This window comes from Pseudomonas morbosilactucae (assembly GCF_023241665.1).
Lineage (GTDB): Bacteria > Pseudomonadota > Gammaproteobacteria > Pseudomonadales > Pseudomonadaceae > Aquipseudomonas > Aquipseudomonas morbosilactucae.
Window position 1 is genome coordinate 57672 of sequence record NZ_JALQCX010000047.1, and the last position, 56603, is coordinate 114274.

Below are 56603 nucleotides of genomic sequence, written 5' to 3' on the forward strand. Positions count from 1 at the left end.
CCCAACGGTTTCCAAGGCATGTGGATCGCGGTGATCGTCTCGATCTTCAGCTACCTGAGCGTGGAAATGATTGCCGTGGCCGCCGGTGAAGCCGAGGACCCGCAGCAGGCGGTGAAAAAAGCCTTCCGCGCAACCATCGTGCGCTTGGTGGTGTTTTACCTGCTGACCCTGGCCCTGATGCTGGCCATCGTGCCTTGGGTCCAGGCCGGCAAGGCCCAGAGCCCCTTCGTCACGGTGATGCAGACCATCGGCATTCCCGGGGCCACCGGGGTGATGAACTTCGTGATCCTGATCGCCGCCCTGTCAGCGATGAACAGCCAGCTGTACATCACCACGCGCATGATGTTCAGCCTGTCCCGCGCCGGCTACGCGCCCAGGTCCATGGGCGCCCTGAGCAAGACTGGCATCCCCCTTAACGCGTTGTTGCTGTCCAGTTCCGGCATCGCCCTGGCGACCCTGGTCAACGTGCTGTACCCGGAAAGCTCATTTACCCTGATGATGGCCATCTCGATGTTTGGCGCGATCTTCACCTGGTTCATGATCTTCCTCACCCACTACTGCTTCCGCCGTTATCACCAGCGCCACGGCGAGCAGCCGCTGTCGTTCCGTATGCGCCTGTTTCCCTACAGCACCCTGCTTGGGCTGGTGTTGATGGGGGCGGTGATGATCACCACCTACTTCACCGACGCGTTCAAGATGACCCTGGTGTTTGGCGTGCCGTTCTTGCTGATTCTGTCGGTGGTCTACGCGGTGTTCTTCAGAAAGGCGCGGGCGCCGGTGGCTGCCGAGCTGTCCAACGTCTGATTACGCCAGGTCGGCCGGGTGGCTTTAGAGGCTGCCCAGCCGGCATTGCTGGTGGGCGTGTTGCAGGCTGTCCTCAAAGCGTTCGACCTCGCTGAAGCGTTGTTGCAACTGGTCGATCTGTTGCTGTAATTCACGCTTCTTGCTGGCCAGGGCCTCCTGGGCCAGCGCCCAGGGGAAGGCGTCGCCGCTGTGTCGGGCAAACAGCTCCTGCAACTCCTTGAGCTTGAAACCCAGTTGCTGGGCGCACTTGATAAACATCAGGCGCTCCACGCTTTCCTGGTCGTAGACCCGGTATTGGCCCTGACGCTGGGCCGTGGGCAGCAGGCCGATGGCTTCGTAATGGCGGATGCTCTTGACGGTGGTTCCGGACAATTGCGCGGCTTTGCCGATGTACATGCACACTTCCTTTTCCATGGCGGCCAGAAGGCCGGTGGCGTGCGCGCATTATCCGAACCCTTCAGCGCCTGGCAAGGGCCCGGGCTTGTTCCAGCCAGGTGTGCCGACGGGGTTCGCTGGCGTCCAGCAACGGGCCGAAGGTCAGGGTTTGCAGCGGGCGGATGCCGCAGAACTCTAGGGTGGTCTTGCGCACTTGATGCAGCCCGGGCATGCGGTACACCCAGCGGTAGTACCAGGGCGGGGTGTCCATGGTCACCAGCAAGTGAGCGCTGCGGCCCTTGAGCAGTTTCTCGGGGAAGGCCTTGCCCGGGCGGTACTTGAAGGCGAAGCCGGGCAGGAACACCCGATCGAAAAAACCCTTGAGCAGCGCCGGCGTCCCGCCCCACCAGATCGGATAGACCAGGGTCATGTGCTCGGCCCACAGAACATCGGCCTGGGCCTGTAGCAAGTCGCTCTCCAGGGGCTGGATCTGTTGGTACCCCTCATGCAGCACTGGGTCGAAGGCCAGTTCGCCGAGGCGCAGTTGGCGCACCTCGTGACCGGCCTGCTGCGCGGCTTCGATGTAGCTATCCGCCAGGGCGCCGCAGAAGCTGCGGTGGGAAGGATGGCCGAGAATCACCAGGATGCGTTTGCTCATTGCGGCTGTCCTTGAACACAAAGAGCCCAGGGTAAAGCCTACTGCCAAGGGGAGAGTCAAGGGCCGAGCAGGGCGTCCCACAGCGCCTTGGCGTAGGGTGGCAGGGCTTGCTCGTCACGGGTGCACAGCAGCAGTCGGCGCTGGGCCCAGGCTTCGTGCAAGGGCACTGCTTTGAGTGCCTGGCGGCGAGTGCCGCGTTGCAGGGCGGCTTGGGGCACCACTGCCACCCCGGCGCCCCTGGCCACCATGCGCATCACCCCATCGAAACCTTCGGCGCGGATGCGCATCTGCATGCGCAGGCCGGCGTGCAGTGCTTGTTCTTCCAGGTACACCGCCAGGGCGCTGGCGGCGGGTAGGCCCACGTAGTCATGGTGCAGGCTGTCGCTGAAGCGCGGCTGCGGGGTGGCGGCCAAAGGGTGCGTGGGGGCCATGATCAGCACCAGCGGGTCGTCGCGAAATGGCCGGGTGACCAGGCCTTGGGTGTCTACGGCATCGGAGACGATACCCAGGTCTGCCGCACCCTGGCGCAGGGCATGGGTGATGCGCTGGCTGGGCCACTCTTGCAGGTCGATGTCCAGGTGCGGGTGATGGCAAAGAAAGTCCGCCAGCAACTCCGGCAGGTACTCGCTGCTGGCAGTGGTGTTGCACAGCAGGCGCACCTGGCCCTTGATCCCCTTGGCGTACTCGGCGAGGTCCTGTTGCAGGTGGTCGACGTACAGCAACAGCGTCCGGGCGTGTTGGGCCAGGGCCTTGCCGGCGGGTGTCGGGTTGATGCCGCGGCGCCCGCGTTCGAGCAACTCGATGCCCAGCGAGGCTTCCATGGCGCGGATGCGGGCACTGGCGGCGGCCAGGGACAAGTGGCTGCGAGCGGCGCCGGCGGTGATGTTCCCCGCCTCCAGAATGTTCAGGTACAGCCGCAAGTCGATCAGGTCGAAGTGCATGGAGTCTCCCTCGGGGAACCGGGTCGGTGTAGGAGCCGGCTTGCCGGCGAAGGGGCCCGGGAGTTTTGCACAGGCCGTGGAAACGCCTTCGCTGGCAAGCCAGCTCCTACGGAGGTACGGGCAATAAATTTTCGTATGTGCCTATTGCTTGGCAAGAGGCTGGCTCAGTATATGGCAGATTTTCCGCGAGCCGATCCGAGCGCAGGATAGGCCCATGACGACCTCCCTCGCGTTTTATCAGAACCTCGGATTCAGCCTTTCCCTGCTGGTGATCGGCACCTTTGTCCTGGCCGGCATGGTCAAGGGCGTGATCGGCCTTGGCCTGCCCACCATCGCCATGGGGCTGTTGGGCTTGGCTATGGCCCCGGCGCAGGCTGCGGCCTTGCTGATTGTGCCGGCAACCCTGACCAACCTTTGGCAGTTGGCCTTTGGCGGGCACTTGCCGGCCTTGCTCAAGCGCCTATGGCCGATGCTGCTGGCGATCTTCGTGGGCACTGCTGGCGGTTCCCTGTGGCTGGGGATCGACGCCGGGCATTGGGTGGTGCGGGGCCTGGGCGCGGCCTTGTTGCTCTATGCGCTGAGCGGCCTGCTGTTGCCGACCTTGCGCCTGGCCCCCGCCATGAGCGCTGGCTGGCGCCGTTGTGCGGGTTGATCACCGGCGTCATCACCTCTGCCACCGGGGTGTTTGTGATCCCGGCGGTGCCTTACCTGCAGGCCCTGGGCTTGAGCAAGGACGAGTTGGTGCAGGCTCTGGGGCTGTCGTTCACGGTCTCTACACTGGCCCTGGCCGCCGGCCTTTCATGGCACGGCGCCCTGGGCAGCGGCGAATTGAGTGCTTCGTTGCTGGCCCTGGCGCCGGCCATGCTCGGCATGTGGCTGGGCCAAGGCCTGCGGCAGCGCATCAGCGCCGTGCTGTTCAAGCGGGTGTTCTTTATCGGCCTGGGCCTGCTGGGCGGGTATTTGCTGATCAGCGGCTAGCTGAGGCGGGGCTGAGCATGTCGATACGGCGGATCTCGAAATCCCGCTCCAGGTACTCCATGCGCTGCTCGAAGAAACGCTGCATGTGGGGCAGGGCGGAGTGCTGGTCTAGGGCCGCCTGGGAGGCCCAGACCTCATAGAAGATGAACAGGGTCGGGTCCTGCTGGTCGCGCAGCATGTGGTATTCGATGCAACCGGGTTCCTCGCGGCTGGGTGCCGCGTAGGCGCGAAACAGGGTTTCGAAGGCGTCGGCTTTCTCCGGGCGGGTCTTGGCGTGAAGGATGAACGCGTGGTGCTCAGGCATGACGAGGGGCTCGTGATCAGGGATGGGTTCAAAATTTTATGGCAACAATCAACTGGCTATTCGTGCGTTTTAGTCAAATGTATTTTGAGCAAGTTGGGCTTATTCTCAGACCCGACCATCGTTAACCTGCGCCCATCATTTTCAATCTTTGCCACCCGGCGCCGCATGGCAGCGCGACAGGGCGGCGTGCGATGAGGCTCAATCATGAAAAAAGTACTGTTGCTCAATGGCGGCAAAAAGTTTGCCCATTCCGATGGCCGCTACAACCTGACCCTGCACGACACCGCCCTGGCGGTCCTGGATCGCGGCGGCATCGACGTCAAGGTCACCCACATCGACGCGGGCTACGACGTCCAGGAAGAAGTGGCCAAGTTCCTCTGGGCCGACGTGATCATTTACCAGATGCCCGGCTGGTGGATGGGCGCCCCGTGGATCGTCAAGAAGTACATCGACGAAGTCTTCACCGAAGGCCATGGCAGCCTCTACGCCAGCGATGGCCGGACCCGTTCCGACGCCTCGCAGAAGTACGGCAGCGGCGGCCTGATCCAGGGCAAGCAGTACATGCTTTCGCTGACCTGGAACGCACCCCAGCAAGCCTTCGACGACCCCAGCGATTTCTTCGAAGCCAAGGGCGTGGATGCGGTGTACTTCCCGTTCCACAAAGCCAACGAGTTCCTCGGCATGAGCGCCTTGCCGACCTTCCTTTGCGTCGATGTGATGAAGCGTCCGGACATCGAGGGCGACGTGGCTCGCTACGAGCAGCACCTCAAGGCGTTGTTCAACCTGGCGGGCTGAATCCGGCTACTATCGGGAGCTTGTGCCCCCACTCTCGATAGAGGACTGCTGTGAAAGCCCGATCCGACGAACTGCAGATCTTCGTCTGTGTCATTGAATGCGGTTCGATTTCCGCTGCGGCCGAGCAGGTGGGGCAGACGCCGTCGGCGGTCAGCCGCACCCTGTCGCGACTGGAAGCCAAGCTCGACACCACCTTGATCAACCGCACCACTCGACGCATGGACCTGACCGAAGAGGGCAAGTACTTCTTCGAGCAGGCCAAGCTGATTCTCGATCAGATGGAGGAGCTGGAGGAGCGCCTGTCCTCGCGTCAGCAGACCCCGTCCGGGCGCTTGCGGATCAACGCCGCTTCGCCCTTCATGCTGCATGCCATCGTGCCCTACATCGACGAGTTCCGCGGTCTTTACCCGGACATCCAGCTGGAGCTCAACAGCAACGATTTGATCATCGACCTGCTGGAGCAGAGCACCGACATTGCGATTCGCATCGGTGTGCTGGCGGACTCGACCTTGCACGCCCGCTCCCTGGGCTGCAGCCCGTTGCACATCCTCGCCAGCCCGGCCTACCTGGAGCGCCACGGCACGCCGCACAGCGTGGCGGAGTTGTCGGCTCACACCTTGCTGGGCTTCACCCAGACTGAGACGCTCAACCACTGGCCATTGCGCCACGCGCACGGTGACCGCTGGCAGATTCAGCCGGGGATCAGCGCCTCCAGCGGCGAGACCTTGCGCCATCTGGCACTGGAGGGGCAGGGCATTGCCTGCCTGTCGCACTTCATGACCGTCGACGATATCCGCGCCGGGCGTTTGCAGCCGGTGCTGGCCTCGTTCAACAGCGGCTATCGCCAGCCGATCAACGCCGTGTATTACCGCAACTCGCAACTGGCCCTGCGCATCCAGTGCTTCCTCGACTTCCTCCAAGGCAAACTGGCGGACTACGCCCACCCCGAATTCCAACCCATTGATGCCCCACCCCCCTTGTAGGAGCAGGCTTGCCGGCGATAGGCGATTGTTCAAATCGCCATGCAAGGCCTAAGGTTCTAGCTGTTCAAAAACAAGAAAAGGAAGCTCCTTATGCGCATTCTGTTGTTCAAGTCCCTGGCCTTGACCGTGGCCATTGCCGCCAGCGGTTCAGCCTTTGCCGTCACCCTGGAAGGCGGTGCGGTGGCCGCGCCGAACCAGTACGGCGCCGACGTGGCGGCGCAGATCTTGAAGAAGGGCGGTAACGCGGTGGACGCCGCAGTGGCCACGGCCTTTGCCCTGGCGGTGACGTACCCCGAGGCCGGCAATATCGGCGGCGGTGGCTTCATGACGATGTTCATCGACGGCAAACCTTATTTTCTCGACTACCGGGAAACCGCGCCCAAGGCCGCGACCCGGGACATGTACCTGAACGACAAGGGCGAGGTGATCGAGAACCTGAGCCTGGTGGGCGCCCGCGCCGCTGGTGTGCCGGGCACTGTGATGGGGTTGTGGGAAGCCCACAAGAAGTTCGGCAAGCTGCCCTGGAGCGAGTTGATCACCCCGGCCGTGGGCTACGCGAAAAACGGCTTCAAGGTGGCGGACAAGCAGTACCAGTACCGGGAAGATGCGTTGAAGCTGTTCAACGGTACCACCAACTTCAGCGACTATTTCGGCAGCATGAAACCGGGTGAAACCTTCCGTCAGCCAGAGCTGGCCGCGACCCTGGAACGCATCGCCGACCAGGGTGCCAAGGAGTTCTACAGCGGCAAGACCGCCGATTTGCTGGTGGCGCAGATGCAGGCCGACAAGGGCTTGATCACCAAGCAGGACCTGCAGGACTACAAGGTCCAGTGGCGCCAGCCGTTGCAGGTGACCTTCCGTGGCAACACCTTGTACACCGCGCCGCCGCCCAGCTCCGGTGGGGTCGCCCTGGCCCAGCTGATCAGCATCAAGGAAGAACGCGCCGCGGACTTCAAGGGCGTCGAACTGAATTCGGCCAAGTACATCCACCTGCTGGCGGAAATCGAAAAGCGCGTGTTTGCCGACCGTGCGGACTACCTGGGCGACCCGGACTTTTCCGAGGTACCGGTGAAGCCGTTGACCGACCCGGCGTACCTGAAAAAGCGCGCCGCCGAGGTCAACCCCAACGCCATCTCCGCCACGGAAAAAGTGCGCCCCGGGCTTGAGCCGCACCAGACCACCCACTTCTCCATCGTTGACGCCCAGGGCAACGCGGTGAGCAACACCTTCACCCTGAACTGGGACTACGGCAGCGGTGTGGTGGTCAAGGGGGCGGGCTTCCTGCTCAACGATGAAATGGACGACTTCAGCGCCAAGCCCGGCGTGGCCAATGCCTTTGGCGTGGTCGGCGGTGATGCCAACGCCATCGCCCCTGGCAAGCGCATGTTGTCGTCCATGAGCCCGAGCCTGGTGACCCGCGACGGCAAGGTCACCCTGGTGCTGGGCACCCCCGGTGGTTCGCGGATCTTCACCTCGATCTTCCAGGTGCTGAACAACCTCTACGACTACCAGCTGCCGCTGGAAAAGGCCGTGGCGGCGCAGCGCGTGCATCACCAGTTGCTGCCCAAGGACACGATTTACTATGACGCCTATGCGCCGCTCACCGGCAAGGTCGCCGATGAGCTGAAAGCCATGGGTTACACCCTGGAGGATCAGGGCTGGGAGATGGGCGATGTCCAGGCGATCCGGGTCAATGGCACTCAGTTGGAGACCGCCTCCGACCCACGGGGCCGAGGCGTCGGCAAAGTCATCCAATAACTCGCTGTAGGAACCGGCTTGCCGGCGATAGGCTCTTGGAGTTTGCACCGGCCTTGAGGGTGTATCGCTGGCAAGCCAGCTCCTACGTGTAATGAGTGTTCGCTCCGATCCAGCACTTGCCGACGGCCGGCTGGTCGGCGGCGGCTCAATTCCGTAACATTCCCCGCCTGTTTCCCGCCATTCCCCGGATCGCCGAGTCGGTCCAACTATCAGGTCACTCATGAAAGCAAAACGTCTGCGCGCCGATGTCCTGGCCGGACTCACCACGTCCTTCGCCCTGCTGCCCGAATGCATCGCCTTTGCCCTGGTGGCCCATCTCAATCCGCTGGTGGGGCTCTACGGCGCCTTTATCATTTGCACCCTGACCGCGCTGTTCGGCGGCCGGCCGGGCATGATCTCCGGGGCTGCCGGTTCCATGGCGGTGGTGATCGTCGCGCTGGTGGTGCAACACGGGGTGCAGTACCTGCTGGCCACCGTGCTGCTGGGCGGCTTGATCATGGTTGCGTTCGGCCTGTTGCGCCTGGGCAAATTGGTGCGCATGGTGCCGCACCCGGTGATGCTGGGCTTCGTCAACGGGCTGGCGATCATCATCGCCCTGGCCCAGTTGGAGCATTTCAAGGATGGCGAGCACTGGCTCAGCGGCACGCCGCTGTACCTGATGACCGGGCTGGTGCTGTTGACCATGGCCATCGTCTACCTGCTGCCGCGCCTGACCCGCGCCGTGCCGCCAGCGTTGGTGGCGATCCTTGGCGTAGGGTTGGCGGTTTACCTGCTCGGCCTGCCGACCCGCACCCTGGGGGACATGGCCCACATCGCCGGTGGCCTACCCAGCCTGGCTTTGCCGGACCTGCCCTGGACCCTGGAAACCCTCGGCATCATCGCCCCCTACGCGATCCTCATGGCCCTGGTCGGCCTGCTGGAAACCCTGCTGACCCTGAACCTCACCGACGAGATCACCGAGAGCCGCGGCTACCCGGACCGCGAATGCGTGGCCTTGGGCGCGGCGAATATGGTCTCGGGGGCGTTCGGCGGCATGGGCGGCTGCGCAATGATCGGGCAGACCGTGATCAACCTCAGCTCCGGTGGTCGCGGGCGGCTGTCCGGGGTGGTCGCTGGGGTGATGATTTTGCTGTTCGTGCTGTTCCTGTCGCCGATGATCGAGCGTATCCCCCTGGCTGCGCTGGTGGGGGTGATGTTCGTGGTGTCGCAGCAGACGTTCGCCTGGGCATCGCTGCGGGTGCTGAACAAGGTGCCGCTCAACGACGTGCTGGTGATCATCGCCGTGACCACCATCACCGTGTTCACCGACCTGGCCACGGCGGTGCTGTGCGGGATCATCATTGCCGCCCTCAACTTCGCCTGGCAGCAGGCTCGCGAGCTGTACGCCGAGGCCCATCTGGAGGCCGACGGCAGCAAGCTGTATCAGGTGCACGGCACCTTGTTCTTCGCTTCCAGCACGCCCTTTCTCAATCAATTCGACCCAGCCAACGACCCCGAGCGGGTGACCATTGACTGCCGCCACTTGAGCTTCGTCGACTACTCGGCGATCGCCGCCTTGAAGACCCTGCGTGAACGCTACACCAAGGCCGGTAAGCACCTGCGGGTGCTGCACCTGTCGGAGCGCTGCAAGAAGCTGCTCAAGCGCGCCCGTGAACAACACGACTGAGGTCCGTTGGGGGCCGGTAAAAAAAGCCGCGCAGTGCGGCAAATTGCTGGCCCCCTGAGGCGCTTTTCATTGCCAAACTTGCCGCCTTTTTCAGCAGGGTGTTGGCGAAATGAGGACATGGGTACTGCCCTTGACGTTGTGTGTGATGGCCGCTTCGTTCGGTGTCGAGGCTCGGGAGTTGAGCAAGCGCGAGCGATTTGTCTGCAGTTGGGGTTCGGGGATCGCCGCCGGCGCCCAGGCTTCCAAGCTTTCAGGCGTCTCCCTGTATGGCGCGCGCAAGCAATTGCAGGCGCGCAAGTTCGCCCAGCCCTGGATGCGCATGTCGGCCATGGGCATCACTGAACAGACATACAACAGCAGCTCGCGGCTCAAGCCCGCCGGGGTCAAGCAGACCTACTACGAGCAATGCATTCGCCATGATTTCGCGCGCCGTTAGGCGCTGATCCGCCACCTTCCAGGGCCGTCGGGCGAGTGGCAGTGCTCGCCCGTTTTCAGTGCTCGGTGATGAAAATACCCACCACCGAATTTCATCGCTGGTGCTTTTGCATAGCTGTTCGCGACAACGCCTGCCTCTTTACGAAAATTAGTTTCACTTGGTTTGAAGCCAGTCTCTTTAAATGATTAAAGGGTTTCACAACCATTCGAAAGTGACACTGTCGTCAAGGAGGAACCCATGGCTCCGGCATCGGGTTACTGGCTGCTGGGCTATGCCGCAGTCGCCATCATTGCGTTGATCGTGTTGATTGCTCGCTACCGACTCAACCCTTTTATCGTCATCACCCTAGTGTCCGTCGGCCTGGCGCTGATGGCCGGCATGCCGCCGTCCGGCGTGGTGGGTGCCTATGAAGCCGGGGTCGGCAAGACCCTGGGCCACATAGCCCTGGTGGTGGCCCTGGGCACCATGCTCGGCAAGTTGATGGCCGAGTCCGGCGGCGCCGAACAGGTGGCGCGGACCCTGATCGATCGTTTCGGCGAGCGCAATGCTCACTGGGCCATGGTCTGCATTGCCTTCCTGGTGGGGCTGCCGCTGTTTTTCGAAGTGGGTTTTGTGCTGCTCATCCCCATTGCCTTCACCGTGGCACGGCGGGTCGGGGTGTCGCTGCTGATGGTAGGCCTGCCCATGGTCGCCGGGCTGTCGGTGGTCCATGCGCTGGTGCCGCCTCATCCGGGGGCGATGCTGGCGGTGCAGGCCTATCAGGCGTCGGTGGGGCAGACCCTGCTGTACGCGCTGCTGATCGGCGTGCCGACGGCGATCATTGCCGGTCCGGTGTATGCCCGGTTTATCGTGCCGCACATTCATCTGCCGGCCGAGAACCCTCTGGAGCGGCAGTTCATTGCCCGCGAACCCCGGGTGCGCCTGCCCAGCTTTCGCCTGACCATGGCCACCATCCTGCTGCCGGTGGTGCTGATGCTGATCGGCGGCTGGGCCAACCTGCTGGCGGAACCCGGCACCGGGTTCAATCAGTTTCTGTTGTTTATCGGTAACTCGGTGATCGCCCTGCTGGTGGCCACCCTGGTGAGTTTCTGGACCCTGGGGCTGGCCCAGGGCATCAACCGCGAATCGATCCTCACGTTCACCAACGAATGCCTGGCGCCCACGGCCAGCATCACCTTGCTGGTGGGGGCCGGTGGCGGCCTCAACCGGATTCTGATCGACTCCGGGGTGACCCAGCAGATTGTCGGCCTGGCCCATGAATTCCAGCTGTCGCCGCTGTGGATGGGCTGGCTGTTCGCGGTGCTGATGCGGATCGCCACCGGTTCCGCCACCGTGGCCCTGACCACTGCTTCCGGGGTGGTGGCGCCGGTGGCCGTCGGCCTGGGTTATCCCCACCCGGAATTGCTGGTGATCGCCACGGGGGCCGGTTCGGTGATTCTGTCCCACGTCAACGACGGTGGCTTCTGGCTGGTGAAGGAATACTTCAATATGACCGTCGTTCAAACCTTCAAGACCTGGACCGTGCTGGAGACGCTGATTTCAGTGATCGCCTTCGGCCTGACCCTGGGACTCGCGGAGCTGTTGTAGATGGACATTCTTTACCAGATCCGTTTGCGGCTGGATGACTTCAGCGCCGGGGAAGGGCGGATCGCCCGCTTGCTGCTCGACGACGTGGGCTTTGCCGCCTCCGCCAGCCTCGACGAACTGGCCCAGCGCGCCGACGTCAGCGCCGCCACCTTGTCGCGCTTTGCCCGCAGCGTCGGTTGCCGCGACCTGCGTCACCTGCGTTTGCAACTGGCCCAGGCCAGCGGTGTCGGCAGCCGTTTTCTCGACCCCGCCAGGGCGCCCGAACAGTCCGGTTTCTACCGGCAGATCCTGGGCGATATCGAGTCTGCGCTGCATCAGCACCTGGCCGGTTTCGAGGAAGCGCAGTTTACCGATGCGCTGCGCTTGCTGGGGCGGGCACGGATGATCCACGCCTTCGGCATGGGCGGCTGCTCGACCCTGTGCAGCGATGAGCTGCAGGTGCGTCTGGTGCGCCTGGGCTACCCCATCGCCGCCTGCCACGACCCGGTGATGATGCGGGTCACCGCCGCCGCCTTGGGGCCGCAACACGCGGTGATCGCCTGCTCCCTGACCGGCATCACCCCCGAGTTGCTGGACGCGGTGGCCCTGGCCCGCAACTACGGTGCCGGCATCCTCGCCATTACCTTGCCCGAGTCCCCCCTGGCCGAACTGGCGGACGTGCTACTGCCCCTGCACAGCGCCGAAACTTCATTCATCTACAAACCCACCGCGGCCCGCTACGGCATGCTGCTGGCCATCGATGTCCTGGCCACCGAGCTGGCCCTGGCGCTGCCCGATGACAGCCAGGAACGCCTGCGGCGGATCAAGCTGGCCCTGGACCATTACCGTGGCGGCGACGACTGCCTGCCCCTGGGAGACTGACATGCACTACGACACGCTGATCCGCAACGCCCTGATCATCGACGGCAGCGACCGCCCGGGTTACCCCGCCGACCTGGCGATTGGTGACGGTCGCATCCAGCGCATCGGCGATCTGTCCGCCGCCACGGCTGAGGCAGACATTGATGCTGGCGGTCGGGTCCTGGCCCCGGGCTTCATCGATGTGCACACCCACGACGACACCGTGGTGATCCGCCAGCCGCAGATGCTGCCCAAGCTCAGCCAGGGCGTGACCACGGTGATCGTCGGCAACTGCGGGATCAGCGCTGCGCCGGTGAGCCTCCAGGGCGACCCGCCGGACCCGATGAACCTGCTGGGTGAGCGCTCGATGTTTGTCTATCCGCGCTTTCGCGACTACCGCGCGGCGGTGGACGGGGCATGCCCGGCGGTGAATGTCGCGGCCTTGGTGGGGCACACGGCGCTGCGCAGCAACCACCTTGCGGACCTGTATCGCAGCGCCAGCGCCGCCGAGATCGCGGCCATGCGCGAGCAATTGCGTGAAAGCCTGGAGGACGGTGCCCTCGGCCTGTCCAGCGGATTGGCCTATGCCAGCGCCTTCTGTGCCGAGACCGATGAAGTGCTGCAACTGGCCCAGGAACTGACAGCGTTCGGGGCGGTGTACACCACGCACCTGCGCAGTGAGTTCGAGCCGGTGCTGGAGGCCATGGACGAAGCCTTTCTGATCGGCCGCTCGGCCCGGGTGCCGGTGATCGTCTCCCACCTCAAATGTGCCGGCGCCGGCAACTGGGGGCGCAGCCCGCAACTGCTGGCGGCCCTGGAACAGGCGGCCCAGGACCACCCGGTGGGCTGCGACTGCTATCCCTACGCCGCCAGTTCCTCGACTTTGGACCTCAAGCAGGTCACCGATGCTTACCGCATCACCATCACCTGGTCGACGCCACACCAGGAGCAGAGCGGTCGTGACCTGGCGGACATCGCCGCCGAGTGGGGCGTCAGCCTGCGGGTCGCCGCCGAGCGCCTGCAACCGGCGGGGGCGGTGTACTACGGCATGGATGAAAACGATGTGCGACGCATCCTCGCCCACCCGCTGTCGATGATCGGCTCCGATGGCCTGCCGGACGATCCGTTTCCCCACCCGCGCTTGTGGGGCGCCTTTCCTCGGGTGCTGGGCCACTTCAGCCGCGACCTCGGCCTGTTCCCGCTGCACACGGCGGTGCACAAGATGACCGGGCTTTCGGCGGCGCGTTTCGGCCTGCACCAGCGCGGCGAAATCCGCGAGGGGCATTGGGCCGACCTGGTGCTGTTCGACCCGGCGCAGGTGCGTGACGTGGCCGATTTCAAGCACCCGCAGCAAGCGGCGCAAGGGATCGACGGGGTGTGGGTCAATGGCGTGCGCAGCTACGCCGAGGGCCAGGCCAACGGCCACCGCTCGGGGCGGTTCCTGGCGCGGGAGGGGGATTTGCGCCGGGGCTTCACATCCGCAGGCTGATTCTTTGATCTCCATCACAGTGATGGCGCCGTGCCATTAAAGAATCTTTTAACGGCGCCGAAGTGCTGGGAATCGCCGCCTGTATAGTCGGCTTATTTGAGTCAGGGAGTCGTGCAATGAGCTTTGGCAAAACCACCCCCATTCTGCGGATTTTCGACGAGGCCAAAGCGCGGGAGTTCTACCTGGGTTTTCTCGGTTTCCAGCTTGATTGGGAACATCGTTTCGAAGCCAATTACCCCCTGTACATGCAGGTGTCCCGAGGCGGTTGCGTGTTGCACCTGTCCGAGCACCACGGCGATTGCACCCCGGGCGCGGCCCTGCGGATCGAGACCGATGAACTGGAGGCCTTCCAAGAGCAATTGAAGGCCAAGGATTACCCCTTTGCCCACCCGCAAATCCAGGCCATGCCCTGGGGCAGCCAAGACATGACCGTGCATGACCCGTTCGGCAATCGCCTGGTGTTTACCAACGCCATCTGCGTCTGAGTTCAGCGCCTACGCTGCTGGCGGTATTGCGCCGGGGTCAGGCCGGTTCGCTGCTTGAAGGCCCGGTGGAACGAACGCGGCTCGCTGAAGCCGAGGCTGTCGGAGATCTCCTGCAGCGACTGCTCGCTGTGCAGCAGGGCGTGTTCGGCCAGTTCCTGGCGCACATCATCGAGCAGTTGCTGGTACGAGGTGCCGGCCTGCTGCAGTTGGCGTTGCAGGGTGCGCACCGACAGGGCCAATTGCTCCGCGACCTGCTCCTTGCGCGGCACGCCGTGCTTGAGCCATTGGCGCAAGGCGCTTTTGACTTGCAGCGCCAGCGGTGCGTCGGCCAACGCGGCCATCATCCCCTGGGCATGGTCTTCCAGCGTCTTGAGCAGGCGTGGGTCGGACTGGCGCAGGGGCAATTGCAGGTATTCCAGGGGCGCCACCAGGGCCGAGCAGGGTTGCTCGAAGTGCACCGGGCAGCCGAACAACGCTTCGTACTGTGCCAGTTCGGCCTGTTCCGGCCGCGAATGCTCGAACCACACCACGCTGGGTGAGAGTTCCGAGTCGGCGATCCAGCGTGCATACAGCAGCCAGGACGCGAGCACGTTTTCCACCAGGTGCCGGCGAATGTCCGGGCGCTGATGGCGGCAGCTCCAGATCAGTTGCACCTGATCACCCGCCACCTCGGCACGACTGGTGCCCATGTCCCCCACCAGCTTCTCGAACGGCATGATGCGGCCCATGGCTTCGCCCAGGGTGGCGCAGTTCATGGTGATGTAGCCCAGCACATTCCAGGAACTGGGTTTGACGAAACGCGCCGAATTCAGCCCGAACAGCGGGTCGCCGGAATGCTGGCAGAAGTAGTCCAGCAAACGCTCATGGACCTCCATCGGCAGCCGCAGGCTGGTGTCATTCAACTGCGCGGCCTCAAGCCCCGCCGCCGCTAGCGCCGGCGCGCTGGCAATACCCAGTTGCTCCCCATAGAGCAGATATTTGAGCAAGGGCGGGACCGAGGTAAAACCGAGGCTGGGCATCGAGGTATTCCGGGTGACTGATCATTCGGACAGCAGGACGCAGATCCGGAAAGGTAAGGGCAAAGCGGGATGGGTGTAAATGCTTGGCCCCGGGCATTGGCGCCTTTCTGTAGGAACTGGCTTGCCAGCGAAGGGCGCACCGCTTATTCCCCTCACCGCCGCGCGATAAAGTTCGCCTCTAATGACGGATTTTCGCTTTGATTTGTAGGGCATTTCCGAGAGAATCGCTCCGTTACATTTCAGCTGTTCGAGTGGCTTGAACCTTCCAATTGTCCGGGGCTAGTCTGCGTCCGTCGTTGGCCAAAACCAGCGATCGGGTCTGCAAGCCCGCACAAGAAGCGAATGTTCACGTCCACTCAGGATCACTGATTGTTCAGTTCGATTTATGGTGGCTGCGTGCGGGAGATCTTCGGATCTACCGGGTTTGCTTCTTCCTGGTCTTGCAGGCTCGCACGTAGCCGCCACCCATCATCTGCAAGTGATGCTGGCGGCTTTCATAAAAAGGAGCTGCTGATCATGAAAAAGATCGTTCCCGACCCACCCGTTTTGCAACCCAGCCGTGAGTTGATCACCGCGCTGGAAGTGCCCAATAAAGCCTTGCTTCAGGCACTGAATACCGCACCTCTTTCCGCCCCTTTGCATAAGGCTCTCTCCGCCACTGGCAGCACCCGCTTTGGTTGTCGGGATGGCGAGGGCCGTCCGCTATTCGCCGTCTGCGCAGGAGTCAATGCCGAAGAGGCGCTGCTGCACGTTTCATTGCTGCTTAAGTGCGCGGAAGAGACGGCCGACGAAATCACCAGCGCCAGCGGCATTGAGCGCGGGCTGATCTGGTCGATGATTCATTCGGTGGAGATGGCGCGGGCGGTAGTGGATGCGCTGCTGGATGGCGCGGTCAGGCCGGAGGGGTAGGGCGACCGCGTTGCGCCTATCGCCGGCAAGCCAGCTCCTACAGGAGGTGTAGGAGCTGGCTTGCCAGCGATGGGGGCGCAGTGGGTCAGACGCGGAAGTGGCTGACCATCATTTGCAGCTGGTTGCCCAGGCGGGCCAGTTCAACGCTGGACGCAGCGGTTTCGTCGCTGGCGGCAGCGGTCTGTTCCGAGACGTCGCGCACGTTGATGATGCTGCGGCTGATCTCTTCGGCCACGGCGCTCTGCTGCTCGGCAGCGGCGGCGATCTGCTGGTTCATCGACTGGATGTCGGACACCGTGCGGGTGATGTTTTCCAGGGAGGTACCGGCGCGGCGGGTCAGCTCGACGCTGCTTTCGGTCAGGTTGCGGCTGTTGTTCATCACATTGGCCACTTGCTGGGTGCCGTTTTGCAGACCGGCCACCAAGCCTTCGATCTCTTCGGTGGACTTCTGCGTGCGCTGGGCCAGGGCCCGCACTTCATCGGCCACCACGGCAAAACCACGACCGGCTTCACCAGCACGCGCGGCTTCAATGGCGGCGTTGAGGGCCAGCAGGTTGGTCTGTTCGGCCACGGCCTTGATCACGTCCATGACGCTGCCGATCTTGTCGCTTTCTTGCTGCAACACGGTCATGGCGTCGGTGGAGCGCACCACTTCAGTGGCCAGTCGCTCGATCTGGGCGATGGCTTCAGCGACCACTTTGTCACCTTGGCGGGCTTCGCCATCGGCGGCAGCAGCTGCTTGAGAGGCCTCAGCGGCGTTGCGCGCGACTTCCTGCACGGTGGCGGTCATCTCGTGCATGGCGGTGGCCACTTGGTCGGTCTCGACCTTCTGGCTGTTGACGCCGGCGCTGGTTTCTTCGGTCACGGCCGACAGCTCTTCTGCGGCGCTGGCGATCTGGGTCACGCCATCACGGATGCCGCTGATCAGTTCGCGCAGGGTCACGCCCATGCGGGCAATGCCTTGTTGCAGCACGCCCAGCTCGTCACGACGGGTGACGCGCACGTCTTGGGTCAGGTCGCCGGAGGCAATGCGTTCCACCACCGCGAGGGTCTCGCGCAGCGGGCGGGTGATTTGCCGGGTGATGATCACGGCTGCCAGGACGCCCAGCAACAGCGCCAGCAAGGTGCTGATCAATTGCAGGCTGCGAGCCTGGGCGCTTTCGGCGTCGCGGCGGTCGAGCTGGATCTGATACAGCTCGTCGCTGCGGGCAACGATGTCGAAGCCTTGCTCGGTCATTTCCTTGCGCGCGATACCGGCATCGTTCAGGGCGGCCTTGAACGCCAACAGGGCGGTGCGGTAGTTGTTCAGGGCGCCTTCCAGCTGACGCAGGGCGTCTTGCTGAGTACTGGCGAAATGCACGTTGAGCTGGGCCAGTTCGCCGATGGCGCTGTTGAGTTGGGCCGCGGCTTTCTGTTCGGTTTCCGGGTTGCTGTTGGCGGTGTAGCCACGCACTTCATAGCGCGTGAGCATGAAGGCTTCCTTGGCCTTGGTGATGGCCTGGAACTGCTCGAACCGCTCGTCGCTCAGGGGCATCTGCTGCACCCGGGTGTAGATCGAGTTGATCATGTTGTAGGCCGTCTCGGCGTTCACGGCCATGGTCTGGCGCGCGCTGTCGCTGGCGCGGTAGGCGCTGCGCATTTTGTTCAGCGAGGCCTGGTAGGCGGTGATGGTGTCGCTCTGGGCCTTGAGCAACTTGAGGTTGTCAGGGCTCTTGAAGGTCTGCAGGAGTTTCTGCTGCTGGGCGACGAAGGCGTCCAGGGTGGTTTGCACATTCTGTGCAGCCGTTTCGTCACCGTTGGTCAGCATGTATTGCAGGCGGCTGACCCGCAGTTTGGTCAGGCCGGCATTGAGCTGGGTGATGTCGCTCATCCAGTTACTGCGGTCAATCAGGCCACCCAGGCTGGTCCAGCCCGTCAGGGCGAGGATGGTGGTCAGGGTCAGTACCAAGCCGAAGCCCAGGCCCAGCTTCAGGTTGACACTGATGTTGGCAAACCAGCTATTCATTCAATTCCTCCAGGAACTTGCGCGTCATGATCGTCGTGTGGCTGGAAGATTGTTGTTTTTGGTCGCCAGCGAAATGTGTGTGCTTCGGTGTATCGGCCGACAAATCGAGATCTGAAAGCATTTCGTCGGTATTGATTCAGCGCAGCCTTTTCGCATATTTCAGGGCCGTACGTCGCGCCCATTCAGCTTTTTTTCACATTCGTTTCACTGCCGGGCCACGCTTGCCTGCTTAAAGTCCGCCGGGCAATGGGGATAGGCCCCACGCGAAGGCTGAATGGTCATCTGTGTTGAGTAGGTTGCGCAGGTGCCATTCGATTCAAGGGTGGGGCTTGCGAGGAGCGGCATTGGTGGAATCAAGACTCGGTTTGCCCGTGGTCGGGCGCGCCCTCGAGGGGCGTCTGCTGGCCCGTTATCGAAACACCCTGGTGGTGTTACTGGCGTTGTTACTGACGATCCCCATGACGTTGTTCCTGCTCAAGCCGGCGGCGGTGGCGGACCTGGCGGACGACAACCCGGCCGGGCAACAGGCCCTGCTCGACAGTTGGGCCAAGGGCCAGACCATCGTGCTGATCCGCCATGTAGAACGTTGTGATCACTCCCGGGCCCCTTGCCTGAACGTCGCCGATGGCATCACCGATCGCGCTCGGGCCGTGGCGGTGGGCGTGGGGGCGCAGTTCGAACACCTAGGGCTGGCCCGGGCAGACCTCTACAACAGCCCCATGACCCGCGCGGTGCAAAGCGCCGGGTACATGTTCAACCAGGTCAGCAGCGGCGACACCTGGCTGTCCAGTTGCCGCAACCACCTGCTGCAGGATGTGCTGGCGCACAAGGTGCCCGGGCGCAACCTGGTGCTGGTGACCCACAGCGAGTGCATGGCGCAACTGGAGAAGGAGTTGAACCTGCCGGCTTCGACCCTGGGCTACGGCGCCTCTCTGTTCATTTCCACCGACACCCTCAATGACGCACCGAAGATGCTGGGCTTTATCGAAGCCAGCGACTGGCGCCGAGTGGCGCTCGATCAACGGTGATTCGGGGCATCGGGTGTTCTCTCTGGATCTGTCTTGTTTTTTTCTGCGGTAGTCGGAGTGCCCGGGGAGGCTGTTACCAGCACAGGCCCGGGCGGCGTCAGGCGCTCAAAGACAGGGCTGGGTTTCCAGCAGTCTGATGCTGCCCATGAGGCTCGTATCGTCGACGGCGCTGTCTTGCGGCAAGCTGCGCCAATCCACCAACAGGCAGACCGCGGTGAGCACCTGTTGGTCCTTGATGCCCACCGGCCGGGCGAAGTCGTAGCGATAGAGGGCTTGGGTCGTATTGCGGGGGGTGACCTCGGTCGCGCTGCTCAGTGTCCTGTACACCAGGTCCGGCAAGACGCTTTGCTGCACGGTAAAGCGGGGGTGGTTGCCGGTGCCCTGAAAAGCGCCTTGGGCCCGGCTGTTTTTCCAGAGTTCTTGCCATTGGGTTCTGGTCGCTACGGTGTTCAGGGTGTTGCCGTAGGCTTGCAAGGTGGCCTTGGGCACCTCTCGGGTATCCAGGGCCTGGGCAGCGCCGGCGAAGAGTACAAGGCTGGTCAGTAAGGTACGAGATAGCAGCATGGGAACACTCCATGGGCGCGCGCGAACGGGATTGGCGCGGGGTTCAAGGGCAGCGCCCCGTGGTGTCTGGGGCTGCCGGGTCCGGTGGATTACAGGGGGGCGAAGCATTTCTAGCGTAGGCGGTGGCGGTTGTTTTTGCCGCCGTTTTTCGCCCCGTGTGTTCGAGGCTGCTCAGTCGGCACCGTGGGTGCCGACAAAGTAGTAGGCCTGGCGCCCGACGAGCATTTTCTTCAGCACCTGCAACGGGGCCGGGGGTGCTTGCTCGGCTGCGATCAGGGCTACGTGCTGCGGCGACTCGGCGAGGTAGGCCTGCAGTTGGGCAGGGGTTTGCAGGTCTTTGAGCAGGCTCTGGGTGTAGAACACGCTGGCCCCGGCGATGCGTTCGTTGGCCTGGTACAGAGCGACCGGTTGCCCGGCGGCTTGCAGGCTTTGGATGTGCTGGGTCACCGGTACAAAGGACAATTCCCGGTCGGCACGTGGTGCGGCCCATTGCGCGGCGACCAGGTAACCGCAGACCACCAGCCCCATGACGCTCACGGCCAGGCCCCGTCGATGACGCCCCAACTGGCCATGGATGCCCTGGTCGGCCGCCCACTGGCCGAGGCGCGCATAGAGCACCGCTGCGTATTCCGCCGCCAGCACCGCCGCCGCCGGGGTCAGGGACATCAGGTACACCGTGCGTTTGCTCGACGCCAGGCACAGCAGGGTGAATTGCGCGAGCAACCACAGGCTGAAAAATAGCAGGTAGCGATTCTTCACCAGGCTTTTACGAAAGTGCCACAACCCTAGGTAAACCAGGATGTTCCACGGCAGGAAGGCCTGGGGCAGCTTGGCCAGGTAGTAGTAGAAGGGTTCGTAATGCCCGGCCTCCTGAAAGGAGCCGTCGAAGCGCCCGATGCTGTTGGTCCACAGCACTTCGGCCAGGGCCGGCAGGCCGCCGCGCTGATAGAGCACGCCCAGCCAGATCAGCAGCGGCACCAGCCCCAGCAGGGTCAGCAGTCCGGGCCGCAGCCAGTGGCTGAGTTTAAAGCGCCGGTCGATCCAGTTGTCGGCCAGCAGGTAGGCGAAGATCACCACCCCGGGCATGGCCAGCCCCAGTACGCCCTTGCTCAGGGTCGCGATGGCGATTCCGGCGGCGAACGCCAGCCAGGCCAACGGTGCCGGTTGCTGTTCGGCGAGTCGGCGCTGGGCCTGGAAGAATGCCAGCAGGGCCAGGGTCACGCCGAGGCTGAGCAGGGCGTCTTCGCCGACGCCACGCACGTTGCTCCAGTAACTGGCCATGGTCGCCAGCATCGCAGCGGCCACCCAGGCGATCATCACTGGGCGTCCGAAGCGGCGCAGCATTGTGTACAGCAACATCAGGCTGAACAACCCGGCGAAGGCCGAGGCCAGGCGCACGGCCCAGGGCGTGCCGCCAAAAGCGCGGATCGCACCGGCATCCAGCCACAGGCTCAGGGGCGGCTTTTCCAGGAACGGCTGGCCGAACAGGCGCGGCGTGACCCAGTCATTGTCCAGGTGCATTTCCATGGCGATCCCTGCCACCCGGGCCTCGGTGGAGCCTTGCAGTTGGTGGTTGCCCAAGGCGAAGAAAAACAGCAGGCAGCCAAGCAGAAACAACAGCGGTGCGGGGCGGGACATGGGCGTTGGGCTACCAGGGCAAGGGCGAGAGTTGGCGTTTTTTTGGACAGCGGGAAAAGTATACGGGGCCAAATCTTAATAATTCGTGAACGCCCCCGATGTTCCGGGGGGGCTTGCCATGCTCGGTTTTTTCCTTGGTCGCCGGGCGTTGCCCCAGCGGTTCTTCAGCGCAGATGGCGGCCGGTGCGGAACCAGTAAATCCAGCCCAGGAAGGCCCCGCACAGGGCGAAGATCAGAACCAGCCGGACGTATCCGCTCCAGGGCATCGGGGTATCGGTGGACGGTAGCCCAGGCACCAGGTTCAGCACGACGGGAATCATCGGCAACGCGCTGATGGCGCCGCTGGCCAGGTAGATCACGACGTTGTGCAGGGCCCGGGTGTGGGCCACCCAGAAGAAAATGGCCGAGGGCACGCCGGCCAGTACGCCGATGCATACGCCGCTGACGGCGAACAGCACCGAGGCCACGGTCAACACATCGCGGGCGGCGTTGCCGAAGGAAACGTGGCTGGCGTTGTAGGTGCACAGGGCGAAGATCAGGCTCAACCCCAGGGCCAGCAGGACCACCCCAACGCAGTAGGTGAAGAACCAGTCGATGGGGTGCACCGGGTGGGTGGCTTTGCGGGCAGGTTGGGTCATGTTGGGCACCGTAGGCAGAAGGCAGGAAGTGATGGCCTGGAGGTTATCGAGCGAGGCTTCTCCACACTGTGGAGTTTTTATGGGGTTTGCCCGACGTGGGTGATTCCGGTGCCCGCGCAAATACCGTATACAGAGAACGGCCTGCCCAACCTGCAAGGCGCAGTGGCCCGCAGTCGCCATTCGAGCATCAACCACCGAGAAGGAGATTGGACATGTTCAGGTTCCTCACCATGACTGAGTTACCGCACACCCCCGTGCATTGCCATGGCGGTTCCATCAACGGAGCCATCGTCGCCTGGGAGCTGAAAAATCTAGCTCTCAATACGAAGGGGTTTGTCATATGTCCAAAGAATTACTCGGAGTTTCTGCTGTAGGGCTGATGGTGCTGGGCGAGTTCTGCGCCATCTACAGTGAAGTGGTCGCCGCACGGCTGGCCCACACCGGCCACACCTCATGGGCCGAACTGGCCGGGCCGGTGCTGATCATGTGTTTCGCCGGCCTCTGTCTGCTGGGGGCTTATTGGCTGGGCTACGTGGCAGTGGGGGACATCTGGTTGATCACCGTGGTGTCGGTCACCTCGTTACTGCTTCTGGAACCGCTGGTGATCTGGGCGCTGTTTCACGAAGCGCCCGGCCGCGGCGCATTGATCGGCTTCTGCCTGGGGGCCCTGGGAATGTTGTCGGCAGTGTTTCTGTAGTGCGCACAGACTCGCATCAGGCCCGGTAGGCAAACTGCCGGGTCGTTTACCTGGGCCGCCGCAAGGGCGGCCTGGGCTATTCAAACAGGGAGTGTGTATGGCCGAGCAAATTCGCTTGGCCCTTGAGAACGATGCCCCACAGATCAGCCAGGTGATTGTCGCGGCGCTGCTGACCAGCAATGCCCAGGACTACCCGCCCAGCGTGATCGAGCGGGTGCAACGCAGCTTCACCGCCGAGGCGATTCTTGAGCTGATGAAGCGACGCCGAATGTTCGTCGCCACCCGGGCCGGCAAGGTTGTCGGCACCGCCAGCCTCGATGGCGCCGCCGTGCGTTCAGTGTTTGTCGAACCCTCGTTGCAACGCGCCGGCATCGGCCAGCGGCTTATGGAGGCGGTGCAAGCGGCGGCTCAAGAGGCCGGGGTCAAGGTGCTGCGGGTGCCGTCTTCGCTGACGGCCGAGGGGTTTTACCGGCGCCTGGGGTTCCAGGTGGTGGGTGAGCAGGTCGAGGGTGAAGAACGAACCCTGATCATGCAGCGCACCTTGCCCTAGAGAGTGCCTTGGGCAGCGGTCGACTTCGGTTTTTGACGCTGCCAGAATGGCGTCCCGCTCTCCAGGCTGAAATCTTCCCGTCATGGCCAACCCGGACATCATCACTGCTGAAGCCGTTGCCCTGCACGCGGGGGTCTCGCGCTCGGCGGTGTCCAGGACCTTCACCCCCGGGGCCAGCGTGTCTGCCCGCACCCGGGAAAAGGTGATGAAGTCCGCCGAGGCCCTCGGTTATCAGGTCAACCTGATCGCCCGGACCATGAACAAGGGCAGCAGCAACTTTGTCGGGGTGATCACCGCCGGTTTTGAAAACCCCTTCCTGGCCAGCCTGCTGGCGCCCTTGACCCACCACCTGAATGTGCACGGCCTGATGCCGTTGCTGATGAACGCCAACGACCCGCAACAGCTCGAACGCTCCCTGCAGGAATTGCTCAGCTACCAGGTGCGCGGGGTGATCCTGACCTCGGCCTCGGCGTCCGTGGAGCAGGTGGAGCGCTACCTGAACCGGCAGGTGCCCTTGACCATGATCAACAGCGACGCCCACATCAGCGGGGCCAATGCGGTGGTCAGCGATCACATCGAAGGCGGGCGCCTGGCGGCTCGGGAACTGCTGCGAGGTGGGGCGAAGCACCTGGCGTTCATCGGCCAGAGCGAGGGCAATTACAGCTCTCGGCAGCGCCTGCTGGGCTTTCGTGAAGAGCTGGCCCGGGCCGGGTTGACGCCGATGATCGAGCACTACCAACAGGCCGGTGGTTATGCCGGCGGCCAGCAGGCTGCGCTGGCGTTGTTTGCCGACAAGAATCGGCCGGATGGGGTGTTCTGCGCCACCGACATGTTGGCCCTGGGGGTGATGGATGCCCTGCGCGGCTCGTTGGCCCTGAGCATTCCCGAGGCGGTGGCGGTGGTCGGTTTCGACGACATTCCCCAAGCCGCTCAAGGGGCCTATGAACTGACCACCGTTCGTCAGGACCCTGAAGCGCTGGCGCGTTATGCGGTAGAGGTCACGGTGCTGCCCCAGCGTTCGGAGCAGACGCCTCAAGTGCCTTTTTGCGTGCCGGTGGAGCTGGTACGTCGGCGCAGCACTACGGAATAAATTGTTCAAAATTATCTTGAAACGAAAAAATATTTCGTGCTTTATGAGCGCAAGCGCCTGGGAGGGCGTGGCTGATGGCGACCCGTTCGCCATTTTTTTGAAAAGGCTTTGCACACGTGTGCAATTTCAATTGAAATAAGCACCGTGAGATGAGGAACCGCCCATGCAGCATTGTCAGTCGTTGTCTGAACCCTTGACCCGCGAGGCCCTGCAGGCTCGCTACGAATGCGCCCAGGTGCTGGCCCGGGAGGCCGCGCGTCGGGCCCTGGGCCCTTATCGGCAGCGCGAAACGTTGAGCGTCAGCCACAAGGGCGACGAGCCCCAGGACCTGGTGAGCATCGTCGACCAGGACACCGAGGCCTACATCAAGGGGCAGTTGGCCGAACGTTTTCCCGACGATGGTTTTCTCGGTGAGGAAACCGGTGGCGCGACCCTGGATGCCCGATGCATCTGGGTGGTGGACCCCATCGACGGCACCAGCTGTTTCGTCAATGGCCTGCACAACTGGTGCGTTTCCATCGGCCTGCTGGTGGATGGCCAGCCCTGGCTCGGCGCAGTGGCCGATGCGGTGCACGACGAACTGTTCCATGCGTGCTCCGGCCAGGGTGCCTGGCTCAATGAGCAACGCTTGCAGGTTCACGGCGCCGCCGATATCCGCCACGGCGTGATGGGCGTCGGCACCTCCCATCGACGGGGCAAAGAGCATTTCATTCCCTTTGTCACACAGCTGTTGGAACAGGGCGGTACCTTTATCCGCAACGGTTCGGGCGCGTTGATGGTGGCCTATGTCGCGGCGGGCCGACTGATCGGTTACTACGAAACCCATATCAACAGTTGGGACTGCCTGGCCGGCCTGGTGCTGGTGCAAGAGGCGGGCGGCGTGAGCAATGACTTTCTGCGCAACGAAGGCCTGACGGAGGGCAACCCGTTGCTGGTGGCCAGCCCACGGATTTACGCCCAGGTGGCGCCCTTGATCGGAGCCTCCCTGGACACTTGACCCCAGGTTTTATCCTCGCTTGGCCAAGCACGTACAGCACAATAAAAACAGGAACTGTCGGCTATGAAATCTCTACTGAGCCTGCTCAAGGCTGCCCCGGCGCGCGAGCCGGACCCCGAACTGGACCCCAGGCTCTTCCGGCGCCTGCGTCTGCAAACCCTGTTGTCGATGTCGTTGAGTTACGCGCTGTTCTACGTCTGTCGCCTGTCCTTCAACGTGGTCAAGCCGGCCTTGGTGTCCCAGGACATCCTCAGCCCCAGCGAGTTGGGGATGATCGGTTCGGCGCTGTTCTTCACGTATGCGGTGGGCAAGCTGGTCAACGGCTTCCTCGCCGACCACGCCAATGTGCGGCGCTTCATGATGCTTGGCCTGGCCCTGAGCGCCCTGGTCAACGCCTGCATGGGGCTGACCACCAACGCGGTGATCCTGACCCTGGCCTGGGGCATCAACGGCTGGGCCCAGTCCATGGGCGTGGGGCCGTGCGTGGTGTCCCTGGCGCGTTGGTACGGCGACCGTGAGCGCGGCACCTATTACGGTTTCTGGTCGATTGCCCACAACCTGGGCGAGGCCCTGACCTACGTCGCCGTGGCGGCCGTGGTGGTGACCTGGGGCTGGCAGTACGGCTACTGGCTGGCCACGGCCATGGGCCTGCTGGGGATCGTGCTGGTGTTCTTCTTCATGGCGGATTCACCGGAAAGCCGAGGCTTTGCCCCAGTCAACTCCAAGCCGCAGATCGACACCCAGGCCGCCGCCAGCAGCGTTGCGTCCATCCAGTGGCTGCTGCTCAAGAGCCCGGCCCTGTGGCTGCTCGCCCTGGCGTCGTGCCTGATGTACGTCGGCCGTTATGCGGTGAATTCCTGGGGCGTGTTCTTTCTCGAAAATGCCAAGCACTACGACACTCTCAGCGCCTCGACCCTGATCTCCGTGGCGAGCATCTGCGGGATCGCCGGCACGGGCCTCAGCGGGTTGATCTCCGACCGCTTTTTTCGCCGGTCGCCGGCATGGCTTGGCGATTGCTTTCGGTGCCATGAATGCGGCGGGGCTGGCGTTGTTTCTCTATGGGCCGGCCGGGCATTACTGGCTGGACGTGTTGGCCATGGTGGTATTCGGCACTTCCCTGGGAGCGCTGTTGTGTTTCCTGGGCGGCTTGATGGCGGTGGACATCGCCGGCAAGGCCGCGGCCGGGGCAGCCCTGGGCATGATCGGCATCGTCAGCTACATCGGCGCGGCGGCCGGCGAGATGCTGACCGGGGTGATCATCGAACACGGCACGACCCTGTCCGCCACCGGCGCCAAGCTCTACGACTTCAACACCCTGTCCCGGTTGTGGGTGGGGGCGGCCATCGCCTCGGTGCTGATGACCTGCCTGTTGTCCCGGGTGGCCCGGCGCCGTCCGAAGCCGCCGCCACTGCCGGCGCTGCAGCCTGAAACCTGACGTTCCTAATGCTGTAAACCGCCCTGGCGACGGCCGTCGGGGGACGGGGTCGCTTGTGCCGAAAAAACCACTGAGAACAATAATAATGAACCTCAACCTGCACCCCATGAGCCGCTTCACCTTGCCCGCCTCACGTGCCACCGGCCTGGTGGCATTGCTCGCAGCCTTGTCCAGTGCCGGCGCCGGTGCGCTGGAGTTGGATTACCAGCATCAGTACGTCGACAAGGATCGTGAACACAAAGACAAGTTCATGATCATCGAAGACCTGCCCCATGGTTTCGGCGTGGCGTTCGAGGCGGTCACCGAGACCGCCGAAACCCACGACGGCCAGCCGGGCAAGGCTTACTCGCGGCTGACCAAGGACGCGCTCAAGGCCAAGCTCAAGTACTCCCACAAGCTGACCAAGACCCTGAAGATCAAACCCAAGTTCACCTTCAGCAAGGGAGGGGACAAAAAGTCCTACAAGACGGCGGTGAAGTTTCCTTACGAACTGACCAATCGCCTGTCCGTGAGTCCCGGCTATTACCACAAGGTCACCACCTACGACGAACAGGGCAAACGCAACAAGAACGACGACTCCTGGCAATTGGGGGCCAAGTACAAGTTCGAACGTTTCAGCGTCGGCGTGGCGCACAAGGAGGTCTACAGCAACGAGTTGCTGTTCGATAACAAGAAGCGCAACTACAACAACAAGGCCCTGCTCGAGTTCAAGGCCACACCGCATTTCACCCCCTACCTGGAGGTGGCCGATGTGGAGGTCGATGAAGAAACCAACGAGCGTCAGGTCCGTTATCGCGTAGGGGTCCGTTATGAATTCTGAAAACCTCCGGAAAGGTCTTTCCATGCCCGCCTTGTCACGTATCACTTGGGTCTTCGGCCTGCTGGCCGGCAGCGTGTTGCCCAACGCTCAGGCCGCGCCGGCCAGCCCCGCGCATTACGTGTTGGAGAAGGCCGTGCAGGTCAGCCGCCACGGGGTGCGTCCGCCCACCGACATGCAGAAGATGGTCAAGGCCACTGACCGTGCCTGGCCGACCTGGCTGGTGCGAGAAGGGGAACTGACCGGGCACGGCTACCTGGCGTCGAGCCTGATGGGCGCCTGGCAGGCCAATGAATATCGCCGTGCCGGCCTGCTCACTCAGGGCTGCCCCAAGGCGGGCAGTTTTTATGCCCTGTCCAGCCCCAAGCAGCGCACCCGCGCCACCATCGCCGCGTTGATGGACGGCATGTTCCCGGGCTGTGGCCAGCAGGCCCAGGTGCCGCCCACCAAGCTCGACCCGTTGTTCCAGACCGATAAATTGCCGTTCGCCCAACTCGACCCCAAGCAGGCCGAGGCCGGTGTGCGCAAAGCCCTGGGCGGCACCCTGGAACAGGCCAAGGCGCGACTGCAACCGGACCTGGACCGGCTCAAGGCCGCGGTCTGTGCCGAGGGTAAACGCTGCCCCTTCTATGACACCCCCTGGGTACTCAAGCAGAACGATGAGGGGCGCTTGAAGATCAAGGGCCTGGACATGGCGTCCTCCATTGGCGAGACCATTCGCCTGGCCTACAGCGAAGGCAAGCCGCTGGCCGATGTGGCTTTTGGCAATGCGCCGGATGCCCAGGCGGTGAGCGCGCTGTCGCGGCTGCACCGGGCCAAGTACGAGTTCGTCAATGACACGCCCTACATCGCCCGCCGTGGCGGTTCGCAGATGATGAACCAGATCCTCTTGAGCCTGGAGCAGGGCACGCCCCTGGAAACGCAAGACCCGCTGGGCAATCCGCCGGCGGTGCCCTTGCTGATCCTGGTGGCCCACGACACCAACATCTCGCACCTGCGCTCGATGATCGGTTTTCACTGGCAACTGGGTGAATACCAGCCGGACAACATCCCGCCCACCGGGACCCTGATGTTCGAGCGCTATCGCGACAGCGCCAGCGGCGAGCGCTTTGTACGCACCCGCTTCGTCGCCCAGGGCATGGACCAGATCCGCGGCCTGACGGCTTTGCAGGGGGCGGCTCAGCCCCTGCAGGCGGACTTCAATCCGGGTGGTTGCAAGCCCACCGAGGTTGGCGTGCTGTGCCCATTGGCGATGTTCGCCCGGCAGGTGAACCAGGCGATTGATCGCACGGCGCTGACCGCCTATCAATTCCCATGAATCGTGGATCTCACAGAGAAGGACACGCCATGTCTGTTTCAAGAATGTCCCTGATCGGCCTGTTGCTGGGTGGTTTGGCGCTGCAGGCCGGCGCCGAGGCCGGTACGCCGGTCAAGGGCTATGAGTTGGAAAAAGTGGTGCAGGTCAGCCGTCACGGCGTGCGTCCGCCCACGGCGGGCAACACCCAGGACATGGGCGCGGTGTCGGACCGTACCTGGCCGGCCTGGTCGGTGGAGGACGGCCACCTGACCGGCCATGGTTATGCCGCAGCGGTGCAGATGGGCCGCTACCGTGGCGAGCAACTGCGCCACGCCGGATTGCTGCCCCCAGGCTGCCCGGCGGCGGGGCAGGTGTTCGCCTGGGCCAGCCCGATCCAGCGTACCCGCGCCACCGCCAGTGCCCTGCTCGATGGCTTGTTCCCGGGCTGCGGCCTGCAACCCGGCTCGGTTGCAGGCGAGCTGGACCCGCTGTTCCAGACCGACAAGCTGAGCTTCGCCGCGTTGGACCCGGAGTTGGCCAAGGCGGGGATTCTCCAAGCCATGGGCGGCAGCGCCGAACAAGCGCAAAAAGCCCTGACGGCAGATGTGCAGCGCTTGCGTCAGGCCGTGTGTGACCCGGGTAAACCCTGCCCGGTGGCCGACACGCCCTGGCGTCTGGAGCAGGGCAAGGACGGGCGTTATGAAATCCAGGGCCTGGGCGTGGCGGCCAATATGGCGGAGACCTTTCGCCTGCAATACAGCGAGGGTTTGCCACTGGCCGAGGTTGCCTTCGGCCACGGGCGCGATGCCCAGGCGGTGGCTGGCCTGATGGGCCTGCTCAGGGCCAAATACGACTTCATCAACAACACACCTTATATCGCGCGCCGTGGCGGTTCGCAGTTGATGAACCAGATCGCCCTGGCCCTGGGCGATGGCAGCGGCGGCGGAGCCGTGCAAGGCGGCCCGCCGAACGTGCCGCTGGTGATGTACGTGGCCCACGACACCAACATCTCCTACTTGCGCACCATGCTCGGGTTTACCTGGCAGCAGAGCCCTTATCCGCAGAACAACATCCCGCCGGCCAGCACCCTGGCGTTCGAGCGTTATCGGGAGGTGAGCAGCGGCCAGCGTTTTGTGCACATCGTGTTCGAAGCCCAGAGCCTGGATCAGATCCGCAGCTTGCAGGGCTTGTCGTCCGGCAACCCGCCGCTGAGCGAGTCGTTCAACCTCGACGGGCATTGCCGACCCAGCGCCGTTGGCTTGCTGTGCCCGATCAATGAGGTTCTGGCGAAGATGGAGCAGGGCATCGACCGCACGGCGGTGGTGCCCTATGAGTACCAGGCGCGGTAAGGGAGGAGGGGCCGTGGGCCCCTGCGCTGCGCTAGTCGGGCGCGAACTGGTTGAGGGTAGTGATGATGTGGTCCTGCTCGGCGCGACTCAGGGTGTGGTACAGCGGCAATGACAGGATCTTGTCGTGCAAGGCCGCTTCCTGCGCCCGAGCCGACAGCGACAAATGGCGATAGGGCCGATGACTGGGTATCGGCAAGGGGTAATGGATGATGGTCTGGATGCCATGGCGCTCCAGGTAGTCCTTCAAGCGGTCGCGGCAGGGGCTGGCAATCACGAACAGATGCCAGACATGGGCGCTGCGTTGCGTGACTTGGGGCAGGCGGATCAGCGGGTGGCGGATTTCGGCGAGGTAACGCTCGGCGATCTGCCGGCGGGCCTCGGTGTCCTGATCCAGGTGGGCAAGTTTGACCCGCAGCATGGCGGCCTGGATCTCATCCAGACGGCTGTTCACCCCTGCGTGTTCATGCTGGTACTTGATGCGCGAACCGTAGCTGCCCAGGGCGCGTACCAGGCTTGCCAGTTCGGCGTCGTGGGTCACCACGGCCCCGGCGTCACCCAGGGCGCCGAGGTTTTTGCCGGGGTAGAAACTGAAGGCCCCGGCGTCGCCCCACTGGCCGGCCTTGCGCCCCTGGCACTGCGCGCCGTGGGCCTGGGCGCAGTCTTCCAGGACCCATAAACCGTGTTGCTTGGCCAGGGCGACGATCTCTGGCATCGGGGCCATTTGCCCATACAGGTGCACTGGGATAATCGCCCGGGTCTTGGGGGTGATGGCCGCTTCTACCGCCTGCATGTCCAGGTTGTAGGTGGCCGGGTCGATGTCCACCAGCACCGGCGTCAAGCCGTTTTCCATCACCGCCGAGACCGTGGCAATAAAGGTGTTGTTCTGCACGATGACCTCGTCACCGTCCTGCAGCTTGCCTTGCTCTTTCCAGGCCCGCAGGACCAGGGACAGTGCGTCCAGGCCATTGCCCACGCCCACCGCATGGGACGTGCCGCAGTACCTGGCGAAGTCTGTCTCGAACTGGCGCAACTCTTCGCCCTGCAGGTACCAGCCGGAATCGATGACCCGGGCGCAGGCGTCTTTTAACGCCTCGGCGTAGCCCTGGTTGATGGTTTTCAGGTCAAGAAAGGCAATCTTCATCAGGCACCGACCATCTGCTGGAACGTCTCGTAGTCACGCACGTAGTCGGCTTCATCGTAGAGGCTGTCCGCCAGCACCATCAGCACGCAGTCGGGAGAAAAGTCATACATTTCTCGCCAGATAAACGACTCGATCAGCAGGCCCTGGCAGGGGTGATCGAGACGGATATCAATCTTTTCCTTGCCGTCATCCAGCATGAAACGGCACGAACCGCGCACCGCGACCGCCACTTGCTTGAGCGACTTGTGCGCGTGATAGCCCCGGCGCACGCCCTCGCCGGTATCGAACATGTAGTAGATGCGCTTGATCTGAAAAGGGATGTTCTTCCCTTCTTCCAGGGCAATCAGCGAGCCGCGTTCATCGCCGTGGGTTTGCAACTGTACGAGTTGGACTTTCATAGGTGACCGCTTGGGGAAGTCGGCAGAGTGCGCTGCAACCAACTCACGATGACGTCGGTATCAATGGCGTACTCCTTGTAATAGATCTCTCGGGAGTCTGACGTGTCGGCCTGGTAGGGGATGTAGTCCATTTCAACGCTGACGATGTCCGCCAGGTTGGAGAAGCAGGACAGTTCCCCTGCCTCCTTGGCCATCCAGCACAGGGCCTTCGCCCCTTGGGAAGCAAAGATGATGTTGGTCCAGGCCGCGCCGGTCGGGCCGATGATCACCTCGGCGTTGGCCATGATCGCCACTTGGTGGTGAATGTCCTGTTCTTCCATGTACACGCAGACAAAGCCCAGGGCTTCGATGCGGGCCAGTACTTCGGCCTGGTTGTAGGGGCGCAAAAAGCCCTTGCGGCCGAGGAACACCCGCTTGGGCAGGGATGCCCGGTCGATGCCGGCGGTCAACGCCAGGGCCTTGTCCCGCAGGAACTGGATCGACTCGGGGCGGGCGAAGCTGTTCTCGGCCCGGCTGTAGGCCGAACCCTTGAAGTTGGGCACGCAATTGTTCGGTGCGCTGATCAGCAGCAAATCGGCCACGCAGTAAGAAGTGACGCTGTTCAAGAACACCACGGGCCTGGCAATGCCCAGGCTGGCGATCAGGGCCTTGATGGAGGGGATGTTCTGACTGTGCTGGGAAATCAGCACCGGGTAGTCGTCGTAGGCGCTGGGCAGCTCGGCAATGAACTGCAGTTGGCTGAGTATCTCCAGCACCCAGTGGTAGTAGTTGACCTCGCTGCCTCCGCTGACCAGCAGGCCCTTGGCGATGGGCTGGTTCTGGCCGCGTCGGGCCAGGGCCAGGGTGCGGCCGTGGTAAAGCAGGTGGGCACCGCTGTAGTCGGCATCGGCAGAGGGTGCGGTCACCACACGTTCGGCAATCACCTGGCCGTCGGCCAGAATCACCGAGCGCGACACCGAGCAGACCTGGGCCTGCTGGAAGCGATACAGGGCCACTTCAGGCAGAGTGATGGCGGTTGCCGGTGTCGCTTGGCCAACGAATCGCGGGCCTTGAACGCTACCAGCCACGGCTGGGCGAAACACATGGACCTTGTTCGTACTGACTTCATCCAGCCAGCGCAGCTTGCAGCGGCTGATGCTGCCGAGCGGGCTCTGTTGCTTGAAAAACAGCCGGTACAGCCAGTCGGAAATCAGCCCCTCGCGGCGGCACATCAGCTCGTAACCCAGGCGCTCCAGGCGCGCGTTGCAACGCTGCCGCAGGTTGGGTGGGGAAAGCTGCTTATGGAAGATGCTGATCTTGTCTTCGCTGACTGCCAGCTCATCCACCAGTTGTGGGTAGATGTCCCGGTAGTAGTCGCTGGCGATGATGATTTTTTCGAAGGCCAGGCTGCCCAGTTGCTGCGGGGCGTGGATGGTTTTGCCAAACAGGGTCTGCCCATGCTTCTGCTGGTTGTTGTCCAGAAAACCGACCACGTTGTAACGGGCACGGCAGTTTTTATAGAAGCTGATGCCACCGGCACCGGTTCCAAAAATCAGGATGGGGGTTTTCTGTGCTGCCCTTATTGCCATACAGCCCTCGTACCACGTCTAAACATCACCCGCCCCCGCAGCAGGCGAGGAAGCGCAAGTCTACTGGTTGTAAATGAGCATTCCGAGCCTGTTTTCTGGACCGTGTTGCCGAACGCAGTCGTTTTCACAAAGGCTGCCGGGGCGGCCTGAAAGGGGCCCGCTCAGTTGTTGTTAATGATGTTGCCGCGGATCTGCGCGACCCCCTTGGCATCCAGGTCGCGCCGGGTCCTGATGGGCCTCAACTCGCCACTGATGTGGCGGTTGATCTCATCGATGCCGGTCTTGGCAGTGTGGCCATTGGACTTGCCCAGCAGGTAGCGCAGCGACAAGCGAAACTGCTCCGACTCGTGGGCCACTGGGCGTGTGCCGTGCAGGGTGCAGTTGTGCCAGAGCCCGACATAACCCGGGCCTCCGGTCAGTCGTTGGTCGGTGCAGGGCACGCTATTGCCCTGGTCATCGCTGTACACCCAACGGTCGCCGTCCAGGTGTTGCAGGTGATGGGGAAACAGCGTGGCGCCGAACCGGTGGCTGCCGGGCATCAGGTGCAGGGGCGAGTCGTGCTCGGACACTTCGTGCAAATAAACGTAGAGCGTGAGAAAGGTCGAAGGGTCCAGGTCCACCCGGCCTTGGGGCCAGTCGATGATGTCCTGGTGGAAGTCGATGCCGCGGAAATAGGTGATGTCGCGGTAGGGCTTCTTGATGTAGGGCCCCAGGTTGGCCACGTTCACGTCGCGGATTCGTTCCCGAATCCAGTCCGGTAGCCAGGCGTCCGGCACACCGCAGACGGCCTTCTTGATCACCACCTCATAATCGTCGCCCAGCACCTGGTCCAGCACGGCGGTCAGGCGCGGGTCCTGCTCGATGAATTGCAGTTGCGATTCAAACTGGTTGAGGAAGTTGAAGGTCTTGGTCGGGTTGGCGTTGAAGTGGTTTTCCTGGGCCAGGTATTCGGCCTGATCCATGAACAGCTCACCCCCAAACACCCGCGCGGCGATCATGTCGCGGTACAGCGCCTGGGTCTGGGGTACATCCAGAATCTCTCCAAACAGATGGGCACCCTGCTCCATGAGGTTGTTGATACAGGTCTGCATGTGGTGATCGCTCATCGTGGCTCGTGGTCCTTGAGGTGGTTATCGGCGGGGGCTGTTTAAAGTGAACGCAGGGCCGGCAAAAAAATACCTGGCCCGATTAGCGGTTTCCGTCGTTGGCGGGCGGCGAGGGGCGGGTCGCAGCCTGGGGCGCATCTTCCGCTACAGGCTGTGGCCGGGCATTGCGCCGGGTCAACGGGGTCGAGCAGGGCGGGTGGAGTCAGGCGTGCTGGAGCAGCATGGCCCCGGCGGCGCCGAGCATGATCACCGCCGCGCCCCTGAACAGCAGTTGTTGGGCGCGCAGGCTGGCGAGCAGGTGGCGCACGCGAACGGCGCCCAGGACAAACACCGTGCCCACCGCCAGCAACACCAGGGCGGTCAAGGGCACCAGCATCAAGCCCCAGGTTTGCAGGGAGATGGACTCAAGGTTGATCACCAGGGGCAGCAGGGCCAGGTAAAAGGCAATGGTCTTGGGGTTGCCCAGGGTGATGGTCAAGCCCGAGAACCAGGCCGACAGCAACTCCCGGCGGTCGATGGGTTTGCCCTGGCTTACGGGTTGATGTGCAGCAAACCAGAATTGCCAGGCCAGGTAGCCCAGGTAGGCGGCGGCCCCCCAGCGGACCACGGCAAACAGCGCGCTGAAGTGGTGGGCGATCAGGGTCAGCCCGAAGACCGCGAATGACAGGTAGATCAGGTCGCCGAGGATGATTCCCAGCAACAGGCTGAAGCCCGGCAGCAATCCGCCGCTGACGCTGCGGGCCACCAAGGCGGCCATTCCGGGCCCTGGGATGGCGGCGGCGATGCCGAGGGCGGCGGCGTAGGTGAGGATTTGCGACAGGTCCAGCATGGGGCAATCTCGACAAAAAGGGGGGGCGGGCGGTGAGTGCTCGGTGGCCTGCATGGCCGGTGCTGGAGGGCGGCGGCCGTTACCTGAACAGTGGCAGGCTGCCGGTCAGTCGGTTGATGGTCTTCTTCGGGCCAATCAAGCCCAGGGCCACCAGCTCGATGCCTGAACTGTGGGCCTGATTGATCCGTGACTCGTACTCGACATAGGTCTTGCAGGACTGGGCCAGGGCACTGAAGGGAAGGCTGTGCACCTCTTCGTCGGTCATGAGCTGGCTGTGGATGCCGCGAATCGCCTCGTTGCAGGCCAGAAGAATCGGCAGCGGGGCATAAATCACTCCGGGGTAGTTCACCTGGTCCTGGCTGGACATGTCCGGCCCCACCAGGCCCGTCACCGTGGTTCCCAGGCTGACCCCGATGACACTGGCCGCATTGATGGCGTGCCCCGGCCCGAGGGCGCTATCCACAATAATCACGCATTTATGCAGGCTGGCATCGAACTTCATGGCGGACCTCAAGAGTGCTGGGCCCGCTGCTTCCAGGGCGCGGGACTGGAATAAGCATATACCGCGTGCCTGGGTAAAAAGTGTCTAGTTGTATTGCTGTTGACGTAGTTTTGGGTGAGATTTACCCATATATATGTACTGGGCGAAAAATATGACCGATTCAGCCTTGAGCCTTATCGACACCCGAATTCTTGCCGCTTTGCAGGAGGACGGCCGGATCACCAATCAGACCCTGGCCGACCAGATTGGCCTGTCGGCATCACCCTGCTGGCGGCGGGTGCGCCAGCTTGAAGAGCACAACGTGATCCAGGGTTACCGGGCGGTGCTGGACCGGCGCAAGATCGGCCTCGGTGTGCTGGTGTTTGTGCGGGTCAGCATTGACCGGCACAGCGAAGCCGAGGCCCAGCGCTTCGAGCAGGAGGTGATGGAGTTGGAGGATGTGGTGGCCTGCTACAGCATCGGTGGCGATGCCGACTTCTTGCTGCAGGTGGTCGCCCGGGACCTGGACACCTTTGCCGACTTCGCCATGTCGGTGATCCGTCGACTGCCGGGAATCAAGGAAATGCAGAGCATGTTTGTGCTCAAGGAAATCAAACCTTTCACCTCATTGCCGGTGAAAGCGCCCAAGGCCTGATGGCCGTGGGCGCGGCTGCCTAGACCTCGACGATCATGCCGTCCACCAATGCATAGGTGCCGCTGGACAGGCCGTTGGCGATCACTTCGATCAGCTGTTCAATGCTTGGGGCGATCAGCAGGCGGTAGGTTTCGTCATGGTAGTAGGCGATGACCTGGCCACTGTGCCCGCCGGGCGCCGGGTCCAGGTCGAGGCACAGATAGTCGCCTGCGCCGTTGGCCATGATCGGCAGCCAGTGTGGCCACCACCAACTGGGCTTGATGCCCGGGGCCACGTCCATGGGCGCGTGATCGGGGTCTTCCTCGTTGCGGCCGTCGGGAAAGAAATCGTTGAGAAAATCGCTGCGGTCCAGCACTTCGTCCAGGGGCATCCAACTGAAAGCATCGAGCAGGGTGGCGCTGCCTTCGGTCTGGCCGTCGGCGATGCCGTAGAGCGTGCGCAGTGACGCGGGCAGGGTGCGTCCGAGGCGGGCTTCGGCCCGGGCGATGGTGGCGTTGTCGGCGGGTGGCCGGAACATCGGCGGCAGTTGCTGATCCGCGGCCTGAACCTGGCGAGCGATGTGTTCAAGGTGGTGAGCCAGGGTGGCTGGAGCTGGCGAGTGGGGGGCGGTCATGTCTTCATCCTGGAGTCCATTGCCTGGCTATCCTGCTGGGCCGAGCCTTGCGCCGCAAGGTTTTTTGCCAGGTCGGCAAGGCCAATGCCAGCCCTTGAGGCGCGGCTGTCTGCGGTGAATTGTTACGGCTTTCGCAGCAGTGTTTCTTCCATTCCACGAATGACAATTTGTCGCAGGCCGGCTTTTTTTTGATACCCTTGCCAAGCTAACTAACTAAGTAGTTAATTGATTTCAGGCTCCCGTCGAACTCGGCGCCTGGGTGGCTGTTGTCCGCGCTGATGCGCTGGCCGTGGCTGGGTTCACTGAAACCCTGTCCTGGAAACACCACCCAAGGTCGCAGCCTCCACTACTCTTAACTTTCCCACTAACGTTCATGCGTCAGCAGGATCATGCAACATGACTAACACTCAACCTTCGGCATCCGTCAGCCGCTGGCCCCTCTGGGTCGTCGCTTTCGGAGTGCTGGTATTTGGATTGCTTTTCGCCGCCGGTGGCGGCTATCTGGCCACGCTCGGCGGCAGTTGGTACTTCCTGCTCGCCGGTCTCGGCCTGATCGTCTCGGCGGTGCTGCTTTTCAAGCAGCGCCTTAAAGGGGCCTGGCTGTTCGCTGCGGTCATGGTGCTGACGCTGATCTGGGCGCTGGCCGATGTCGGGCTGAAGTTCTGGCCGCTGGTCTCCCGTCTGTTCGCCCTGGGCGTACTGAGCCTGTTGGTGGCGCTGGTCTACCCGACCCTGCGCAAGGCCAATGGCCTGGCCGGCGGTCGTGGTGGCTACGCCCTGGGTGGCGTGCTGGCGATCGCGATCGTTGGCGGTTTTGCCGGCATGTTTGTGCCTCATTACTCGGTGTCGCCGAGCGGTGATGGCCCGGGCCTGACCCAGGTCGACCCGGCCAAGGCGCAGAAAAACTGGGCCCACTACGGCAATGACGAAGGCGGTAGCCGCTTTGCCGCGCTGGACCAGATCAACCGTGGCAACGTTTCGCAATTGGTGCCTGCCTGGACCTACAACACCGGTGACGTTGCCATCAGCGACGGCAATGGTGCGGAAGACCAGATGACCCCGTTGCAGGTTGGCGACAAGGTGTTTATCTGCACCCCGCACAACAACCTCATCGCGCTGGATGCCGACACCGGCAAACAGCTGTGGAAAAACCAGATCAACGCCCAATCCAAGGTGTGGCAGCGTTGCCGTGGCCTGGCTTACTTCGACGCGACTGCCGCCGTGGCCCAGCCCACTGATGGCAGCACCCCGGCCCAGCCGGTCGCTGTCGCGGCTGGTGCCAACTGCCAGCGCCGTCTGCTGACCAACACCATCGATGCACGGCTGATTGCTGTGGATGCCGACACTGGCGAGTTCTGCCAGGGCTTTGGCAACAACGGCCAAGTGGACCTGAAAGCCGGCCTGGGCAACGTGCCTGACTCCTACTACCAACTGTCCTCCGCGCCGCTGATGGCCGGGACCACAGTAGTGGTGGGCGGCCGCGTGGCCGACAACGTCCAGGCTGACATGCCGGGCGGTGTGATCCGTGGTTTCGACGTGGTCACCGGTGCTATGCGCTGGGCCTTCGACCCGGGTAACCCGCAAGACAAAAAGGCCCCGGCCGACGGCAGCACCTACGTGCGCAGTACGCCCAACAGCTGGGCGCCGATGTCTTATGACCCGGCGATGAATACCCTGTTCTTGCCGATGGGCAGTTCGTCCACCGATATCTACGGCGTGGAACGTACGGCGCTGGACCACAAGTACGGCGCTTCCATCCTGGCGCTGAACGCCACCACCGGTGAAGAAAAGTGGGTCTACCAGACCGTGCACAACGATCTGTGGGACTTCGACTTGCCGATGCAGCCGAGCCTGATCGACTTCGCCAAGCCTGACGGCAGCAAGGTCCCGGCGGTCGTGATTGGCACCAAGGCCGGTCAGATCTACGTGCTGGATCGTGCCACCGGCAAGCCCCTGACCAAGGTTGAAGATGTACCGGTCAAGGCGTCGAACATCCCCAACGAGCCTTACTCGCCGACCCAGCCGCTGTCCGTGGGCATGCCACAGATCGGCGCGCAGCACCTGACCGAGTCGGACATGTGGGGCGCCACGCCGTTCGACCAGATGCTGTGCCGCATCTCGTTCAAGAAAATGCGTTACGACGGCCTGTACACCGCGCCGGGTACCGATGTGTCGCTGAGCTTCCCAGGGTCCCTGGGTGGCATGAACTGGGGCAGCATTTCGACGGATCCGGTGCACGGTTTCATCTTCGTCAACGACATGCGCCTGGGCTTGTGGATCCAGATGATCCCAGCACAGAAAGACGCCAAGGCGTCGTCCGGCGGTGAAGCGCTGAACACCGGCATGGGCGCGGTACCACTCAAGGGCACGCCGTATGCGGTGAACAAGAACCGCTTCCTGTCGGTGGCCGGTATTCCGTGCCAGGCACCGCCATTCGGCACCCTGACCGCGATCGACATGAAGACCCAGAAAGTCGCTTGGCAAGTGCCGGTGGGCACCGTCGAAGACACTGGTCCGATGGGCATCAAGATGAAAATGCCACTGCCGATCGGCATGCCGACCCTGGGCGGTACGCTGTCCACCCAGGGCGGCCTGGTGTTCATTGCCGGTACCCAGGACTACTACCTGCGCGCCTACAACTCGGCCAACGGTGAAGAAGCCTGGAAAGCCCGTCTGCCTGTGGGCAGCCAGGGTGGCCCGATGACCTATGTGTCGCCGAAAACCGGCAAGCAGTACGTGGTCATCACCGCAGGCGGCGCTCGCCAGTCGCCGGATCGCGGCGACTTTGTGATCGCTTACGCGCTGCCAGACAGCAAGTAAGGCTGCACCTCAAGAAACCCGCTGTCGCCCCGAGAGGGTGGCAGCGGGTTTTTTGTTGCCTGCCAGGTCAGGGTATCGAGGGGCAAAGCCGTGGTGGAGCAGGTTTCAATCGGCCGGTTTCACAGCGGGTCCTTTGGAAAGTACCGACTCGGCACCTCGCCGAGCACTCGACGGAAAACACTGCTGAAGGCACTCGGGCTGCTGTAGCCCAGGTCTGTCGCCACCCGGGTAATCGGCTCCCCGTTCCCCAAGCGCACCACCGCCGCCAACAGGCAGGCCTGCTGGCGCCACTCGACAAAACTGCTCCCGGTTTGTTGGCGAAACAGCCGCGTGAAGGTGCGGCGGCTCATGCCCACCTGCCGGGTCATGTCATCAATGCCGACCTCCAGCGACGGTTGCTCCAGCAGGGTGCGGCAGGCCTGCGCCAGCCTGGGTTCACTCGGCAGCGGGGCATTCAGCGACAGGGGCGCCATGGCGGCTATTTCGTGCAGCAGCAACCCCATCAAATGACCGTCCCGACTCGCCTGCGCATAGCAGGCCGGAACGTCGATGGCGCGGATCAGCAACTGCCGAAGCAGCGCTGATACATCGAAGACCTGACAGTGCGCTGGCAGGCCAAGCTGGTCGGCGGCGGGGGTACGGATGTAGGTGTTCAGCATGGTCACCGGGCCGCTCATGCTCATCTCATGGGGCACGTGCGCCGGCACCCAGATGGCCCGTTGTGGGGGCACGACCCAATTGCCCTGGCAGGTGAACACAGTGATCACCCCGCAGGCGGCATAGGCAAATTGCCCTCGTTCATGGGTATGTCGTTCAAACAGCAGTCCGTCGCCATAGTCATGGGCCGTGACCACCGCGTCGCGGGGAATATTCTCGTCGGTGTCTAGCTCGGTTTTGCGCATGGCCCGAATTTACTGATCTATGACCTGATAGTGCAAGCGAGCCATGCTGGCGATTGCGCATAGTGGGGCCCTGGCTGGCGCATACAGGCGCCGCCCCCTGTCTTGTGGAATCCGCGCTATGCAAAAGAAACACCTGGCCCTGGCCGTCTTGGTGACGGCCGTCTGGGGCCTGAATTTTCCCATTACCAAACTGGGACTGGCGGCGATCGATCCGCTGTTGCTCACGGCGCTGCGCTTTACCCTGGCGGCATTGCCCTGGGTCTTTTTTGTCAAACGTCCGCCCATCGCGATGGGCTGGCTGGTGGCCTACGGATTGATTTTCGGAGTGGCCATGTGGGCGCTGATCAACGTCGGCATCGAGTTGGGCGTCCCTCCGGGCACCGCGGCCCTGTTGATCCAGTTCAGCGCCTTCTTCACCCTGGGCTGGGGCGTACTGCTGTTCCGCGAACACCTTAGCCTTGGGCAGATACTCGGCGTGGTACTGGCCGTGCTGGGGTTGTTCAGCATCATCCTCAGCAGCCCCGGCCAGGGCACGACAATCGGTTATGCGTTGCTGCTGGTCAGCGCCTTTAGCTGGAGCGTCGGCAACGTCATCATCAAACAGTCCAAGGTCCGGGAAATGTTCGCCTTCGTGGTGTGGGCCAGCCTGTTCCCACCGATTCCCCTGTTGGCACTCACCTGGCTCGCCCATGGACCGACGCCGTTCACCACCCTCGTCAGCCACCTCGAAGGCGTGGCCGTGTTCTCGCTGTTGTTCCAGGTCTACGCAGCGACGCACTTCTGTTACTGGGGCTGGAACCTGCTCCTGCGCGAATACCCCGTATCCCGAGTGGCCCCGCTGTCCTTGCTGATTCCCATCTTCGGCATCGCCGGTTCAGTGCTGATGCTGGGGCACCGGGTTGACCTCAACGAAGGCCTGTCCATCGCGTTGATTCTATCGGCGCTGGTTGTGGGGTTGATGAAGGGGCCGAGGGTTTGGTGTAGGGAGTAGGAGGCGTGCAGTTTTGATGGGCGGAGTAGATGGAAAGTCAAAAACAAGAAAGCCCGCACGGGGCGGGCTTTCTTGGGGTGTTTCCGGTCATGTAGGAACATGTGGAAACTTGGATTGGCCGGGGTAATCTGAACAGGAAATATAATTATATGATTTTATTGTAGAAAATCTGGTTAGATTATTTCATGGAATACCGTTTGGAATACCAGCCTCTGATCTAACGCTTCCGGAGAATCTGACCAAGGTGCAACCCTGTCTCTGCTTCGTTGAGAATGAACCTCTCTAGGATTTTCGTCCTGGATAGGCGAGATCTGAATGCACGGGCTAACGTGCACCACGCCATGCGTTACCTGGTCAAGAATGATCAGCATCTACGACTCAAACCAGTGGGTGCTCGTTGCCTACGAAAGGGGCAGGTAAAGAAAGGAGTAAGCCGGCGCTGGTGATGCTGGTGGAGCTCAGGCCTGCCGATGGTTAGGCTCTGGCCATGACTCAAGGCTGATATGGGCGCTGCGGGATGGTAGAAAGTAGAGCGCTGCCGACAGCACTACCAGTCGGTGTACGAACTGAATCGGCCAGAACTCAGCAAGGGCCGTACTCTTGATGAATGCCTGCATCATTTCGTTGATCAACGCCTGGCAGGTAAGCACAAGAACCTGTCAGTAGTTGATCGTGCGCAAGGGCTGGCACCGGCACCGTTTTGGTTTGATGTGGATGCTGTTGAACATCCGAACTCGCCAGCCTGGCCCTCAGTCACGCGCTGCATTCTGTTAATGCAGTCAGTGTCGGGCTGCTGTTGCACCTCGCCAGCCCACGAAGGCGTTTGCCGCCGAATAGCAACTGGAGCGGATCTCCTGCTTGGGCTTGGGCTCGATTCCGCGCTCAATTTCCATACAAGCCAAAAACCGATAAAAGTTGTTTTCTATTGAAAAATTTGAGTTTGACTAACAAAATGTCGCACCAAGAAAAGCGTCGCGTTACTCTCGGGGTTTCGCGAGAAGACAAATTGCTAGGGGGCACAGCCATGATCCGCTGCCACCTCGCCCGCATGATGGGCGAGCACAAGATGCGTATTGCTGATGTTGCCAGAGAAACAGGGCTAAGCCGCGCCACGGTAACCCTGCTCTACAAAGAAACAGCGCAGAAAGTGGATCTGGAAGCCATTGAGAGGCTGTGCCTGCTGTTTGAATGCCAAATAGGCGATCTGTTTGAGCTGACACAAACATAGATGGCGCTGCCGCCAAGGCTCCAGATCACAAACAGACGTCTTAACGACATCAAACAAATGACAAACATTTAGATAATCAATAGGAATACCCCATGACCAGCACCCAACAACGCGCCGCCCTGCAACGCCAGATTTGGGCAATTGCTAACGATGTTCGTGGCGCAGTCGATGGTTGGGACTTTAAGCAGTACGTGCTTGGCACCTTGTTCTACCGTTTCATCAGCGAAAACTTCGCCAGCTACATTGAGGGCGGAGACGACAGCATCAAATACGCTGAGTTGCCCGATAAGGTCATCACCGCAGATATCAAAGACGATGCCATTAAGACCAAGGGCTATTTCATCTACCCCAGCCAGTTGTTTGCCACTATCGCTGCCGGTGCCAACACCAACGAAAGCCTGAACACCGATCTAGCCGCCATCTTTGCCGCTATCGAAAACTCGGCAAACGGCTACCCCTCCGAGCGCGACATAAAAGGTCTGTTTGCGGACTTCGACACCACTAGCAACCGTCTGGGCAATACCGTAAAGGACAAGAATGCGCGCCTCGCCGACGTGCTCAAAGGTGTAGCCAAGTTGGACTTTGGCACCTTTGACGAAAGCCACATCGACCTGTTTGGCGACGCTTACGAATTCCTCATCTCCAACTACGCCGCCAATGCCGGCAAATCGGGCGGTGAGTTCTTCACTCCACAGCAGGTCTCCAAGCTGATCGCCCAGCTCGCCATGCACAAGCAAACCAGTATCAACAAGATCTACGATCCCGCTTGCGGATCGGGCTCGCTGCTGCTGCAAGCCAAGAGGCACTTTGATGAACACATCATCGAAGACGGTTTTTTCGGTCAGGAACTCAACCACACGACGTATAACCTGGCGCGGATGAATATGTTCCTCCACAACGTCAACTACGACAAATTCAATATCCAGCTCGGTGATACGCTGATCGAGCCGCACTTTGGCGACGATAAACCCTTCGATGCCATCGTCTCCAACCCGCCGTATTCGGTGAAGTGGAAGGGGGCGGACGACCCCACCCTGATCAACGATGACCGCTTTGCGCCTGCCGGTGTGCTGGCTCCCAAATCGAAAGCCGACTTTGCTTTTGTGCTGCATGCCCTCAGCTATCTTTCAAGCAAAGGCCGCGCGGCGATTGTTTGCTTCCCCGGTATTTTTTACCGTGGCGGCGCTGAGCAGAAAATTCGTCAATATCTGGTGGATAACAATTACGTTGAAACCGTGATTTCGCTCGCACCCAACCTGTTCTTTGGCACCACCATTGCTGTGAATATTCTGGTGCTGTCCAAACACAAAACGGACACCAACACGCAGTTCATTGATGCCAGCGGCAAAGACTATTTCAAGAAGGAAACTAACAACAACGTGCTGCTGGATAAGCACATAGACCAGATCATGGCGGTGTTCGACAGCAAGGCGAATGTGGAGCACTTCGCCTTGTCCGTTCCGTTCGAGAAAGTGGCCGCCAATGACTACAACCTGTCGGTCAGCAGTTATGTCGAAGCCAAAGACATCCGCGAAGTGGTGGAGATTGCTCAGCTTAATGCCGAGTTGAAAACCACCGTCGCCAGGATCGACCGGCTTCGGATGGATATTGATTGCATCGTCGCAGAGATTGAAGGCGAGGAGCTGGAAGCATGAGCGGAGTGACCCTTTTGGAAAAGCTGCTGGATGGCGCAGGGGTGGAGCGGCGGGCGCTGGGGACCCTTGGCGAACTAGTTCGTGGCAACGGCTTGCAAAAGAAGGACTTCACTGAAGCAGGTGTGCCGGCTATCCACTACGGCCAGATATATACCTATTACGGCCTATCCACGACTGAAACAAAATCCTTTGTTTCACCTGAGCTAGCTAAGCAGCTAAAGAAGGTAAACAAGGGTGATGTTGTAATCACCAACACAAGTGAAAACCTTGAAGATGTAGGCAAAGCGTTGGTTTATCTTGGCGAGCCGCAAGCAGTTACGGGCGGACATGCAACCGTATTGAAGCCCGGAGACCTTCTTCTGGGAAAATACTTTGCATATTTCACTCAAACAAACGAATTTGCGTCTGAAAAAAGAAAATATGCAAAGGGTGCAAAGGTAATTGATATTTCTGCCACAGATATGGCAAAAATCCCAATTCCACTCCCCTGTCCAGAAAGCCCCAAAAAATCGCTGGAAATCCAGACCGAAATCGTCCGTATTCTGGACGCATTTAGCGAGCTTACACGCGAGCTTACACGCGAGCTTACAGCCCGCAAAAAACAATACAACTACTATCGCGACCAGTTGTTGAGTTTTGACGAAAGGGACGTGGAGTGGAAGTCGTTGGGTGAGCTTGCTGAAAACCTTGACTCAAAGCGCAAGCCTATAAGAAGCGGACTAAGGGATGTTGGTAATATTCCATACTACGGCGCATCGGGCATTGTCGATTACGTTAAAGATTACATTTTTGATGGTGACTTTTTGCTTGTTTCTGAAGACGGTGCAAATCTGTTGGCACGAAACACGCCAATAGCATTTAGCGTTAGCGGTAAAAGCTGGGTAAATAATCACGCACATGTGCTTAAATTCGAGACATATGCCGAAAGAAGATACGTTGAGTATTACTTAAATAGTATTGATTTAACGCCGTACATTTCAGGGGCTGCTCAACCGAAGCTGAATCAAAAGAATTTAAATGGCATTAAAATTCCAAATCCTTCACCTGAAGAAAAAGAACGCATCGTCGCCATCCTCGACAAATTCGACGCCCTCACCAGCTCTATCACCGAAGGCTTGCCGCGCGAAATTGCGTTGCGCCAACAGCAGTACGAGCATTACCGCGATTTACTGCTGAGCTTCCCTGAGCCTGAAAAAGTGGTGGCATAACATGAGCAAGACGCTAAGGGAAATTGCTCAACAACTGAGTACATCAAAAACAGTTAAAAAAACTGTACCTGAAAAAACCAAGGAGGTTGAAGAAGCCAAGCCGGTTCCAAAGGTGCAGCTGATATATGCCTTTAATGGTACAGGCAAGACACGCCTTTCACGGGAGTTCAAACAGCTGATTGCGTCCAAAGCCGATGACAATGAGGGCGATGATGAACCCAATCAGGCTGAGTTGACGCGCAACAAAGTCCTTTATTACAACGCTTTTACCGAGGACTTGTTTTATTGGGATAACGATCTGGAGAGTGATGCAGAACCGAAACTAAAAATTCAGCCCAATTCTTATACAGACTGGCTGCTCACTCTACTCAAAGATCTCGGCCAAGATAGAAACATCGTTACCTACTTCCAGCGATATGCGAATGACAAACTAACTCCGCATTTTAGCGAAGACTTTACTGAAGTTAGCTTTTCACTAGAGCGAGGTGACGATGAACGTACCGGTCATATCAAAATATCAAAAGGCGAGGAAAGTAACTTCATCTGGAGCGTTTTCCACACTCTGCTAGATCAAGTTGTAACGATTTTAAATATCGTCGAGCCTAGTGAGAGAGAAACCAACCAGTTCGATAAGTTGGAATATGTGTTTATTGATGATCCAGTCAGCTCTCTCGATGAGAACCATTTAATTGAATTGGCCGTAAACTTGGCGAGCTTGATAAAATCCAGTCAATCTTCTCTAAAGTTCATCATTACAACGCACAGTCCGCTGTTTTATAACGTGCTGCATAATGAGCTAAAAAATAAAACCTGTTACATGTTGGGGCGACTTGAGGATGGCACCTTTGATCTGGTTGAAAAGCATGGTGACTCCGATACAAGCTTTTCCTATCACTTGCACCTTAAGAAAATTCTTGAGAAAGCAATTGCTGATAATCAGGTGCAAAAATATCATTTTACACTCTTGCGTAATTTGTATGAGAAAACAGCCAGTTATCTGGGCTATCCAAGATGGGCGGAGCTTTTACCTGACGATAAACAAACCTATTTAAAGTTTATTATTCAATTTACCAGTCATAGCACCTTATCCCACGAAACCGTCGCCGAGCCTAGTGAGCCAGAAAAAAATACGGTCGCGCTATTGCTTAATCACTTGGCGAGCACCTACAGATTTTGGCAGCAGGAAAATCAAAATGGTTGATTACACAAAGCCCATCGCCGAATCGAATAGCTTCATCGTTCTGGACAAATACACCCAAGAATGGAAGGTCGCAGAAAACTACCAAAGCGAAGGCGACCTAGAGCGAGAGTTCATTCAAGACATGCAGAATCAGGGCTACGAGTATGCCCTTGGTTTAAACACACCTGCGAAACTGCTGTCCAATGCGCGCGAGCAGTTGCAGGCATTGAACAACATGCAGTTTCTTGAAGGCGAGTGGCAGCGCTTTGTTGAAACCTATCTGGACAGACCCAGCGACAGCATCGTCGATAAAACCCGCAAGATCCATGATGACTATATCCATGACTTTGTGTTTGACGATGGTCATATTCAGAACATATATCTGCTGGATAAAAAGAATATTGCCCGTAATAAGGTGCAGGTGATCAAGCAGTTTGAGCAAGCGGGCAGCCATGCCAACCGATACGATGTGACGATCTTGGTCAATGGTCTGCCGCTGGTGCAGGTGGAGCTGAAGAAGCGAGGCGTGGCGATTCGCGAAGCCTTTAATCAGGTGCACCGTTACAGCAAAGAAAGCTTTAACAGCGAGCAGTCTTTGTTCAAGTATTTGCAACTGTTTGTCATTTCCAACGGCACCGATAGCCGTTATTTTGCCAACACCACCCAGCGTAACAAAAACAGCTTCGACTTCACCATGAATTGGGCAAAGTCGGATAACAACCTGATCAAAGACCTGAAAGACTTTACCGCTACGTTCTTTCAGAAAAACACCCTGCTCAATGTGTTGCTGCATTATTCGGTGTTTGATGTTAGCAATGCGCTGTTGGTAATGCGTCCCTACCAAATTGCTGCCACTGAGCGAATTTTGTGGAAGATCAACAGCGCTTATCAGGCCAAGAGCTGGAGTCAGCTTGAGGGCGGCGGCTTTATCTGGCACACCACCGGCTCAGGCAAAACGCTGACCAGTTTTAAAGCGGCGCGCTTGGCTACCGAACTTGAGTTCATCGACAAAGTGTTCTTCGTGGTGGATCGCAAGGATCTGGATTACCAGACCATGAAGGAATACCAGCGTTTTTCACCGGATAGTGTGAATGGCTCTGACTCTACCGCCGGCCTGAAACGCAACCTGGATAAGGACGACAACAAGATTGTCGTCACCACGATCCAGAAGCTCAATAATCTGATGAAAAGCGAAGGCGACCTACCCATCTATAACAAGCAGGTGGTGTTTATTTTTGATGAATGCCACCGAAGCCAGTTCGGTGAAGCTCAGAAAAATCTAAAGAAGAAATTCAAAAAGTTCTATCAGTTTGGCTTTACCGGCACGCCTATTTTTCCGCAAAACGCCCTGGGCGCGGACACTACTGCCAGCGTGTTCGGTCGGGAGTTGCATTCGTATGTAATTACCGACGCCATTCGTGATGAAAAAGTGCTCAAGTTCAAGGTGGACTACAACGATGTGCGCCCGCAGTTCAAAGCCATCGAAACCGAGACAGACGAGAAAAAGCTGAGCGCAGCAGAGAACAAGCAAGCCCTGTTGCACCCCGACCGTATCCGCGAGATTACGCAGTACATCCTGAATAACTTCCGGCAAAAAACCCACCGCCTGCAATCTGCAACAAAAGGCTTCAACGCCATGTTTGCGGTTAGCAGCGTGGATGCAGCCAAGCTGTACTACGAGTGCTTCAGGGAGCTGCAGAAGAGCAGCGAAAAACCACTGAGGGTGGCCACTATCTTCTCGTTCGCTGCCAACGAGGAGCAGGATGCGATTGGCGACATTCAGGACGAAAGTTTTGATGTGGCTGCCATGAACAGCAGCGCCAAGGAGTTCTTGAGCGCGGCCATTGTCGATTACAACACGCTGTTCAAAACCAACTTCAGCGTGGACAGCAATGGCTTCCAGAATTACTACCGTGATCTGGCCAAGCAGGTTAAAGCCAAGGAAATTGACCTGCTGATCGTGGTCGGCATGTTCCTGACCGGCTTTGACGCCCCCACGCTGAACACCCTGTTTGTGGACAAGAACCTGCGCTACCACGGTTTGATGCAGGCTTACTCGCGCACCAACCGAATTTTCGATGCCACCAAGACCTTTGGCAATATCGTTACCTTCCGCGACCTGGAACAGGCGACCATCGACGCCATTACCTTGTTTGGAGATAAAAACACCAAGAATGTGGTGTTGGAGAAGAGCTACAAGGAATACATGGAGGGCTTTACCGATGTGGCCACCGGTGAAGCGCGGCGCGGTTTTGTGGAAGTGGTGAAAGAGTTGGAACAGCGTTTTCCTGACCCTTCAGCCATTGAAAAAGAGTCCGATAAAAAAGCCTTCGCGAAACTGTTCGGCGAGTATTTGCGCGTTGAGAACGTGCTGCAGAACTACGATGAATTTGCCAGACTGATGGCCGTGCAAAGTGTCGACCTGAATGATCCGGAGGCAGTTGAAGCATTCAAGGCCAAGCACTATTTAAACGATGAAGATCTGGCTGCGTTGCAAGCAATCAAGATACCAGCAGAGCGGAAAATTCAGGACTATCGATCAACCTATAACGATGTTCGCGATTGGCTGCGTCGGGAGAAGTCCTCCAACGACAAAGAAAAATCAACTATCGATTGGGATGATGTGGTCTTTGAGGTGGACCTGCTCAAGTCGCAAGAAATCAACCTAGATTACATCCTTGAGCTGATCTTCGAACACAACAAAAAGATCAAGAGCAAGTCCGACCTAGTGGATGAGGTGCGTCGCGTGATTCGCGCAAGTCTGGGCAACCGCGCCAAAGAGAGCTTGCTTGTGGACTTCATCAATCAAACCGACCTTGACCAGATTGGCGATAAGGCCAGTGTGATAGACGCCTTCTTCATTTTCGCCCAAGCGGAACAACAACGAGAGGCTCAGGAGCTTATTAGCGCTGAGAACCTCAATGCAGAAGCGACCAGACGCTATATCACCACTTCTCTGAAGCGGGAGTTCGCCAGCGACAGCGGTACAGAACTCAACGCCGTACTACCCAAGATGAGCCCGCTGAACCCGCAATACCTGACCAAGAAGCAGAGCGTCTTCCAAAAGATCGCTACGTTTGTCGAGAAGTTCAAAGGTGTGGGTGGGAGCGTATAAAAAAGCCGAGAGAGTATTTTCATAAGTGGCCCCGTTCAACGCAAGCACTGGGCAAAATTCGCGTGAGTTTGCGCGTGAACCAGTCCTGTTGATGGGGCCTTGTGCTACTCAATGTTCGCGAAGTGAGCAGCCATGCCAATATGGCCCTCAAGTTGCTCAGTGATGAGTCGACCAGAGATGTGTTCATAGCGATGGTGTATCGTAAGCGCTCTATAAACCCCACCGAACTCAAGATGGGTGGCGCGCTCACCCGGTGCTTCCTCGAGAGGCTAGCATTGAATTGCCCCTAGATTCGTAGTCACCTTCGAATGGCCGCTTCGGGCCGCCAGCTACTCTCCGCCAGTGGCGGCTATGGTTGATAGCGGCCGCTCTCACTCAGCGATTGAACCCCCAGGTTTTTTGTAAACGACGAGCGAGCAGCCGCACGGTCAGCAAGTAGTAATAGCGTGTCGAATCGCTGCGTTGATTTAAGCGATGCTCAAGAAACCACGCCACATGCTTCCTTTGCCAAGTCCACGGGTTTTCTCGCAGCCACCGCTTTGCGATTTCAACCTGAATGATTTTCGCCTGGCGCAAATGACGTTGCCGCGTTGCGTGCGAACCAATCAGCACGCCAGCCAAGAACAACTCCATATCGAATGGCTTGCTCATGTCCGTCCTCCAATATAGGCAGCGACCACATCGATCCGACCGTGCCCCAGCTCATAGCCGATTTGCCTCCGGGCCTCACGATCAAGGCGCTGATTTAGCTGACCACATTCACCGCCGTTGATAGGTGCGCGATATTGGGTGATTTGCTCGTAGCGCTCACATGCGTACGCCGCTCGTAGTTCGTGGAAGCCTTTGAGATTGTGCGCATGAATGGTGTCGCGCGCAGGACGGACGATTTCCTGGAGAACGCTCAAGTAGCTTTCGTTCGGAGCAATCAGGTTTCGGCTACCAGCAGGCGAGACTAGCCTAGCAAATTCAAGCGCGCCACGAATATGGTCGTCCACCGCAATCCAACGAGGTGCTGATGCACCGGCGCGGCCGCCTTTGGTGCCGTCCTGAATGTTGATTCTGGCTAAGTCTTTGGCTTCAAGGCTTAGCCGTGGCAGGTCAGCCAAGATGGCCTCTCGCAAGCGCATGCCGGTGGACCGCGCCAACAGAATGATCGCGGCTGACCGTAGCTGATGATCCTTGCAAAGTTCATCGATAATCGGCTTAACCTGCTCGCGGTCTTGGCCCTGCGGAACCGAGTGGCGAACTCCGTTGCGTTGCATACTCAACGCAATGCTTGGACTTGGCAATTTCACATACTGATCACCGCGAAGCGCTGCCATTGTCCTATTAACGCTGGATAGCCGGTTTTGCGCAGTGCTGATAGCTAGGTGACCGTGCTCAACCAATCCGCGAAGGTATGCGGCATAGTTCGACAACACCTCGCGGTCAATCTGCCGCGCATCGTTGATCCCGGGTCCCGCTTCAGACCGGCACCACTTCACGAATGCCCGCCACCGATCGCTGTGCGCCTTGACCGTGCCGTAATGGCCACCACCGAACATATCTTTCAGCGCCTGCTGACCCGCATAGCTCAACTGCCTGCCGTAACCGAAATTGCGGCCATCGCGTCTACCTACCAATGCCATGTCAGTCACCTCATCATCCGATCTCCAACCCTCGCCCCACGTCATCCCGCCAAGAATGCTGAGTGTTATCAGGGATCAAGGCCCCTGCGACCTGTGGGGATGTCCTCTAACGCAGGACTGGCGGCTCCTTACAACCGGGAGCAAGGGCATCTCATGATCTGGCCTCCTGAGCACCGATACCGGTGGGCGGGCGGAGGCTGCATTGGCTAACGAGACCAGTGCCGCGAGATCCTGAGCCGGGTGAACGCAGCAATGCGATGACCGGGGCATGCCTGACTGTCAGTCAGGTGCAGTCCATTCCCTGGTCTGCGGCACCATCATCTACAGCGCTGTTGCTGGTGACATCGGCATTTGTCACGCCGATTGTCACGAGGGGGATTGCCGCAAAGCCATGTGCGATCAGGGCTGCAGCAGTGTTAGAAGCGCCCGTCTCTTTCCAGGAGAAAGAGACGGGCGCAGGTTGGCGCAAGATTCGGCCAAGCGGATAGGTTGCTGCAGGGCAGCGGAGTAGGAAGTGTCGTCTGGCGCACGTGGGCCATGATCTGAAGTAGGCATCCATCACCGGGGAGGTGACCGGGCGAGCTGCCGGACGCTAATCGCCATTTGGGGGGAGAACCACCGCGGGAGCGGCGTGACCTTCAAGGTTCGGGCCACCTGGGTTGCTGTCATCGACAGCACTTGCACGGCCAGTTCTACGCTTGTGGATAAACCCGGTCAAGGTTCGAAATTCAGCGCCACTTTGGACTTGAAGAACGGATATCCACCGGTGGAATTCCGTGGTAAATCCTGGACATCGTTTTGGCTTTTAGCTTTTCAAAGTGAGGTCCTTCCAAACAGGGCGGCTTTGCAGCCCTATTTGGAAGGACCCGTGCTTAAAAGCGGATAAGCGACGCTGCTTGCCCCGAATCTTGAACGTTCAGTTGTTGCTGCAATTCTTGCACCTGCACAGCGCTAGCGAATCGGCACCACGTTCTTGTCTCTGACTTGGCCGTATGCTGACGCAAGCAGGCTGCCGGTGGCGGCTTTCTGGATGTAATCACTCCACCAGGCCATCATCGGTCGCCTGCGTTCGATGTAGTCGGCTCGGTTGTAGGCGCTTCGCACCTCATCCTTGTCGACGTGCGCCAGTGCCACTTCGATGAGCTCCGGGTCCCACCCATGTTCATTCAAGATGGTGCTGGCCATCGAGCGCATGCCGTGGCTGACCAAGCGATCTTGGAAGCCCATGCGCTTCAACGCCATGTTGGCCGTTTGGCTATTGGCGTGGGTGCGCGGATTTCTGTCTGCCGGGAAGACGTATTCGCGATGGCCGCTGTGAGTCCTCAGTGATTCCAGTAGTGCGACAGCATGATCACTCAACGGGATGCTGTGAGGGCGGCGCTTTTTCATCCGCTCCGGTGGGATAGTCCAGACACGCCTTTCAAAGTCGATGTCTGCCCAGCGAGTGGTCGCCGCCTCGGCAGGTCGAGTCATGGTGTGCAACTGCCATTCGATCAGGCAGCGTGTTGTGCGTTTGATACTGGCGTTCGCGATCTCCAGCATGAGCTCGGGGAGTTCTTCGGGTGGCAGCGCAGCCATGTTCTCTTTCTTGGGCTTCTTGAATACTGCCCGAATGCCGGTGAGCGGGTTGGCGAAGATCAGGCCGGAGTTTACGCCGTAGGTCATGATCTCGTTTAGCCGCTGGCTAAGACGCTTGACCGTCTCCAGGCTGCCTTTCGCTTCGATTGGACGAAGCAGTCCGATCACCATCGGCGCGGTGATTTTGGTGAGTGGTGTCGTCTTCAAATCGGGGAACACGTGCAGCGTGAGCGACCGCCAGATGTCCTCGGCGTAGGCTGGGGTGACCGAGTCTTTCTTGAGCTCGAACCAAGCGGTGGCCACGTTCTCGAAGGTGTGTTCCGTTTCTGCGCGCTTGGCTTCATTCAGCGTGTTGCGCTGCACCTTCGGATCGATGCCCTGTGCGAGCAGCTCGCGTGCATCGACTGCCATCTTTCGTGCATTCGCCAGCGACAGTTCGGGATAGTCCCGAAGCCGATGTTAATGCGCTTCTTGGTCACCGGTTCGCGGTAGTTGAAATTCCACAGCAACGAGCCGTTGCTGCGTACGCGGAGCTGCAAACCGTCACCGTCAGTGAGGACATAATCCTTGGACGCGGGTTTGACTCCCTTGAGCTGTCGATCGGAGAGGCGGAGGTTTTGAGCAGGCATGAGATTGTCCTCAAGCACTGATTCGGTATTCCAAAGATTAGCACCGGACGGACTGGAATACCGGCTGGAATACCCGAATGGCTGGAACTCAAAAACTTTCAAAAGACCGAAAAAGCGCTGGAGGCCGCGTATTTACTGGATCGCAGGCACAAAAAAAGACGTCCTTGGACGTCTTTTTTTGATCATTTGGTGGAGCCGGGGGGATTTGAACCCCCGTCCGCCAGTACTCCGCTGTCGGTACTACATGCGTAGCCGTGTCTATTAAGTTAACCCTCAGCGACCCGACGGGCAGGGTGCTTTGGGCGAGTTGTGTAAGTTTTAGCCGATTCGTCCACAACGTACTGCACGGCGATTCTGTTCTATATGACAATCACTTTGGGTTTACAGACATCCCCTGATGATTGCTGGACCCGAAGGTACCAGGAGGGAAGGGCTAAGGCTGCTTACGCAGCGAGAGCGTATTCCCCGTAGGTTTCGTCATTGGCAACTATAGGAAGTTGCAACAGTGGATTTACGAGTTCTGTTACCAACTCGGCATGCACCTAAAGTTTCGCAACCGGCGTCGAATCCTAAACGGCCCCGAACCTGTTGTGCATAACCAACAGGTGGGCGGATTCTACGCTAAGCCTGAGCAGAAGGCCAACCCGAAGGTTGGCCTCGTGCATCAAGCCTACTGATCGCCCTTGGTGTTGTTCTGCAATTTCTGTATCGCCTGGGTGGTGATGGAGATGCAGTTCTTGGTGCCTTCCTCGGTGCCCTTGGCTTTTTCCGCGGTGGCTTGCTGCACGGAAGCGTCGACGTCGGCGCTCAGTTGCTCGCTCATCACTTCAGTGCTGACCTTGGCGTCTTTGATCTTTTGCAGGTTGATCTGGCACAGATCCTCTTGGGCCGCGGCGAACACCGGGGACGCCAGCATCGTCGCGGTAATGAACAGTCCAGCCAATGCAGAACGCTTCATAAAGGTATCTCCTTGAACGGTTGGTCTCGGTGCTGCCGATCAATCCAGGACAACCTGCCGAGGTCGGTGATAAGCCTCATTCACTGGGGCCTAAGCAATCGACTATAGCCGGCAGCAGGAATTCGCTTTTTTTTCGTCCAAGATGAAAAAAAGGAGCGTGATGCTCCTTTTTCGTTGCGACGGTCAGAGGGCCCTGGGCTGAGTGACGCGGTCCACCAGGTAGACCAGCCCGTGATAGTCGATACCGCCATGCTGGCTGAGGCCGATTTCACAGGTGCGGCTGGTGGAGATGCCTTCGCTGCAATACTGCACCGCGTCCTTGAGGCTGCGTAGCGAGTGGGCATTGAGTTCCGGGGTGGTGAAGCCCTTGTCGCCGGCGAACCCGCAGCAATGGATACCTTCCGGGATCACCACGTTGTTGCTGCAGCGCCGGGCCAGGTCGATCAGTGCCTGGCTTTCCCCCAGGTGCTGGGTGCTGCAGGTGACGTGGACGGCAATCGGCGCCTCCTGGGGGGTGAAGTCCAGGCGCTCCAGCAGGTGGGTGCGAATGAAGCGCACCGGGTCGTAGAGGTCCAGGCGCACACCCCCCAGGTCTTGCACCAGACGCAAGGTGCAGGGGCTGGTGTCGCAGTAGATCGGGTCGAGACCGCCACGGCTGGCATGCAGCAGGGCGCCGATCAGTTCCTGGCGCTTATGCTCGGCCTGTTCGGCGTAACCTTTGGACGCGAACGGCTGGCCGCAGCACAGGCTCTCCACATTGTCTGGAATTACCACCTGGTAACCGGCCTTTTCCAGCAGGCCGCGGGTCTTGTCGTAGAGCGACATCTGTTCCTTGTCCGCCGCTGCCGGGCCCATGACGCGGGACACGCAAGCCGCTAGGTAGACCACCCTTGGACGTTGATCGCTGAGTGCCGGACTGAAGCGAATGGCTTTCTCCGGTTGCGGCATGGCTGGGGTCCATTGCGGGACTTGGCCCTTGGATATTTTTGTCATGGCCGCGGAAATCCTGGCCAGGCGTGGTGCCCCCAAAAGCATCCGCGCACCGTTGGCCACGTGCAGGGTCAGGCGTGCGCCCTGCAAGGTGGCGGCGAAGTGATTGCCCAGCCAATCGGCCGTCTTGCCGTGGTTGGCGCTCTGGCTGCGCAGTTTCTTCACCAGCTCGCCGGTGTTGATCCCCACCGGGCAGCGTTGTGCGCACAGGCCTGTGGCGGCGCAAGTGTCGACGCCCTGGTACTGATAGGCCGCCTCCAGTTCCGTGGTGTCGACGCCGGCGCGTTTCTTCGCCTGGATATCGCGCCAGATAACGATGCGTTGGCGCGGGCTCAACGTCAGCCCCTTGGACGGGCACACCGGTTCGCAGAAACCGCATTCGATGCACTTATCCACAATCTCGTCGGCGGCCGGCAGCGGCTTGAGGTGCTTGAGGTGGATCTGCGGATCTTCGCTGAGCACCACGTCCGGGTTGAGGATGCCGTTGGGGTCCAGCAGGCGCTTGAGCTGCCACATCAGCTGGTAGGCATCGCTGCCCCATTCCAGTTCGACGAAGGGCGCCATGTTGCGTCCGGTGCCGTGTTCGGCCTTCAGCGAGCCGCCGAACTCCACCGCCACCAATTGTGCCACGTCGTCCATAAAGGCCTGGTAGCGCGCCACTTCTTCGGCACTGTTGAAGCCCTGGGTGAAGACGAAGTGCAGGTTGCCTTCCAGGGCGTGGCCAAAGAGGATCGCCTCGTCGTAGTGGTGCTTGTCGAACAGCTCGATCAGGCGGTTGACGCCGATGGCCAGTTGCTC

Annotated in this window: 50 protein-coding genes, 1 other RNA gene and 3 pseudogenes (2 of these 54 cut by a window edge); 30 read left to right on the forward strand and 24 right to left on the reverse strand. The window is 60.4% G+C overall.

Translation table 11 applies throughout. The features are described 5' to 3' along the window. Positions 1-804, forward strand: the 3' portion of a protein-coding gene (locus tag M1B35_RS23020; protein ID WP_268263176.1) for an amino acid permease. It extends 606 nt beyond the left edge of the window; 804 of the gene's 1410 nt are visible here — the last part of the coding sequence; the start codon falls outside the window, past its left edge; its stop codon occupies positions 802-804. A 24-nt stretch (positions 805-828) separates the two neighbouring features. Here M1B35_RS23020 and M1B35_RS23025 read toward each other — a convergent pair whose 3' ends face one another. From M1B35_RS23025 to M1B35_RS23035, 3 genes are all read right to left on the reverse strand, one after another. Continuing rightward, positions 829-1200: a MerR family transcriptional regulator gene (locus tag M1B35_RS23025; RefSeq protein WP_123337431.1), complete on the reverse strand. Its 372-nt coding sequence runs from the start codon at positions 1198-1200 to the stop codon at positions 829-831. Positions 1201-1261: 61 nt separating this feature from the next. Then, positions 1262-1837 (reverse strand): NAD(P)H-dependent oxidoreductase, encoded by a 576-nt coding sequence (locus tag M1B35_RS23030; RefSeq protein ID WP_268263177.1) that lies wholly within the window; start codon positions 1835-1837, stop codon positions 1262-1264. A gap of 56 nt (positions 1838-1893) precedes the next feature. Further along, positions 1894-2778 carry a LysR family transcriptional regulator gene (locus tag M1B35_RS23035; RefSeq protein ID WP_268263178.1) on the reverse strand — a complete coding sequence of 295 codons (885 nt, stop codon included), beginning with the start codon at positions 2776-2778 and terminating at the stop codon, positions 1894-1896. Positions 2779-2992: 214 nt separating this feature from the next. On the opposite strand from M1B35_RS23035, the pseudogene M1B35_RS23040 reads away from it, so the two are divergent. Beyond that, positions 2993-3756, forward strand: a pseudogene (locus M1B35_RS23040) (sulfite exporter TauE/SafE family protein). Here M1B35_RS23040 and M1B35_RS23045 read toward each other — a convergent pair. Then, positions 3746-4060: a putative quinol monooxygenase gene (locus tag M1B35_RS23045; RefSeq protein WP_268263179.1), complete on the reverse strand. Its 315-nt coding sequence runs from the start codon at positions 4058-4060 to the stop codon at positions 3746-3748. The pseudogene M1B35_RS23040 and the gene M1B35_RS23045 overlap by 11 nt on opposite strands. A 204-nt stretch (positions 4061-4264) precedes the next feature. Between M1B35_RS23045 and mdaB the strand changes: the two genes are divergently transcribed. The 9 genes from mdaB to M1B35_RS23090 all read left to right on the forward strand — a co-directional run bounded on the left by mdaB (position 4265) and on the right by M1B35_RS23090 (position 14099). Continuing rightward, positions 4265-4855 carry an NADPH:quinone oxidoreductase MdaB gene (gene mdaB / locus M1B35_RS23050; RefSeq protein ID WP_123337421.1) on the forward strand — a complete coding sequence of 197 codons (591 nt, stop codon included), beginning with the start codon at positions 4265-4267 and terminating at the stop codon, positions 4853-4855. A 50-nt stretch (positions 4856-4905) separates the two neighbouring features. Then, positions 4906-5838: a LysR family transcriptional regulator gene (locus tag M1B35_RS23055; RefSeq protein ID WP_123337419.1), complete on the forward strand. Its 933-nt coding sequence runs from the start codon at positions 4906-4908 to the stop codon at positions 5836-5838. Between the two features lie 90 nt (positions 5839-5928). Then, positions 5929-7596: a gamma-glutamyltransferase gene (gene ggt / locus M1B35_RS23060; RefSeq protein ID WP_268263180.1), complete on the forward strand. Its 1668-nt coding sequence runs from the start codon at positions 5929-5931 to the stop codon at positions 7594-7596. 220 nt (positions 7597-7816) lie between these two features. After that, entirely contained in the window at positions 7817-9262 is a 1446-nt protein-coding gene (locus tag M1B35_RS23065) for a SulP family inorganic anion transporter (RefSeq protein WP_268263181.1), read from the forward strand. Positions 9263-9371: 109 nt separating this feature from the next. Then, complete coding sequence (locus M1B35_RS23070) at positions 9372-9698, forward strand: hypothetical protein (RefSeq protein ID WP_268263182.1); 327 nt, start codon at positions 9372-9374, stop codon at positions 9696-9698. A gap of 237 nt (positions 9699-9935) precedes the next feature. Then, the gene (locus M1B35_RS23075; protein WP_123337411.1) at positions 9936-11285 is read left to right on the forward strand and encodes a GntT/GntP/DsdX family permease; all 1350 of its coding nucleotides are present in this window, start codon (positions 9936-9938) and stop codon (positions 11283-11285) included. Further along, complete coding sequence (locus M1B35_RS23080; RefSeq protein ID WP_123337409.1) at positions 11286-12146, forward strand: MurR/RpiR family transcriptional regulator; 861 nt, start codon at positions 11286-11288, stop codon at positions 12144-12146. Between the two features lies 1 nt (position 12147). Then, positions 12148-13614: an N-acyl-D-amino-acid deacylase family protein gene (locus M1B35_RS23085; protein WP_268263183.1), complete on the forward strand. Its 1467-nt coding sequence runs from the start codon at positions 12148-12150 to the stop codon at positions 13612-13614. 116 nt (positions 13615-13730) lie between these two features. Next, positions 13731-14099, forward strand: a complete 369-nt coding sequence (locus M1B35_RS23090) for a glyoxalase superfamily protein (protein ID WP_268263184.1) — start codon at positions 13731-13733, stop codon at positions 14097-14099. A 2-nt stretch (positions 14100-14101) separates the two neighbouring features. On the opposite strand, the gene gliR is transcribed toward M1B35_RS23090, so the two are convergent. Further along, positions 14102-15118 carry an AraC family transcriptional regulator GliR gene (gene gliR, locus M1B35_RS23095; protein WP_268263185.1) on the reverse strand — a complete coding sequence of 339 codons (1017 nt, stop codon included), beginning with the start codon at positions 15116-15118 and terminating at the stop codon, positions 14102-14104. A 516-nt stretch (positions 15119-15634) separates the two neighbouring features. On the opposite strand from gliR, the gene M1B35_RS23100 reads away from it, so the two are divergent. Beyond that, entirely contained in the window at positions 15635-16027 is a 393-nt protein-coding gene (locus M1B35_RS23100; RefSeq protein ID WP_268263186.1) for a DUF3077 domain-containing protein, read from the forward strand. Positions 16028-16112: 85 nt separating this feature from the next. Here the strand turns inward: M1B35_RS23100 and M1B35_RS32360 are convergent, their stop codons facing one another. Both M1B35_RS32360 and M1B35_RS32365 read right to left on the reverse strand, forming a co-directional pair. Continuing rightward, complete coding sequence (locus M1B35_RS32360) at positions 16113-16976, reverse strand: methyl-accepting chemotaxis protein (RefSeq protein ID WP_425273440.1); 864 nt, start codon at positions 16974-16976, stop codon at positions 16113-16115. Positions 16977-17018: 42 nt separating this feature from the next. Beyond that, a pseudogene (locus M1B35_RS32365) lies at positions 17019-17897 on the reverse strand (methyl-accepting chemotaxis protein); the annotation flags it as partial. A 482-nt stretch (positions 17898-18379) separates the two neighbouring features. Between M1B35_RS32365 and pmrG the strand changes: the two are divergent. Then, the gene (gene pmrG / locus M1B35_RS23110; protein WP_268263188.1) at positions 18380-19060 is read left to right on the forward strand and encodes a lipopolysaccharide core heptose(II)-phosphate phosphatase PmrG; all 681 of its coding nucleotides are present in this window, start codon (positions 18380-18382) and stop codon (positions 19058-19060) included. 105 nt (positions 19061-19165) lie between these two features. Here pmrG and M1B35_RS23115 read toward each other — a convergent pair whose 3' ends face one another. The 3 genes from M1B35_RS23115 to M1B35_RS23125 form a co-directional block, all read right to left on the reverse strand. Continuing rightward, on the reverse strand, positions 19166-19624 hold the full coding sequence (locus tag M1B35_RS23115) for a hypothetical protein (protein WP_268263189.1): 459 nt from the start codon (positions 19622-19624) through the stop codon (positions 19166-19168). A gap of 171 nt (positions 19625-19795) precedes the next feature. Then, on the reverse strand, positions 19796-21262 hold the full coding sequence (locus tag M1B35_RS23120) for an ArnT family glycosyltransferase (RefSeq protein ID WP_268263190.1): 1467 nt from the start codon (positions 21260-21262) through the stop codon (positions 19796-19798). Between the two features lie 164 nt (positions 21263-21426). Further along, positions 21427-21900, reverse strand: a complete 474-nt coding sequence (locus M1B35_RS23125; RefSeq protein ID WP_268263191.1) for a hypothetical protein — start codon at positions 21898-21900, stop codon at positions 21427-21429. Between the two features lie 379 nt (positions 21901-22279). Between M1B35_RS23125 and M1B35_RS23130 the strand changes: the two genes are divergently transcribed. From M1B35_RS23130 to M1B35_RS23165, 8 genes are all read left to right on the forward strand, one after another. Next, entirely contained in the window at positions 22280-22597 is a 318-nt protein-coding gene (locus M1B35_RS23130) for a hypothetical protein (RefSeq protein WP_123337393.1), read from the forward strand. A 97-nt stretch (positions 22598-22694) separates the two neighbouring features. Next, positions 22695-23147: a GNAT family N-acetyltransferase gene (locus M1B35_RS23135; RefSeq protein WP_268263192.1), complete on the forward strand. Its 453-nt coding sequence runs from the start codon at positions 22695-22697 to the stop codon at positions 23145-23147. Positions 23148-23229: 82 nt separating this feature from the next. After that, on the forward strand, positions 23230-24237 hold the full coding sequence (locus tag M1B35_RS23140) for a LacI family DNA-binding transcriptional regulator (RefSeq protein WP_268263193.1): 1008 nt from the start codon (positions 23230-23232) through the stop codon (positions 24235-24237). 163 nt (positions 24238-24400) lie between these two features. Next, complete coding sequence (locus tag M1B35_RS23145) at positions 24401-25234, forward strand: inositol monophosphatase family protein (RefSeq protein WP_268263194.1); 834 nt, start codon at positions 24401-24403, stop codon at positions 25232-25234. A 63-nt stretch (positions 25235-25297) separates the two neighbouring features. Then, positions 25298-26662 carry an MFS transporter gene (locus M1B35_RS23150; RefSeq protein WP_268263195.1) on the forward strand — a complete coding sequence of 455 codons (1365 nt, stop codon included), beginning with the start codon at positions 25298-25300 and terminating at the stop codon, positions 26660-26662. Between the two features lie 92 nt (positions 26663-26754). Next, a complete protein-coding gene (locus tag M1B35_RS23155; protein ID WP_268263196.1) occupies positions 26755-27489 on the forward strand; it encodes an oligogalacturonate-specific porin KdgM family protein in 735 nt (244 codons plus the stop codon). Between the two features lie 22 nt (positions 27490-27511). After that, positions 27512-28804 (forward strand): histidine-type phosphatase, encoded by a 1293-nt coding sequence (locus tag M1B35_RS23160; protein WP_268263197.1) that lies wholly within the window; start codon positions 27512-27514, stop codon positions 28802-28804. Positions 28805-28833: 29 nt separating this feature from the next. Further along, positions 28834-30132, forward strand: a complete 1299-nt coding sequence (locus M1B35_RS23165) for a histidine-type phosphatase (RefSeq protein ID WP_268263198.1) — start codon at positions 28834-28836, stop codon at positions 30130-30132. 31 nt (positions 30133-30163) lie between these two features. Here M1B35_RS23165 and M1B35_RS23170 read toward each other — a convergent pair whose 3' ends face one another. From M1B35_RS23170 to M1B35_RS23195, 6 genes are all read right to left on the reverse strand, one after another. After that, positions 30164-31273: a DegT/DnrJ/EryC1/StrS family aminotransferase gene (locus M1B35_RS23170; RefSeq protein ID WP_268263199.1), complete on the reverse strand. Its 1110-nt coding sequence runs from the start codon at positions 31271-31273 to the stop codon at positions 30164-30166. Further along, positions 31273-31671, reverse strand: coding sequence for a sugar 3,4-ketoisomerase (locus M1B35_RS23175; RefSeq protein WP_123337376.1), 399 nt, complete (start codon positions 31669-31671; stop codon positions 31273-31275). The genes M1B35_RS23170 and M1B35_RS23175 overlap by 1 nt, the downstream gene beginning before the upstream one ends. After that, a complete protein-coding gene (locus M1B35_RS23180; protein WP_268263200.1) occupies positions 31668-33239 on the reverse strand; it encodes a glycosyltransferase family 61 protein in 1572 nt (523 codons plus the stop codon). The genes M1B35_RS23175 and M1B35_RS23180 overlap by 4 nt, the downstream gene beginning before the upstream one ends. 161 nt (positions 33240-33400) lie before the next feature. Then, positions 33401-34345 (reverse strand): phytanoyl-CoA dioxygenase family protein, encoded by a 945-nt coding sequence (locus tag M1B35_RS23185; RefSeq protein ID WP_268263201.1) that lies wholly within the window; start codon positions 34343-34345, stop codon positions 33401-33403. Between the two features lie 202 nt (positions 34346-34547). Continuing rightward, positions 34548-35174 (reverse strand): LysE family translocator, encoded by a 627-nt coding sequence (locus M1B35_RS23190; RefSeq protein ID WP_268263202.1) that lies wholly within the window; start codon positions 35172-35174, stop codon positions 34548-34550. A 79-nt stretch (positions 35175-35253) separates the two neighbouring features. After that, the gene (locus M1B35_RS23195; RefSeq protein WP_268263203.1) at positions 35254-35676 is read right to left on the reverse strand and encodes a DUF2000 domain-containing protein; all 423 of its coding nucleotides are present in this window, start codon (positions 35674-35676) and stop codon (positions 35254-35256) included. Between the two features lie 151 nt (positions 35677-35827). Here M1B35_RS23195 and M1B35_RS23200 point away from each other — a divergent pair, with 151 nt between their 5' ends. Continuing rightward, entirely contained in the window at positions 35828-36310 is a 483-nt protein-coding gene (locus tag M1B35_RS23200; protein ID WP_268263204.1) for an Lrp/AsnC family transcriptional regulator, read from the forward strand. A 19-nt stretch (positions 36311-36329) separates the two neighbouring features. Here M1B35_RS23200 and M1B35_RS23205 read toward each other — a convergent pair whose 3' ends face one another. Continuing rightward, positions 36330-36923 (reverse strand): SMI1/KNR4 family protein, encoded by a 594-nt coding sequence (locus tag M1B35_RS23205; RefSeq protein ID WP_268263205.1) that lies wholly within the window; start codon positions 36921-36923, stop codon positions 36330-36332. A gap of 396 nt (positions 36924-37319) precedes the next feature. Here M1B35_RS23205 and M1B35_RS23210 point away from each other — a divergent pair, with 396 nt between their 5' ends. Next, on the forward strand, positions 37320-39743 hold the full coding sequence (locus M1B35_RS23210; RefSeq protein ID WP_268263206.1) for a glucose/quinate/shikimate family membrane-bound PQQ-dependent dehydrogenase: 2424 nt from the start codon (positions 37320-37322) through the stop codon (positions 39741-39743). Positions 39744-39862: 119 nt separating this feature from the next. Here the strand turns inward: M1B35_RS23210 and M1B35_RS23215 are convergent, their stop codons facing one another. Continuing rightward, positions 39863-40645: an AraC family transcriptional regulator gene (locus M1B35_RS23215; RefSeq protein ID WP_268263207.1), complete on the reverse strand. Its 783-nt coding sequence runs from the start codon at positions 40643-40645 to the stop codon at positions 39863-39865. Positions 40646-40763: 118 nt separating this feature from the next. On the opposite strand from M1B35_RS23215, the gene M1B35_RS23220 reads away from it, so the two are divergent. The 7 genes from M1B35_RS23220 to M1B35_RS23250 all read left to right on the forward strand — a co-directional run bounded on the left by M1B35_RS23220 (position 40764) and on the right by M1B35_RS23250 (position 50022). Next, a complete protein-coding gene (locus tag M1B35_RS23220; protein WP_268263208.1) occupies positions 40764-41636 on the forward strand; it encodes an EamA family transporter in 873 nt (290 codons plus the stop codon). 557 nt (positions 41637-42193) lie between these two features. Next, complete coding sequence (locus M1B35_RS23225) at positions 42194-42565, forward strand: hypothetical protein (protein WP_268263209.1); 372 nt, start codon at positions 42194-42196, stop codon at positions 42563-42565. Positions 42566-42660: 95 nt separating this feature from the next. Then, complete coding sequence (locus tag M1B35_RS23230) at positions 42661-42864, forward strand: helix-turn-helix domain-containing protein (RefSeq protein ID WP_095962098.1); 204 nt, start codon at positions 42661-42663, stop codon at positions 42862-42864. A gap of 92 nt (positions 42865-42956) precedes the next feature. Next, positions 42957-44519 carry a type I restriction-modification system subunit M gene (locus tag M1B35_RS23235; RefSeq protein WP_268263210.1) on the forward strand — a complete coding sequence of 521 codons (1563 nt, stop codon included), beginning with the start codon at positions 42957-42959 and terminating at the stop codon, positions 44517-44519. Next, the gene (locus tag M1B35_RS23240; protein WP_268263211.1) at positions 44516-45727 is read left to right on the forward strand and encodes a restriction endonuclease subunit S; all 1212 of its coding nucleotides are present in this window, start codon (positions 44516-44518) and stop codon (positions 45725-45727) included. Before M1B35_RS23235 ends, M1B35_RS23240 begins: the two co-directional genes overlap by 4 nt. A gap of 1 nt (position 45728) precedes the next feature. Further along, the gene (locus M1B35_RS23245; RefSeq protein ID WP_268263212.1) at positions 45729-46928 is read left to right on the forward strand and encodes an ATP-binding protein; all 1200 of its coding nucleotides are present in this window, start codon (positions 45729-45731) and stop codon (positions 46926-46928) included. Further along, positions 46921-50022, forward strand: coding sequence for an HsdR family type I site-specific deoxyribonuclease (locus M1B35_RS23250; protein ID WP_268263213.1), 3102 nt, complete (start codon positions 46921-46923; stop codon positions 50020-50022). The genes M1B35_RS23245 and M1B35_RS23250 overlap by 8 nt, the downstream gene beginning before the upstream one ends. Before the next feature lie 375 nt (positions 50023-50397). Here the strand turns inward: M1B35_RS23250 and M1B35_RS23255 are convergent, their stop codons facing one another. The 6 genes and pseudogenes from M1B35_RS23255 to M1B35_RS23280 form a co-directional block, all read right to left on the reverse strand. Next, a complete protein-coding gene (locus tag M1B35_RS23255; RefSeq protein WP_268263214.1) occupies positions 50398-50673 on the reverse strand; it encodes a hypothetical protein in 276 nt (91 codons plus the stop codon). After that, positions 50670-51650, reverse strand: a complete 981-nt coding sequence (locus M1B35_RS23260) for an integrase domain-containing protein (RefSeq protein ID WP_268263215.1) — start codon at positions 51648-51650, stop codon at positions 50670-50672. Before M1B35_RS23260 ends, M1B35_RS23255 begins: the two co-directional genes overlap by 4 nt. Positions 51651-52601: 951 nt before the next feature. Then, positions 52602-53857 (reverse strand): annotated as a pseudogene (locus tag M1B35_RS23265) (integrase domain-containing protein). A gap of 187 nt (positions 53858-54044) precedes the next feature. Beyond that, positions 54045-54438, reverse strand: a transfer-messenger RNA (tmRNA) gene (gene ssrA, locus M1B35_RS23270). Between the two features lie 89 nt (positions 54439-54527). Continuing rightward, positions 54528-54815, reverse strand: a complete 288-nt coding sequence (locus M1B35_RS23275) for a hypothetical protein (protein WP_123337358.1) — start codon at positions 54813-54815, stop codon at positions 54528-54530. A 183-nt stretch (positions 54816-54998) separates the two neighbouring features. Continuing rightward, positions 54999-56603, reverse strand: partial view of an FAD-binding and (Fe-S)-binding domain-containing protein gene (locus tag M1B35_RS23280; protein WP_268263216.1) — the 3' portion only. Its footprint extends 1206 nt past the window's final position; the window shows 1605 of its 2811 coding nt (coding positions 1207-2811); its start codon lies off the right edge, out of view; it ends in the stop codon at positions 54999-55001.

Excerpts from the sequence above, each read along its gene's own strand:
- M1B35_RS23275 (WP_123337358.1), bottom strand. The coding sequence starts at position 54,815 with ATGAAGCGTTCTGCATTGGCTGGACTGTTCATTACCGCGACGATGCTG.
- M1B35_RS23100 (WP_268263186.1), top strand. The coding sequence starts at position 15,635 with ATGAAAAAGATCGTTCCCGACCCACCCGTTTTGCAACCCAGCCGTGAG.
- M1B35_RS23190 (WP_268263202.1), bottom strand. The coding sequence starts at position 35,174 with ATGCTGGACCTGTCGCAAATCCTCACCTACGCCGCCGCCCTCGGCATC.
- M1B35_RS23150 (WP_268263195.1), top strand. The coding sequence starts at position 25,298 with ATGAAATCTCTACTGAGCCTGCTCAAGGCTGCCCCGGCGCGCGAGCCG.
- M1B35_RS23185 (WP_268263201.1), bottom strand. The coding sequence starts at position 34,345 with ATGAGCGATCACCACATGCAGACCTGTATCAACAACCTCATGGAGCAG.
- M1B35_RS23025 (WP_123337431.1), bottom strand. The coding sequence starts at position 1,200 with ATGTACATCGGCAAAGCCGCGCAATTGTCCGGAACCACCGTCAAGAGC.
- M1B35_RS23170 (WP_268263199.1), bottom strand. The coding sequence starts at position 31,273 with ATGAAGATTGCCTTTCTTGACCTGAAAACCATCAACCAGGGCTACGCC.
- M1B35_RS23070 (WP_268263182.1), top strand. The coding sequence starts at position 9,372 with ATGAGGACATGGGTACTGCCCTTGACGTTGTGTGTGATGGCCGCTTCG.
- M1B35_RS23130 (WP_123337393.1), top strand. The coding sequence starts at position 22,280 with ATGGTGCTGGGCGAGTTCTGCGCCATCTACAGTGAAGTGGTCGCCGCA.
- M1B35_RS23120 (WP_268263190.1), bottom strand. The coding sequence starts at position 21,262 with ATGTCCCGCCCCGCACCGCTGTTGTTTCTGCTTGGCTGCCTGCTGTTT.
- M1B35_RS23255 (WP_268263214.1), bottom strand. The coding sequence starts at position 50,673 with ATGAGCAAGCCATTCGATATGGAGTTGTTCTTGGCTGGCGTGCTGATT.
- M1B35_RS23205 (WP_268263205.1), bottom strand. The coding sequence starts at position 36,923 with ATGACCGCCCCCCACTCGCCAGCTCCAGCCACCCTGGCTCACCACCTT.
- M1B35_RS23230 (WP_095962098.1), top strand. The coding sequence starts at position 42,661 with ATGATCCGCTGCCACCTCGCCCGCATGATGGGCGAGCACAAGATGCGT.
- M1B35_RS23090 (WP_268263184.1), top strand. The coding sequence starts at position 13,731 with ATGAGCTTTGGCAAAACCACCCCCATTCTGCGGATTTTCGACGAGGCC.
- M1B35_RS23180 (WP_268263200.1), bottom strand. The coding sequence starts at position 33,239 with ATGGCAATAAGGGCAGCACAGAAAACCCCCATCCTGATTTTTGGAACC.
- M1B35_RS23260 (WP_268263215.1), bottom strand. The coding sequence starts at position 51,650 with ATGGCATTGGTAGGTAGACGCGATGGCCGCAATTTCGGTTACGGCAGG.
- M1B35_RS23080 (WP_123337409.1), top strand. The coding sequence starts at position 11,286 with ATGGACATTCTTTACCAGATCCGTTTGCGGCTGGATGACTTCAGCGCC.
- M1B35_RS23250 (WP_268263213.1), top strand. The coding sequence starts at position 46,921 with ATGGTTGATTACACAAAGCCCATCGCCGAATCGAATAGCTTCATCGTT.
- M1B35_RS23210 (WP_268263206.1), top strand. The coding sequence starts at position 37,320 with ATGACTAACACTCAACCTTCGGCATCCGTCAGCCGCTGGCCCCTCTGG.
- M1B35_RS23245 (WP_268263212.1), top strand. The coding sequence starts at position 45,729 with ATGAGCAAGACGCTAAGGGAAATTGCTCAACAACTGAGTACATCAAAA.
- M1B35_RS23125 (WP_268263191.1), bottom strand. The coding sequence starts at position 21,900 with ATGACCCAACCTGCCCGCAAAGCCACCCACCCGGTGCACCCCATCGAC.
- M1B35_RS23140 (WP_268263193.1), top strand. The coding sequence starts at position 23,230 with ATGGCCAACCCGGACATCATCACTGCTGAAGCCGTTGCCCTGCACGCG.
- M1B35_RS23155 (WP_268263196.1), top strand. The coding sequence starts at position 26,755 with ATGAACCTCAACCTGCACCCCATGAGCCGCTTCACCTTGCCCGCCTCA.
- M1B35_RS23195 (WP_268263203.1), bottom strand. The coding sequence starts at position 35,676 with ATGAAGTTCGATGCCAGCCTGCATAAATGCGTGATTATTGTGGATAGC.
- M1B35_RS23240 (WP_268263211.1), top strand. The coding sequence starts at position 44,516 with ATGAGCGGAGTGACCCTTTTGGAAAAGCTGCTGGATGGCGCAGGGGTG.
- gliR (WP_268263185.1), bottom strand. The coding sequence starts at position 15,118 with ATGCCCAGCCTCGGTTTTACCTCGGTCCCGCCCTTGCTCAAATATCTG.
- M1B35_RS23215 (WP_268263207.1), bottom strand. The coding sequence starts at position 40,645 with ATGCGCAAAACCGAGCTAGACACCGACGAGAATATTCCCCGCGACGCG.
- M1B35_RS23235 (WP_268263210.1), top strand. The coding sequence starts at position 42,957 with ATGACCAGCACCCAACAACGCGCCGCCCTGCAACGCCAGATTTGGGCA.
- M1B35_RS23135 (WP_268263192.1), top strand. The coding sequence starts at position 22,695 with ATGGCCGAGCAAATTCGCTTGGCCCTTGAGAACGATGCCCCACAGATC.
- M1B35_RS23035 (WP_268263178.1), bottom strand. The coding sequence starts at position 2,778 with ATGCACTTCGACCTGATCGACTTGCGGCTGTACCTGAACATTCTGGAG.
- M1B35_RS23085 (WP_268263183.1), top strand. The coding sequence starts at position 12,148 with ATGCACTACGACACGCTGATCCGCAACGCCCTGATCATCGACGGCAGC.
- M1B35_RS23145 (WP_268263194.1), top strand. The coding sequence starts at position 24,401 with ATGCAGCATTGTCAGTCGTTGTCTGAACCCTTGACCCGCGAGGCCCTG.
- M1B35_RS23065 (WP_268263181.1), top strand. The coding sequence starts at position 7,817 with ATGAAAGCAAAACGTCTGCGCGCCGATGTCCTGGCCGGACTCACCACG.
- M1B35_RS23160 (WP_268263197.1), top strand. The coding sequence starts at position 27,512 with ATGCCCGCCTTGTCACGTATCACTTGGGTCTTCGGCCTGCTGGCCGGC.
- mdaB (WP_123337421.1), top strand. The coding sequence starts at position 4,265 with ATGAAAAAAGTACTGTTGCTCAATGGCGGCAAAAAGTTTGCCCATTCC.
- M1B35_RS23075 (WP_123337411.1), top strand. The coding sequence starts at position 9,936 with ATGGCTCCGGCATCGGGTTACTGGCTGCTGGGCTATGCCGCAGTCGCC.
- M1B35_RS23115 (WP_268263189.1), bottom strand. The coding sequence starts at position 19,624 with ATGCTGCTATCTCGTACCTTACTGACCAGCCTTGTACTCTTCGCCGGC.
- M1B35_RS23175 (WP_123337376.1), bottom strand. The coding sequence starts at position 31,671 with ATGAAAGTCCAACTCGTACAGTTGCAAACCCACGGCGATGAACGCGGC.
- M1B35_RS23165 (WP_268263198.1), top strand. The coding sequence starts at position 28,834 with ATGTCTGTTTCAAGAATGTCCCTGATCGGCCTGTTGCTGGGTGGTTTG.
- M1B35_RS23045 (WP_268263179.1), bottom strand. The coding sequence starts at position 4,060 with ATGCCTGAGCACCACGCGTTCATCCTTCACGCCAAGACCCGCCCGGAG.
- M1B35_RS23030 (WP_268263177.1), bottom strand. The coding sequence starts at position 1,837 with ATGAGCAAACGCATCCTGGTGATTCTCGGCCATCCTTCCCACCGCAGC.
- M1B35_RS23200 (WP_268263204.1), top strand. The coding sequence starts at position 35,828 with ATGACCGATTCAGCCTTGAGCCTTATCGACACCCGAATTCTTGCCGCT.
- M1B35_RS32360 (WP_425273440.1), bottom strand. The coding sequence starts at position 16,976 with ATGGGCGTGACCCTGCGCGAACTGATCAGCGGCATCCGTGATGGCGTG.
- ggt (WP_268263180.1), top strand. The coding sequence starts at position 5,929 with ATGCGCATTCTGTTGTTCAAGTCCCTGGCCTTGACCGTGGCCATTGCC.
- M1B35_RS23220 (WP_268263208.1), top strand. The coding sequence starts at position 40,764 with ATGCAAAAGAAACACCTGGCCCTGGCCGTCTTGGTGACGGCCGTCTGG.